Source organism: Streptomyces cupreus, assembly GCF_014257025.1.
GTDB lineage: Bacteria > Actinomycetota > Actinomycetes > Streptomycetales > Streptomycetaceae > Streptomyces > Streptomyces cupreus.
This window is the reverse complement of sequence record NZ_JACMSF010000039.1, coordinates 1-56,573: the sequence shown is the minus strand read 5'-3', so window position 1 is coordinate 56,573 and position 56,573 is coordinate 1. Positions and strand designations below refer to the sequence as shown.

Genomic DNA, 56,573 nt, shown 5'->3' with positions numbered 1-56,573 from the left:
GGGGTGTCCTGGCAGGTCATCCCGGACAGCCTCGACGCCATGATGAGCGACCCCGACGCCGAGAAGGCGGCCCGCGCGACCCAGGCCATGCTCGGCATGGGCAAGCTCGACATCGCGGCCCTGGAGAAGGCGTACGCCGGCGCGTGAGCCCCCGCTATCCGCCGAGGTGGTCGCCGATCACCCGGGTGACCTCCTGCGCCATTCGCAGGATGCCGGGCGAGCGGACCGGGCACGGCTTCGGGGTCGAGGTGGTCGGCGCCAGACAGAAGTGCAGATAGTCGTCGTCGCGGTGCAGGGCGGTACGGTCGCGGCCGGGCTCGGTGCAGTAGTCGGGGTGCTCGCGCTCGAACGCCGTGCACGGCAGATCCCGCACTCAGGTGTAACGGGCCCCGTCGGCGCTCACCGTCCGCCCGGCGTCCGCGACGAGGTCGCCCGAGGCGCCGGCCCGCCGCTCGTACAGGTCGTTGACCTGGCGGACCCGGTCGGGGGTGATCGGGTCGGGGCCCTGGAGCACCCACACGATCCGCGGGCGCCGCTCCCCGCCGGCCGCGGCGATCTGGTCGGTGAGCCTCTTCAGGTCCGCCGTGTACCGGTCGAAGTACGTCCGGGGATCGGCGTCGTGCGTGATGCCGTCCATGCACGGCGTGTACCCCCAGGCGTTGCCCCAGAACTGGAGCACCACGAAGTCCGGCCGCCGCGCACGCACCAGCGCGGCGGCCTTGTCCGGGTCCGGGACCAGGGAACGCTTGCGGGTGCCCTCCAGGTAGTCGCAGGGAGTGGTGCCCGAGTAGGGGGCGCTGGTGTAGGTGGCGCGCAACTTCCTGCGGAGCTCGGTGCCGAGTACCTTCTGGGCCTCCATGGCGAGGGAGTCGCCGAGGTACAGCACGGTCGGCGGCTTCACGGCGACGGCGCTCGGAGAGGCGGGTGCCTGCTGCTGGGTCGTCGCCGATGCCCTCGGCACCTCGGGGGGCGGTGCCTGGTCCGGCCCTGCCGTCGGATCCCCGCAGCCGCCGAGCAGCGACACGGTGAGCAGCAACCCCGCCATCCACGCCTTGCGCATGCGGCAACTCCCGCCCCGGACCTCGAAAACGGCTCCCCAGGCAAGCACAGCGGGGCCACAGGGGGAAGACCCGCGTCAACTCAGACCCGGTCGGCCGCGATCAGCAGGTACTGGAAGCTGCCATTGCGGTAGGCGGTCAGGAAGGTGTCCTCGATACCGGTGACCAGGTGCTCGGCCTGGCGGCGCAACTCCCAGTAGGGGATGGTCGCTTCGGTGAGGTCCTGCACATGCACCGGGACCAGCCGGTTGCGGGCCATCGCCCGGAAGTACGCCGAGCGGGGATGGATGTCGCAGATGTAGTGGGCGTTGATGAGGGACACCTCGCGGGAGGCGCGCCCGTAGGTGTCGTTGTAGCAGCCGGTGATCACCACATAGCGTCCGCCGCGGCGCAGCAGCCGGGCGTGCTCGGCGAACAGCAGGTCCAGCTCGACGTACATGGTGGACTCGTTGTTCCACGAGGCCGTGAACGCGCCCGAGGGGAACCCGGTGTCGAGCATGTCGCGGCAGTGGTAGCGCACGCTGCCGTCGATGCCCCGCTTACGGGCCTGCTCGTTCGCGAACTCGGCCTGTTTGGCGGAGATCGTGACCCCGTCGGCGGCGCAGCCGTAGCGCAGATGCGCCACGACGCTGCCGCCGCCGCGTCCGCAGCCGGCGTCGAAGACACGGTCGGCGGGGGACAGCGGCCCGAGCCGGCCGGCGAGCAGCTCGGCCTGGGCGTGTTCGAGGCGGTGCAGTTCGGCGGTGATCCGTTCCTGGCGCGGTTCGGGGTCGGACCCCTCCAGCACCGACCAGTCGACGTCACCGACGCCGTAGTGGTGGTGGTACAGGTCATCGATCTTTCCGAGTTCGAGGTTGACGGGGTTCTCCTCGGCGTTCCAGTAGTCCGCCACACGATTCTGGTACGTGGACTGGGGCGGCACCTGTGGGGTGGTGGTGCCGACGTCGGTGGAGCTCAACGCGGGTTCCTCCTGGTGCTTCTGACATTACGTCAGGTGGGGGGCTACCAGTAGTCGGGCAGGTGGTAGCGGTGGGTGTTGGTGGCGTGCCACTCGTGGTTGCCGGCGACCCATGCGGCGAGGCCTCCGGTGTAGCGCTCGACCACGGGGGAGAGGGCGGAGACGGCGGCGGCCTCCTCCTCGAAGGCCTCCATGATCCGGTTGTGGATCTCGACGGACTCCAGATAGGCGGCCTGCAGTCCGCATCGGTCGTTGGCGGCGACGACGACGGGCAGGTTGAGGTGCGTCGGGTCGCTCGCCAGCTCCTTGGTGAACGAGTACAGGTCGTTGACGATCGTGGTGGCGTTGCAGGCCAGCGCCGTCACCCGCTGGATCTCGGGGCGGGCGTGGACGGCCTCGGGCAGTTCATAGCCGTCGACCGCGTCGACGAGCGAAAGACAGGGCCGGAAGTTGTTGAACTGCCGCATCGTCAGGTACTCCCACACCCGCGGCATGTACTCGGTCTCCGCCCAGGCGGCCTCCCCGAGATAGCCGAGGTGCAGTCGTGCCATGTCGTGCACGAACCGGTCGGTCTGGCTGGGCGTGGCGAAGGCGGCGTAGTCCTTCAGGGCCCAGTGGTACGAGCGCAGCGGGCCGTCCGCCTGGACGCCGAGCCGCCACCGCTCCTCCGTCTCGGGAGTGCCGTGGTACGGATCGAGGGCCGACTGCGCGATGATCAGCCGCCCGCCCAGGCCACGCGCCGAGGCGCCCCGGCCCTCGGAGACCTCGCAGTAGCAGCTGTCGACGACGTTCTCCGCGAGGAGCAGCTTGCCGGCGGCGGTGAGGCGTTCCAGGTCGGCGGCGCCCGGATGCTGAAGCACCACCGCCCGCCCGAACTGGAACCCCGCGAAGTCACCGGACCACGCCTTGGGGAACAGATCCAGACCGCGCGCCCACTCCTCAAGGCGCAGATCGACCTCCTTCACCTTCTCGGGATCGGCCGGGACCGCGGGCCGGTACAGCAGACCGGGCACGGCCCCGCCGCGCCGGGCCCGGACGGTGCGGGCCGGGCTCGGCGGGCCGGGCGGCCGGAACGAGGAAGCGCTCATCGACGTACTCCACCCGTTCAGTCGGCGGTCCGGCCGATCTGGACGTTCTCCAGGATCCCGGCGGCGTCCGGCACGAGGATCGCCAGGGAGTAGTAGGCGGTGACCAGGTAGCGCAGGATCGCGGTGTCGTCGATGCCCATGAACCGCACGTTCAGGCCCGGCTGGTACTCCTCGGGGATGCCGGTCTGGTACAGGCCGACCACACCCTGGTCGGCCTCGCCGGTGCGCAGCGCGATGATGCTGGTGCTGTGCTGCGGACCGATCGGGATCTTGCTGCACGGGAAGAGCGGCACACCCCGCCAGGCGGGCACCTCGTGTCCCTCGACGTTCACCGTGCCCGGCACCAGACCGCGCCGGTTGCACTGCCGGAAGAAGGCGGCGATGGCCTTCGGATGGGCGAGGAAGAGCCGGGTCTTGCGGCGCATGGAGAGCAGCTCGTCGAGGTCGTCCGGGGTCGGCGGTCCGGCGAAGGTGCTGATCCGCTGGTCGTAGGCGGTGCTGTGGAGAAGACCGAACTCGCGGTTGTTGACCAGCTCCCACTCCTGGCGCTCGCGGATCTCCTCGATGGTGAGCCTGAGTTGCTGCTCGGTCTGGTTCATCGGGTCGTTGTAGAGGTCGGCGACCCGGGTGTGCACCCGCAGCACGGTCTGGGTGAGGGACAACTCGTACTCGCGCGGGGCGAGTTCGTAGTCGACGAAGCCGCCGGACAGCATCGGCTCGCCCACATGTCCCGCCTGGACCGGCACATCGGCCTCGCCCTTGCGGTTCACGGGCTTGCTCTGCTGCTCGGCGTAGGCCGCCAGATGGGCGGCGAGGGAGGGGGCGCGGTCGACGTGCTCCCTGAGTGTGTCCCAGGGCAGCGCCAGGACGATGCCCGCCGTCTCCGCCCGCACCGAGGTGAGCCAGAGCGGGTCGGCGCGGCCGACGGCCTCGTCGCCCATGCCCTCGCCGTCGGTGACGACGCCGATGACCTCCTCCTCGCCGTACTTGCCGGCGGTGAAGCGGGTGAAGCGGCCGTGCACGACGAGGTAGGCCTCGGTGACCGGCTGTCCGGCCTCGAACAGCACCTGGCCCGCCCGCACTTCGCGGACCTGGAAGCGGGCGGCGACCTCCTTGAGGACCTCGGTGTCGCGGTAGCCGCGCAGCACCGGCAGTTCGGTGAGCGTCTGGGGGATGACCTTGACGTCGTCGGCGCCGTTCTGCTCGAACTGCACCCGCCCTCGGCCGATCCGCAGCTGGAGCCGCCGGTTGACGCGGTAGGTGCCGCCCCGTACGTCGACCCAGGGCAGCGTCTTGAGCAGCCATCGCGAGGTGATGGCCTGCATCTGGGGTTCGGACTTGGTGGTCGTGGTGAGTTGTCGGGCCGCCTGTGTGCTGAGGCTGGTGAACGGGGGAGCGGTGGTGGCGGGATCGTCGACGGCGGGATTGGCGGCGCTTTCGGGTGCGGACACAGTCCCTCCCTGGGGGGTGGTTCAGGGGTGAGCGGTGTGGTCGGTGAGACGGCAACCTCGTGGCGCGGGTGGACAGCACGCGCTGCCTGTACACAAGGCAAACAGCGGCGGTGAGAGCCGGGAACCGCGTGAAGGGGGCGGTTTCACGCGGCGGATGTGCAAACCGCCCGATCGGGGTGGACTGCGAGAGCGTGTGTGATCCCACGCCGGTCGACATCGCCCGGACGGGCGGCGCAGGCGGAGCACGGGGGCCGTGCGCGCGTACCGCCGTGCGCGGTCAGGTCACGTCGTTCACCAGCACCGCGGCCCCGTCGAACCGGCCGGCCTTCAGATCCCTCAGTGCCTCGTCGGCCCGGGACAGCGGGTAGGTGTGCGTGGTGGCGCGCACGCCGTGCCGGGCGGCGAGGGCGAGGAACTCGCGGGCGTCCGCACGGGTGTTGGAGGTGACGCTGCGCAGTTCCTTCTCGTAGAACAGCTCGCTCTCGTAGTGCAGCGGCGGGGTGTCGCTGAGGTGGATCCCGGCGACCGCGAGGACTCCGCCCCGGTCCAGCGCCCGCAGCGCCACCGGGACCAGGTCGCCGGCCGGCGCGAACAGGATGGCGCTGTCCAGCGGCTCCGGCGGCAGCTCGTACGCCTCGCCTGCCGACGCCGCCCCCAGCTCCAGTGCCAGCCGCCGCGCGGCCGCACCCCGGGTCAGGACGTGCACCCGGGCACCCTCGGCCAGTGCCACCTGGGCACACAGATGGGCGCTGCCGCCGAACCCGTACAGACCGAGCCGCCCGCCGGGTGGGAGCGCGGATCGGCGCAGCGCCCGGTAGCCGATGATCCCGGCGCACAACAGGGGCGCGAGCGCCACGTCGTCCAGGTCGCCGGGCAGCGGATGCGCGAAGGCGGCCGGTACGGTCGTGTACTCGGCGTAGCCGCCGTCCGCGTCCCAGCCCGTGTACCGCGAGCCGGGGCAGAGGTTCTCCGCGCCACGCAGGCAGTAGGCGCAGGTGCCGTCCGTGTGCCGCAGCCAGGCCACGCCCACCCGGTCGCCGACCGTGAAGCCGCCGGCCTCTGTGCCGAGCCCGGCGACCTCGCCGACGACCTCGTGCCCGGGCGTCACGTCCGGCCGGCGCACCGGCAGGTCACCCTCCGTGACATGCAGATCGGTCCGGCACACCCCGCACGCCCGCACCCGCACCAGTAGCTCATCGGCGGCAGGCACCGGCACCGGCTTCTCGACGAACCGCAGCGGCCCCTCCTCGACCGGCCCCGGTGTGCTCACCGACCACGCGCGCATCGTCCTGTCCGTCATCGCGCTCCCCGTCCCGCCGACACCGTTTTCCCCCAGTCTGGAACGGACCGCGTCGTTCGGCGCGCGGTTCGCGCGGGGGATGGCTAGCGTGTGGAAGCGGACCCACCACCGATTCGGAGAGGCCGCAGTCATGGCGGTACAGCCAGAGGGAACCCCCTGTTGGGCCGATGCGATGTTCAGTGACGTCGAGGGAGCCAAGAGCTTCTACGGCGACGTCCTCGGCTGGACCTTCGGCGAGGCGTCGTCGGAGTACGGCAACTACACCCAGGCCTACGCGGACGGCAAGGCGGTCGCCGCCGTCGTCCCGCCCATGCCCGGGCAGGAGGGCCAGTCCCAGTGGTGCCTCTACTTCGCGTCCCCGGACGTCGCCACCACCGCGAGGCGGATCCGGGAGAGCGGCGGCGAGGTGCTGATGGAGCCGATGGAGGTGGGCGACTTCGGCTCCATGTGTCTGGCCCGCGACCCGAGCGGCGTCGTCTTCGGCGTCTGGCAGGCGGGCAGCCACGAGGGCTTCGAGGCGCCGCCCGAGCAGCCCGGCGCGTTCTGCTGGGCCGAGGTCTTCACCCGTGAGCCGGAGAAGTCCGACGCCTTCTTCCCCGCCGTCTTCCCGCGGTACACCGCGCAGCAGATGGAGCACGACGGGGTCGACTTCCGGATCTTCAACGTCTCCGAGGCTCCCGTCCTCGGCCGGATGAGGATGACCGAGGAGTTCCCGCCCGAGGTACCGCCGTACATCAACGTCTACTTCTCCGTCGCCGACTGCGACGAGGCCGTGTCGAAGGCCACCAAGCTCGGCGGGGTGCTGCGGTTCGGGCCGATGGACAGCCCGTTCGGCCGGTTCGCGGCCCTCAGCGACCCGCAGGGCGCGAACTTCTCGGTGATCGACGTCACCTCCACCCAGGGCGAGATGCCCAAGCTGACCGACGTCTGAGCGGGCACCCCTTCGGCCCATGGCATGATCGGAACATGCGTGAACGAGTAGTGGCCGCGTGCGACGGGGCTTCGAAGGGAAACCCCGGACCCGCGGGCTGGGCCTGGGTCGTCGCCGACGAGACGGAGAGCCCGGCCCGCTGGGAAGCCGGACCGCTCGGCAAGGCCACCAACAATGTCGCCGAACTCACCGCGCTGGAGCGTCTGTTGGCGGCGACCGACCCCGGCGTACCGCTGGAGGTCCGGATGGACTCCCAGTACGCCATGAAGGCCGTCACCACCTGGCTTCCCGGTTGGAAGCGCAACGGCTGGAAGACCTCGGCCGGCAAGCCGGTCGCCAACCAGGAGCTCGTCGTACGCATCGACGAGCTCCTGGCAGGGCGCACCGTCGAGTTCCGCTATGTGCCGGCCCACCAGGTCGACGGCGACAAGCTCAACGACTTCGCCGACCGCGCCGCGAGCCAGGCGGCCACCGTCCAGGAGGCGGCGGGCAGCGACCTCGGCTCGCCCGAGCCGCCGTCCGCCCCGGACACCCCCGCCAAGGCGCCGCGCCGCCGCCCCACGGCTGCCAAGAAGAGCGGCGGCGGTTCCTCCTCGCGCACCATCAAGGCGAAGTTCCCGGGCCGCTGCCTGTGCGGCCGCTCCTACGCGGCGGGCGAGCCCATCGCCAAGAACGCGCAGGGCTGGGGCCACCCCGAGTGCAGGGATCAGGCCGCGTCGAACGTGTAGTGCGGGGTGTGGTCCAGCAGGTCCGCGGGCCGCACATCGTTCCACGGCTTCATCGTGTCGTTGAGGTCGACCACGTCCGCCGTCCCGGCGGCGGGCAGATAGCGGGAGGCGGGATGCCGGCGCTGCCAGTGCGCCCACAGCTTGTCCACGTAGGCGTGGTGCAGCCAGAACACCGGGTCGTTGGGCGAGACCCCGGTCGCCATCTGGCCGCCGACCCATACATGCACCCGGTTGTGCAGATTGACCCCGCGCCACCCCTCCAGGTGGTTGCGGAAGCCGTCCGAGCCGCTGTTCCAGGGCGCCATGTCGTACGTCTCCATCGCCAGCACCGAGTCCACCTCGGCCCGGGTCGGCAGCTGACGACCGCCGCCGCCGAGCGCCCGGCGCAGATAAGTACGGCCGTCTATGCGGACGTTGATCGGCCAGTTGCCGGTCGAGGCGGCGAACGGACCGTCCATCACCCGCCCGTCCAGGCTCCGCCCGGTGCCGCCGAGGAAGTCCGGCGCCCACAGTGAGGCACGCGCCGTGCGGTCGGCGCTCCAGTCCCAGTAGGGCAGCGCGACCGAGGCGTCCACCTGCTGAAGGGCGCGCTCGAAGTCGAGCAGGAATCTGCGGTGCCAGGGCAGGAAGGACGGCGAACGGTGGCCCGTGCGCTCGCCGTTGTCGGTGTCGGACACGATGAAGGCGTTGTGCGTGGTGACGAACTCGTCGTAGCGGCCGGTGCGCTTGAGCTCCAGGACGGCGGCGACGAAACGGCGCTTCTCGTCGGCGGTCAGGGCCGCCTGGTTCTTGCGGACGGTCATGTGCGAAGGCTCCCGAAAGTGCTTGAGGGGCGGGTCAGTTGGCGGGGAACGGCAGGAGGGCGGCACCCTGGAGCTCGTCGACCGCGGCCCGTGCGGCGGCGCGCGGGGTGGGCACCGGGTCGTAGTGGCTGACGACGCTGATCCAACTGCCGTCGGCGTTGCGCATCACATGCAGCTCCACCCCGTCGACGAACACGGCGTAACCCGCGCCGTGGTGGTCGTGGTGCCCGCCGCCCGAGCGGGCCCGGCCCTGTATCCGGCGGCCCTGGTAGACCTCGTCGAAGGGCGCGGGGGAGGAGCCGGGGTGGTGACCGGCTTCGGCGGCCCGGGCGGCGGGGGCGGCGAGCGTGGCGGCGCCGGAGGCGGTGGCGAGGGCGGCTGCGGCGGTGAGCGCGCGGCGACGGCTGAGTTCCGGCATACGGATCTCCCGGTTCGGTTCGGCTGTTGACTCCGCATGCCTATCGGGAGGGGTGAGACCGGGAGAAATCCCTCAGGGGTGGTTGGCTACGATCCGGACAATTACCCACATGTCATGCAAGATTGAACCAAGATGATCTTGCCGTGTCGATGGCGGAGCGTCCACCGGAATGGGCAATTCCTTCTCCCGGGAGTCCTGATTCGAGTGGTCTTTCGCGGACGGGTGCGTCACCGGTGGCCTGGGTCACGCCCGGAAAGTGACGCGATCCGGAAGCCGGGCCGCGAGCACCCGCACTGCCGCTCTCCGTCCGTGTCGGGGGAGGGTGGCAGACTGACGCCATGGACGAGCGCACATTCGGCAGGTCTCAGCAGCACGCATCCGTGGTCGGTCTCGGCACCTGGCAACTGGGGGCCGACTGGGGCGACGTGGACGACAAGGAAGCCCTCGCGGTGCTGGAGGCGGCGGCCGAGACAGGGGTGACCTTCTTCGACACCGCCGACGTCTACGGCGACGGCCGCAGCGAGGAGACCATCGCCCGCTTCCTGCGCGGCCGGCCGGATCTGCACGTCATGGTCGCCACCAAGATGGGCCGTCGGGTCGACCAGATCCCGGAGAACTACGTCCTGGACAACTTCCGCGCCTGGAACGACCGTTCCCGCCGCAACCTCGGCGTCGACCGGATCGACCTGGTGCAGCTGCACTGCCCGCCGACCCCCGTCTACTCGTCGGACGAGGTGTTCGACGCCCTGGACACCCTCGTCGCCGAGGAGCGCATCGCCGCCTACGGCGTGAGCGTGGAGACCTGCGAGGAGGCGCTCACCGCGATCGCCCGCCCCGGCGTGGCGAGCGTGCAGATCATCCTCAACGCCTTCCGTATGAAGCCCCTGCGCGAGGTGCTCCCGGCCGCCCAGGAGGCGGGCGTCGGCATCATCGCCCGGGTCCCGCTCGCCTCCGGCCTGCTGTCCGGCAAGTACACGAAGGACACCGTCTTCCCGGAGAACGACCACCGCACCTACAACCGGCACGGCGAGTCCTTCGACGTCGGCGAGACCTTCTCCGGCGTGGACTACACGACCGGCGTGGAGACCGCCGCCGAGTTCTCCGCCCTCGCCCCGGAGGGGTACACCCCCGCCCAGCTCGCCCTGCGCTGGATCATCCAGCAGCCCGGCGTCACCACGGTGATCCCCGGCGCCCGCTCGCCCGAGCAGGCCCGAGCCAACGCCGCCGCGGCCGAGCTCCCCGAGCTTTCGGAGCCAACGCTCGCCGCGATCCGTGACCTCTACGACCGCCGGATCAAGGACCGGGTCGAGAACCGCTGGTAGCGGTTTGAACGATCAATGCCGGGTCACCCGGATGCCATGGCGCAAGCGACACAGAGACGCTCCGGCCGTGATGAGACCGAGGACGAGCGTGCCGACCGGATGTGGTCCGAGCTCATCCAGGAGGTCCGGGTGGCCCAGATGGGCGTGCAGATCCTGTTCGGCTTCCTGCTCACCGTCGTGTTCACCCCGACCTACGCCGACCTGGGCGACACCGAGCAGGCCATCTACATCGTGACCGTGGTGGTCGGTGCCACCTCCACCGGCGCCCTGATCGGACCCGTGTCCCTGCACCGGCTGGTGTCCGGTCGGCGCATCAAACCCCGGGCGGTGGAGTGGGCGTCCCGGCTGACCTTCGTCGGCCTGGTGCTGCTGCTGATCACCATGACGGCGTCACTGCTGCTGATTCTGCGGGTCGCCACCCACAACGCGTTCGTACCGTGGCTGGTCGCGGGCGTTGTGCTGTGGTATCTGCTGTGCTGGTTCGTCCTGCCGTGGTGGGTGCGGCACCGCTACACGTCGAACGAGTGACTGAGTACGGCTACTCGGCCGCGCCGGTGCCCTTGGCGCCGCGCAGCGCGGCGATGCACGAGGCGATGGCCTGCTGGAGATCCTCCAACTGCTGCACCATGTCGTCCTCGACGAACTCCTGCACGTCGTCGAAGGTGAGCTCCTCGAAGACCTTCGTCGCCTTCTGGAGGCTGCTGTAGAACTTCGTCCGGCGTTCCTGGACGCGGAGTTCGGGGTCGGCCTCCACCGTCTCGGCGACCAGGGTCTTCATGGTGTCGTAGGCCTCGCCGGCCCACTCGCCGGTGTCCTCGTCCTCGTCCAGTTCGTCGAGCAGCGACAGATGCCGCTCCGCCTCCTGGCGCAGGTCGGCGGGCGCGTCGATGGTCTGCCCGGCGGGGGTCTTGACCTGTCCGGACTCCGCGATCTGGCGGACGTAGCCGATGCGGTCGGCGGCCCGGCTCTCGCTGGCGACGGCCTTCTTCAGGTCGTCGGTGCGCACGACGTCCCGGGCCAACTCGGCCTGGAGCTCCGGGTCTTCCTTGATCCGGTCGAGCAGCGCGCTGCGGGCGGCGCGGGCGGTGGAGGGGTCGGCGAGGATCGCGGCACGCAGCGCGGTGGGGTTCTCCGCGACCTCCAGCGCCTTCGTCGGCCGGATGCCCTCCGCCTCGGCGGCCTCGGCGATGGCGGTGCCGCGCTCGGAGGTGGCGCTGTTGCGGGAGACGTAGTAGCTCAGCCACACATCGGAGTCCGGCAGCTCCACCTCCGCGCCCGGCCGGAGCGCCTCGAAGTGCGGGACGAGACCGTCGTCGGCGGCCCGGTCCCAGGCCTTGTAGTAGCGCATGACACGCTCGGGCGAGCAGCCGGCCAGCTCGGCGAACACCTTCGCCGACACCTTCGGCGTCTCGTCGGCGCTCTGGCCGCCGGGGCGCACGCTGCGTGCCACCATCAGGCCGAAGGCCCATCCGCCGGTGCGCGCGTACGCCCCGAACTCACGCGCGTCCCGCGCGACGAGGTCGGACAGCGGCGCGGGGGACGTCTCGGACGGGGCGAACGCTAGGGTCACGGAGGCTCTCCTGGGTCTTGGCCGGATCACGGAAGCGCACTGGCGCAGACCGGAGCCTATATGCGCCCGGGCACGGGAAACGGCCTGGTGGGTAGGGATGCCGTCATGACGACTCGCGTACTGCCCTCCAGCACGCCCGCCTCCCAGGGCGTCGACGCCTGCGGTGTGCAGGCCTTCCTCGACGCCCTCGAAGACGACCCCGAGACAGAACCGCACAGCCTCATGATCATGCGGCACGGCAAGCTCGTGGCCTCCGGCTGGTGGGCGCCGTACTCCGCCGCACGTCCGCACCTGCTGTACTCGCTCAGCAAGAGCTTCACCTCCACCGCAGCCGGATTCGCCGTCGCCGAGGGGCTGCTGCGGCTGGACGACCCGGTGATCTCGTACTTCCCCGAGTTCGACGCCGAGGTCACCGACCCGCGCAGCCGCGCGATGCTCGTGCGGCATGTGGCGTCGATGGCCAGTGGCCACGAGGCCGAGACCCTGGACCGGGCCCGCGCGCTGGACCCCGACGACCTGGTGCGGGGGTTCCTGCGGCTGCCGCCCGACCGGGATCCGGGGACCGTCTTCGCGTACAACCAGCCCACCACCTACACCCTCGCCGCGATCGTCCAGCGCCTGACCGGCCAGTCGCTCACCGACTATCTGCGTCCCCGGCTCTTCGACCCGATCGGCATCGGCGAGGTGGCGTGGGTGCGGGACCGGACGGGCCGGGAGATCGGCTTCAGCGGGCTGCACGCCACCACCGACGCGGTGCTCCGGCTGGGGCAGCTCTATCTGGGCGGCGGGATGTGGGAGGGGCGGCGGGTGCTGCCCGAGTCCTGGGTCGCCGAGGCCACCCGTACGCACACGGCGAACGATGACGGCCCCATGGGCGGGAAGGACTGGCGGCAGGGCTACGGTCTGCAGTTCTGGATGTCGCGGCACGGCTACCGCGGTGACGGCGCGTACGGCCAGTTCTGTCTGGTGCTGCCCGAGCAGGACGCCGTGATCGCGACGACCGCGGCGACCGAAGACATGCAGAAGATGCTGGAGATGGTCTGGACGCATCTGCTGCCCGCGTGCGGACCGGAGCCGCTGTCCGGCCGTGAGGCCGCGGACGCGGCCCTGGCCGAGCGGCTGGCGGGGCTCGCGCTGCCGCCGGCCGTGGGCAAGCCCGCGCCGCAGGAGTGGTCCGCCGTCGCCTTCGGCTCGGACTGGATCTCCGCGGAGGTCACCGCTACCCCGGACGGCCACCGGCTGACGCTGATCGAGGACGGCCACCGGCTGGAACTGCGGCTCGCGGAGAGCGGCTGGAGCGTCGCCGAGGAGCCGGTTCCCACCGCCGTGAGCGGCGGCTGGACCGACCCCGACACCCTGGAGGCGGAGGTGGTCTTCCTGGAGACGCCCCACCGCCTCGCCGTGACCTGCTCGCTGCCGGACCGCACCTGCACGGCCCGCTGGCGCACCCAGCCCCTGCACCCCCGGCCGCTCAGCGCGATGGGCGTGCCCGGCCGTTCAGCGTGACGGCTCCTTGAAGGTGCGCAGGGCGGCGGCCAGGGCCTCGCGGTTGTCGGCGTCGTCCCAGTCGGCCGCGGGCGCCGTCCAGCGCAGCGAGTAGCCGCGGCCGCCGCCGAGGAGGTAGCCCCGGCCGAAGGTACGCACCCGGGTGCCGTCGGCGTCGGCGAGCCACTCCATCTCGGCGGCATTCCGGCCCCGGTACGTCGTCGCCCGGATCTCGCCGATCCTCCGGTAGTCGCCGCCCTGCTTCAGGCCGGGCTCCACATCGCGCCAGACGGCGACGGGATCGGGGCCCACCCGCTCGCTGTAGGTGACGGTGAGCGTGCGCGCGTCGCCCTCCGCGCCGAGCACCACGCGGTACGCCAGATCCGAGACCCGGTCGGTGCTCAGCGGCCGCCAGCCCGCCGGGAGCGTGACGGAGAAACCCTCGGGGGAGTCGTAGCGGCGGAAGGGGGATTCCGAGGGGGTGGGGGTCGGCGTGGGGGAGGGGCTGGGGGAGGCGGGCGCGGTGGCGGACGGGGTCGGGCTCGGCTTCGGCCCGGCGGCGGGGGAGTCGGAGCCGCCGGGCAGCCGGTCGGTCACCGCGAGGACGGCGACCACGACGGTGACGACGGCCAGGGCGGTCCCCGCGATCATGGCCCGGTTGCCCAAGCCCGGGCAGTGTGTGTACCGGCCGCGCAGCCGCGGGCTCGGCACGGTCGCCGCGGTCTCCTCGTCGAGGACGCGGACGAAGGCCTCACGGACCACCGGGCGGGGCAGCCGTTCCAGGGCGTCCTTGCGCAACAGCCCCTGTACGGCCTGGGTGAGCGGCCCGGCCCGCACCGGGGTGCGCAGCGGCAGCCGGTCCACGCCCTTCAGCGTGGCCTCCGGCCGCCCCCGGTCCCGGAACGGCGGGCGCCCCTCCACCATCGTGTAGAGCAGCGCGCCCAGCGCCCACAGATCGCCGGCCGGCCCGATCGGCTCGTCCCGTGCCTGCTCGGGGGAGGCGTAGGCGGGCGCCGCCAGCCGGGGCGCGAGGGTGGCGCCCGCCAGCCCGAAGCCGGTGAGCACGACGGACCCCTCGTCGCGCACGAACACCTGGGCGGGGCTGAGTTCGCCGTGTGCGATGCCCTGGCCGTGCGCCGTCTCCAGCACATCGAGCAGCTGCAGACCGATGCGCGCGGCCCGGACGTAGTTCAACGTGCCTTGCTGGGAGAGGAGTTCGCTCAGCGGCACCCCGTCGATCCACCTGGTGACCACCCACAGTGTCCCCGACTCCTCGACGGCGTCGATGACTTCGCCGACCCGGTGGGGCAGCATCAGCGCCATCCGCTCGGAGGTGCGGATGACCCGCGCGATGATCCGGCGCGCCTCCTCCCCGTCCGGAACCTCCGGCAGCCCAATCTGGGTGACCAGGACGGGCCGCACCACCCCGATGTCCTCCCCGTACCAGCAGACGCGGTTGGTCTCCCGGCTGACGACCTCGACGAGCCGGAATCTCCCGGCGACCAACACGGGTGTGGAGACGTGCGCCTTGACCATGGTCATCCCTCGCTGAACCCCTGGCTCTCACCTTTCCCAGAGGTACGGCGGGTGTGACGGGGTGTGTTCAAGGATCCGCCGAGCGAGATGCGCCGATTCCCGTTTGTTCATCGGTGTCGAACACGCGTGTCACAGGTCGCGACGCACCAGGAAGGCCAGCAGCGACCGCAACTCCCCGGCCGCGCCCGCCTCCAGGGGTACGGCGTCCAGGGCGGCCTCGGCGACGGCGATCCGGCGCCGGGCCTCGCGCAGCGCTGCCGACCGGCCGCCCGCCTCCTCGATCAGCGCGGCCGCGGCGCCGAAATCCTCGCCGGAATCCAGGAGTTCGGCCAGGCGCCGGGCCACAGGCGTGTCGAGCGCGACGAGCACCGGGAACGTCTTCTTGCGTTCCCGCAGATCACCATGGACGGGCTTGCCGGTGACCGCGGGATCGCCCCAGATGCCGAGGACGTCGTCGACGATCTGGAAGGCGACGCCGAGGTCGCGCCCGGCCCGGTCCAGCGCGGCGACCGTCGCGGGCGGCGCCCCGCCGAGCGCGGCACCCAGCGCGGCGGCACAGCCCAGCAGAGCGCCCGTCTTGTGCCCGGCCATCGCCCGGTACTCCTTCGGCCGCACCCGCTCGGGCCCCGTCCAGGGGCGGGTCGCGAACAGCAGGTCGTCGGCCTGCCCGCGCACCAGGTCGCCGAGCGCCACCGACAGCAGTCGTACGGCGCCGCCGCTCCCGGGTGCCGCGGCGAGGGTCTCGACGGCCAGCGCGAACAGGGCGTCGCCCGCGAGGACGGCCGGACCGGTGCCGTACGCCTTCCACACCGTGGGGCGTCGGCGGCGGGCCGTGTCGCCGTCCATGATGTCGTCGTGCAGCAGGGAGAAGGCGTGCACCAGTTCCACCGCCACCGCGGCGGTCGTCCCGGCCTCGATGGGGCCGCCCACCGCCTCGGCGCCGAGCACGGCCAGCGCCTGCCGCACGCCCTTGCCTTCGGAGGCGGCGACGGGTGTGCCGCCCACCTCGCACCAGCCGAAGGAGTACGCGGCCATCTCGCCGACCCAGGGATGCAGCCGCCCCACGGCCTCGGCGAGCGCCGGACGGACCGACTCCCGGCAGCGGTCCAGTACGTGGACGCCCGCCAGGGGCGCCGTCGAGGGGAGGACCGTCACCGTACGACCTCCGCGCCGAGCTCCAGCTCCTCCTGTGCCCGGGCCACCATCTCCCGGGCGTGCTTCAGGCCGATCCGGTCCAACGTCCGTGCCAGTTCCGTCAGTTCGGCCTCCGTCTCGGCGCGGTCCCGGCCCAGCCGGGCCCTGGACTTGGCCAGGCCCAGGCGGGCCAGGGCCTGGCCGCGTGGTTCGCTCATGGCGCGGAACTCGTCGAGCGCCCGCTCGTACAGGTCCCGGGCCTCGGTGTAACGACCGGCGCGGTACAGGACGTTGCCGCGCATCTTGTGGTTGTAGGCGAGCGCGCTGGACAGGCTCATCGCCCGGCAGGTCGTCTCCGCCTCGGACAGCAGGGCGAGGGCCCGCTCGGTGTCCCCGTCCCGGACCGAGACGATGTCGGCGAGGCCGCGCAGCGCCCAGGCGTGTCCGCGCCGGTCGTCGGCGCGGGCGGCGATCTCGGCCGCCTCCTCGAACAGGGCGTACGCGGTGTCGTAGGAGCCGGTGTTGCGGTGGATCTGAGCGATGCCCTCCAGCGCCCACACCGTGTGCCGGGCCTCGCCGCGCCGTCGGGCCTCGGCCAGCAGTTGCTCGTGCAGCCGGGCCACGGCCTCGTAGTCGCCCTGGATCCGGCCGGTCTCGGCGAGGCCGGCCAGTGAGTACCCGCGGACCACGACGTCCCCGCCGCGCTCGCCGAGCTCCGCGGCGAGCTGGAGCAGCCGCCGGGCCAGCGCGAACTCGCCGCGCTGCCGGGCCAGGGTGCCGCCGCTCCACAGTGCCCAGGCCATCGCCGCCGTGTCCCCGGCGCGGCGGGCGGCGCGGTAGCTCGCCTTCCACGCCCGGTCCGCCTCTCCGATCTGACCGAGGCGCCGGTGCGCCTCGGCGACTGCGAGCCCGGAGCGCGCCGCCTCGCCGTGCCGCCCGGTCCGCTCGGCGGCCCGCAACTCCTCGGTACCGGCCGTCAGGACATCGGTGAGCGAGGAGTTCACGGACAGGGTGGTCAGGGCGCCCTGGTACTCCGGGGCGAATGCCTTGCCGTACATGGATCCCTTTCGGTCCGTATACACCACATCTATACATCGAGCGTATACATGATGTGTATAGGGCGTCGGAAACCAGCCCTGGCCCCCGAGGGACCAGGGCGGTGTCATCTGTTGCCGATCAAGACGTGGACGGAGCCGACAGGGTTGCCCGTGAGGCGCAGATCACCTCACGGACCGTCAGTGCTGCTGGGCCTTCTGCGGCGTCGCCTCACTCGGGCGTACGACGACGTAGCCCTCACCGCTCAGCATCAGCTGTACGGCCTCCCCGGAGCCGCCGCGCAGCATCGAGCCGATGGACTGGGACCGGTGCAGCGAGGTCCCGAGGCCCGCGCTCCAGCCGACGACCGCATCGGTGTCGACGTAGACCGGATACTGCCCCGATACCGGGATCACCAGCGGATTGCCCTCGCAGACCAGCCCCAGCCGGCCCTGTCCGGTGAACACACTGTTGAACAGGCCGCCGCCGGTGATGCCGGCCCCCTTCACGGTCGCGATCCGGTACGACAGCGAGGCGTCGAAGCACAGGACGTTACGGCCGTTGACGGTGAACTCGTCGCCGGGGTCGAGCTCGACGACGAAGCAGTTCTGCGCCTCGTGCGCGAACCAGGCCTCGCCCTGCCCGCGCACCGCCATCAGCGGCAGTCCCTCCCCGGTGACCGCGCGCTTGAGCATGCCGCCCACGCCCTGGCCCTTGCGCTCGAACTGGAGACTGCCGCGATAGGCGATCATCGCGCCCTGGCGGGCCAGCATCTCGCCGCTCACCGCGTATCTGATGCACTTGGCGTTCTCTACCGTCATGCCCGGCGCCGTGGCGGGCTGGACCATGTGCTCGCTGGAAAACAGGTCACCCTTCATGAGGGCATCGTGTCGCGGACGATGTCCTTCCGCCCAGACCGCGCGGCACCGTGCCTCAGGCGCCGAAGAGTTGGGTCCAGTACGTGCCCGCCTGGCCGCCGCCCGCGAAGCCGACGCCGATGTGCGTGAAGTCGCGTTTGAGGATGTTGGCGCGATGGCCGGGGCTGTCCATCCAGCCCTGTACGACCTCGGCGGGGGAGCGCTGACCGCAGGCTATGTTCTCGCCGATCGAGCGCCGCCGGGAGCCCGCCGCGGCCGCCCGGTCCCAGGGCTGACTGCCCTCGGGCGAGATGTGGGAGTAGAAGGCCCGCGCGACCATGTCCGCGCTGTGCGCCTGCGCGGCGGTGGTGAGGATCGGGTCGAGGGCGAGCGGGGGCAGACCGGCCCTCGCCCGCTCCCGGTTGGTGAGATCCACCACCTCCGTGGCGGTTCCGGCCAGATCGGCGGGGGTGAAAGGGCGGGCCCACAGCGCCGTCCAGTAGACGTCCCCGGAGCGGGCCGGGGCGTAGGCCAGTCCCGCGTGCGTGAAGGCCGGGTCGAGCAGGGTGCGCCTGGCCCGGTCGGAGCCCAGACAGTACTCGACGAACTCGGCGGGCGAGCGCGGGCCGGACACCAGATGCTCCCCGACGGTCAGATACGTGTATCCGGTGGCGGTGACGCGCGGGTAGAGGCCCTCCGCCTCCAGGCGGCCCCGCGCCGCCATGGCGACGGCATGGTCCCGCGCGGCGGAGGCCAGTCGGGCGTCCAGGGCGATGGATGGTGAACCGGCCGAGGCGCGGGCGGAGTTGACGAGGCCGACGAAACCGTCCGGGTCGGCGGGCGCGTCCTCGGTGACCTCCACCCCGAAGTCACGGGCGAGGCCCGCCAGTCCGTCGGCGTACCCCTGGCCCACAGCCCGCAGCTTCCAGCCGCCGCCACGCCGGTACAGCTCCGCGAGCAGCAGCACCGTCTCCTGCCGGGGCCGCGGCGGGGCGAACCGGGCAAGGGTACGGCCGCCCGCGCCGGTGACATGGAGCGTGGGGGCGGGCAGGCCTCCGAGGGCGGTGCCGGGGTCGGCGGGGCTGATCACGACCGTCACCCGGGTGGCGCCCGCGCGCAGCCGCGCCGGGTCGACGGTGAGCGTGTCGCCGTGCAGGCGCGCGCCCGGGGCCGTCGGCTGGTTGTAGAACACGAAGTCGCCGTCGCCGCGGACCTTGCCGCCGTCGTCCGTGATCAGCGCGGACACATCGAAGGGGCCGGGCACCCGGACGGCCACGGCGCCGCCCGGGAGGGGCACATTGCCCCCGGGGACCAACTCGCTCATCGGGCCGTCCTGGTGTCGTCGTACGCGTTCCGGTGGGAGGTGTCCGGAAAACGCGCGCCGCACCGCGAGGGTTCCCGCCCGTGCACTCAGTGCGCGGCGGCGCCCGGATCGATCCGCTCGCCGACCGAGGAACCGCGCGGCGCCTTCGGTGTCTTGCCGCAGAACGCCGACTCCAGCGTGCCCAGCATGGTGGTGTGCACCTTGCCGTTGTTGGAGGTGTTGGCGAGCGCCGCCAGGCTGCGCCGGCCGTCCTTGGAGGCGAACGCGTAGGTGTAGAAGCCCTGGACGGCACCCGTGTGCCCGTACACCGACACCCCGCACGACAGATCCCGGCGCCGCAGCCCGAGCCCGTACGCCTGACCCGAGCCCGCGGGCACCCACCGCTGCATCTGGGCGAGTTGCGCCGCCGAGGTCAGCCTGCCGCCGAGCAGCGCCGACAGGAAGGTGTTCAGGTCCCGTGCGCTGGAGACGACGGCGCCCGCGCTCTGCGCCCAGGAGACCGTCTGTTCGGTGGCGTCGACCAGCGCGGCGCCGGGCGTGTCCGGGGTGAGATAGCCGCGGGTGTGCCGGCCCGGGATCTTCGTGCCGGGATGGACGTAGAAGGTGTCGCCGAGCCGCAGCGGCTCGATGATCCGGTTCTGGTACTCGGTGTGCAGGGAGTTCCCGGTCAGCTTCTTGATGAGCATCCCGGCGACGACGAAGTTGGTGTTGGAGTACGCGTACGCGCCGCCCGGCGCTGTGGTGCGCGGTCTGGCCAGGGAGCGGGCCATCAGCTGCCGCAAGGTGAAGACCTTGGTGCGGACCGCCTCGAAGCCGGGAACCGTCTGGGCGAACATGTCGTTGGTGTAGTCGTACAGGCCGCTGCGGTGGCTCAGGACGTGGCGCACGGTGATCCGGTCGTCGGGCAGCAGCCCGGGCAGATAGCGGTTGACCGGGGCGTCGAGCTTCAGCTTCTTCTCGTCGACCAGTTGCAGCAGGACGACGGCGGAGAAGGTCTTGGTGACGCTGCCGATGCGGAAGCGGTCGCTGGTGTCGAGGGCGCGCCGGGTCTTCCGGTCGGCGATGCCCGCGGCCGTCGTGGAGACGATGCCGTGGTCGTCGATGCGTGCCAGCGCGCCCGGCGCGCCCTGCTGCATCGCGGTGCGCAGGACGCCGGGCAGGGCCGCGAGGTCGGGCTGGGGCTCCTGGGGTGCCGCGTGCGCCGGGGCCGCCAGGAGGGAGAGGAGGACCGCCGCCCCCAAAGCCGTGGCCCTGCCCACCGTTGCCGAATCCATCCGTGTCCTCTCTCCCTGCTGACACTCCGTCACGGCGACGCACAGTAGTGCCAGGGGGAGAAAGAAAGATGGTCATTCAGGGCATACACGGCCCTGGGTCGCCCGCACGGGCGACCCGGACGGCGTGGACGCTCAGCCGGACGCCGTCGGCTCCGGCGCGATCAGGCCCTCGCGGTAGGCGATGGCCACCGCCTCACCACGGCTCGCCGCGCCCAGCTTGGCGAGGATGTTGGAGACATGGACGCTGGCCGTCTTGCCGCTGATGAACAGCTCCTCGCCGATCTGCCGGTTGCTGCGGCCACGGGCCAGCAGCCGCAGCACGTCCTGCTCCCGGGCGGTCAGCGGCGAGGCGGTGTCGCCGCGCGCGTCCGACAGACGGCCCCGGCGGATCAGCGCATCCGCCCGTTCCAGCAGCGGCAGTGCGCCGAGCCGCGCGGCCGTCTCCCGTACCGCCGCCGCCTCGACGGCCGCCTCCTCGCGCCGCTCGGCCGTCAACAGGGCCTCGGCATGGCGGAGTCGGCAGCGCGCCAGCTCATAGGCGTCGCCGTAGTCGAACGCGGCCACCGCCTTGCCCCAGGCCTCCACGTCGGGCCCCGAACCCGCCCGCAGCCACTCGGCCTCGGCGCGGGCCAGCCACGCCATGCCCTCCGGCCCCTGGGGCGCGTGGTCCGTGCCGCGCACGGCGGAGGCGCGCGCCAGCTCCACCAGTTCCGTCGCGGTGTCCGCCCAGCGCCGGGCCCCGGCCTCGTCGCCCTTCAGCCGCAGTTCGACGGCCCGGTCGGAGACGGCGGACAGGGCGAGCGCGGCGAGCCGTACCGTCACATCGGGGCGGACGCCCGCGTCGTCGGTGAGCGCCTCGACGGTGAACCGCATCCGCTCGACCGCCGCCTCCGGGTCGCCCGCCAGCGCGGCGGCGTCGGTCCGCACGATGCCCGCGACCAGTGTGCCCATCCAGTCGAACGGCCCCTCCTGGAGCGCCTTGGCCCGGTCGGCGACCGTGAGGTCACCGCGGGCCAGCGACACGTACCAGGCGGGCGCGGTCGCGTACCCGCCCGCCGTCGGCAGCGCCTCGGTGTCGGTCGCCGCGTCCCGGACGCACTCGTCCCAGCGGCCCAGCGTGTACAGCACCACCAGCCGCAGGTAGCGCATCTCCAGCGGATACGCGGAGGACAGCAGCCCGGAGCGGCGGGCGCGGTCCAGGCCCTCGGTCAGCCACGGCAGGCACTCCTCCAGCTCGCCCGCCTCGAAACTGCCCACGGCGAGGTTGAACAGGGCACGCAGCTCCACCGGCGCGTTGCCCGAACCGCGCGCCAGGTCCCGGGCCTCACGCAGCCGCGCCCTGCCCTGCGGACTCCGTCGCCCGCCGCCTTCCAGGGCCGCCAGGGAGACCAGCAAATCGGCCCGGGCGTCCGTGACGCCCAGCCGCTCGGCGACGGCGAGCGCCTCGTGGGCCACCCGCAACGCCGTGTCGGTCGCCCCTACATGACGCGCCGCCAGGACATGGGTGGCGGCCGCCCACACCCAGGTGGGCGACGGGGGCTCGGCGGGGATCAGGGCGAGCGCCTCGCTGCTGTGGGCGTAGGCCGCGCTCAGGTTGTCGACGGTCATCAGATTGCCCGCGAGGGTGTAGCGGACCCGGGCGGCAAGCTCCGAGTCCTCCTCCTGGTCGACCCCTGCCAGTGCGGACCGGGTCAGCGCGACCGCGCGGTGCGCCGCACCGGCGTGCGCGGCCGCCGAGGAGGCGCGCAGGGTGAGTGTCACCCGGTTGTGGCCCTCGCCCGAGGGCCGCGCGGACGGGTCCACCGCCGACCACAGATCGAGCGCCGCCTCCAGATGCCGCAGCTCCTCGGCGGGCGCGCCGACCCGGCGGGCGTGGTCGGCGGCCTCCAGCGAGGCGGTGAGCGCCTCGGCCAGGTCATGGCTCTCGCGGTAGTGGTGGGCGCGCTCGGCGGCGGTCTCGGCCCGCCGCGGCCGCTCGGTGAGCAGCCGGGCGAACGCGCCGTGCAGCCGGGCCCGTTCGCCGGGCAGCAGATCGGCGTAGACCGCCTCGCGCGCGAGGGCGTGGCGGAAGGAGTACGTGTCACCGTCCCCGGGGACCAGCAGCTGCCGCCCGAGGGCCTCGCGCAGCGCCGACTCCAGCTCGGCCTCGGGCAGGCCCGCGGCCTCCCGCAGCAGATCGTGCTCGACGCGCCGCCCGGCGACCGCGGCGGTGCGCAGCACCTGCTGGGCGGTGTCGGAGAGCTGCTCGAAGCGGATCAGCAGGACGTCGGCGAGTCCGCTGGGCACACCGCCGGCCTCGGTGTCCGTGGCCGCGAGGAGCTCTTCGGCGTAGAAGGCGTTGCCCTCGGCCCGCTCGACGATCCGGCGGACCGTGGTCTCCGGCAGCGGACGCTCCTCCAGAGCCCGCACCAGCCGGGCCACCTCGGCGTCGGCGAGCGGCCGCAGCTCAAGACGCTCCACCGCGGGCAGCCGTACGAGCTCCGCCAGCAGCGGGCGCAAGGGGTGCCGTCGGTGCAGATCGTCCGAGCGGTAGGAGGCGAGGACCGCGACTCCGCCTGTCGGCCGCTGGAACACACCCCGGCTGAGCAGGAACCGCAGCAGGTCCCGGGAGGACTGGTCGGCCCAGTGCAGGTCTTCCAGGACGAGCAGCAGAGGGGCTGTGTCCGCCAGGTCGGCCAGCAACCCGGCCATGCCCTCGAACAGTTGCAGCCGGGAGTCCCGCGCGGCGTCCGTACCGCCGCCCAGCATCCGGTCGACCACGGGATGAGCAGCCAGCACCTCGGCCAACCGCGCATCCCCGGCGATCACGCCGAGCACCTCGGTGAACGGCAGATACGGCAGCCCGACGTCGCCCAGATCGACGCAGTGCCCCGACAGAACGGTCATCCCGTCCCGGGCGGCCCGAGCGACGACTTCGTCCAGCACCCGCGTCTTGCCGACCCCGGCATCCCCGGCCACGAGCACGGCCCGAGCCTCACCGCCACGGGCCCGCTCAAGCACACCGAGGAGCCGGGCGAGTTCCTGGTCGCGGCCGACGAGAGGGGTGGCGGGAGACAAGTTCTGCGTCACTTGCTCATCCTGGCATGCGTGTTCGGAAAGCTCCCACGCCTCTCAGGCGCCCCGCAGCACCTGAGCCCAGTCCGCAGGCACCCGTCCCGCGGGCCCCGGCGAAGGCTGGTCCGCCGGATGACTGACCGGCGGCGCCAACTCGGGCCCCGACTCGTACAGGTCGGACGAGCTGTAGTCCCAGAACCACCCCTCGCCCGGCTCGTAACTCTGCACCACAGGATGCCCCGTGGCCTTGAAGTGCGCGGTGGCGTGCTTCGCGGGAGAGGAGTCGCAGCACCCGATGTGTCCGCACTGGGCGCAGCGCCGCAGATGGAACCACCACCCCCCGTCCTGGTCGCACTCGACGCAGCCCGCGCCGCTCGGCGGGACGCTGGGGTCGATGCCGTCGTGGCCGGTCATGCGGGCTCCTCGGGTGTGTCGTCGTCCGTGGCGGTGAGGGGAAGCAGTACCTGGAAGCGTGTGTCGCCCGGTGCGGACTCGACCTGGAGCGTGCCGTGGTGCTTGTTGACCACGATCCGCCAGGAGATGTCCAGACCGAGCCCGGTGCCCTCGCCCACGGGCTTGGTGGTGAAGAAGGGGTCGAAGATCCGGCCGCGGTTCTCCGGCGGGATCCCGACGCCGGTGTCGCGGAACTCCACCAGCAGCCGGTCGTGGTCCCGTGCCGTCCGCACGGTCAACGCCCCTTCCCCGCCAGCGCTGTTGATCGCGGAGACCGCGTTGTCGATGAGGTTCGTCCACACCTGGTTGAGTTCCGCCGGGTAGGCGGGGATCTCCGGGAGGGTGTGGTCGTACTCCTTGACGACCTTGATCTGCGGGCCGATCTTCCCGGAGAGCATCAGCAGGGTGCTGTCGAGGAGTTCGTGCACGTCGACGTTGCGGAAGGGCGCGCGGTCGAGCTGGGAGTACTGCTTGGCGGCGTCGACCAGATGCGAGATCCGGGTGGTGGAGTCCTCGATCTCGCTCATCAACAGCTCGGTCTCGACCGTGTAGTTGAGCCAGCCGATGGCCCCGGGCAGGATGTCCTCGTCCACGGCCGCGGCGACCTGCTCCAGCCAGTCGACGTCAAGTCCGGCCTGTACGAAGGTCGGTGCGAGCCGCCAGCCCTCCGGAATGTCGTGGTCGTCGAGCCAGTCGCTGAGCGCGTCCTCGCGGTCGGCCGCCTCCAGCGGGCTCAAGGTGGGCGCCTTGCCGACGCGTTCGGCGGTGCGGTCCTGGATCTCGATGAGGCTCGCCAGGCTCTCGCGCGGATAGGGGCCCGAGGAGATCACCGCCAGCTTGTGCCGCATCTTCGCCACCCGCTCGCGCAGCGTGGCCGTGGCCCGTACGGCCGCCGCCGCGGGGTTGTTGAGCTCGTGGGTGAGCCCGGCCGACAACGAGCCGAGCGCCAGCAGCCGTTCACGCTGTCCGATGACCCGCTGGCTGTTCTTCGAACCGAAGAACAGTCCCTCCAGCAGATGCACCGCCATCGGGAACCACTCCTGCATGATGGCCGCGAACGTGTCCGCGGGGAGCACGAAGAAGCGCGTCGGCTCCGTGACCCGCATGGAGCTGTTGTAGACCTGCCGCGCCCGGTCCCCGAGGTAGGCCTGCATGGCCCCCGAGTACACCCCTGGCTGCGAGGACCGGGCCACCTCGACGTCGTCCCCGCCGACCCGGCGCGACAGCACCACCGTGCCCTCGATCATGACGTAGAAGCAGGTGGCCGGATCGCCCTCGGCGTACACCGGTCCGGCCTCGAACTTCTCCACCCGCCCCTCGGCGCACAGTCTGCCGAGCTGTTCGGGGGAGAGCTTCTCGAACAGGAACAGCGAGCCGATCTCCGCGGGGCTGCACGGCATGGGCTGTCCGCTCACGACTGCTCCAGGTAACGGTGGACGAGCATCACGGCCATGGCTCCCTCTCCTACGGCGGAGGCGACGCGCTTCGCGGACTCGGCGCGCGCGTCGCCGGCCACGAACACCCCGGGCACATTGGTCTCCAGGTGGTACGGCGGCCGGTCCAGCTCCCAGTCCGCCGGCGGCCGTCCGTCGGGGGTGAGGTCGGGCCCGGCGAGGATGAAGCCGTTGCTGTCGCGCAGCACGGTGCCGTCGAGCCAGTCGGTCAGCGGGGCGGCGCCGATGAACACGAACAGCCACTGGGCGTCGATGAGTTCGGTGTCCCCGGTCTCCGTGTCGCGCAGCGTGAGCTGCTCCAGGTGACCGTCGCCGTGGGCGGCCTCGACGACCGTCCTCGGGCGGACGGAGATGTTGGGTGCCTCGTTGATCTGCTGGATCAGATAGTGCGACATCGACGCCGACAGATCCGCCCCGCGCACCAGCAGCGTCACCGACTTGGCGCCCTTGGACAGGTACATCGCCGCCTGCCCGGCGGAGTTGGCGCCGCCGACGATGTACACGTCCTGGCCCTGGCAGGAGGGCGCCTCGGTCAGCGCGGAGCCGTAGAACACTCCGCAGCTGGTCAGTTCGGCGCAGCCGGGCGCCCTCAGCTGCCGGTACGACACTCCGGTCGCCAGGATCACGCTGTGCGCGGCGATGGCCGAGCCGTCGGAGAACCGTACGATGCGGGCGGCGCCGCTGGCCTCCAGGGCCGTGACCTCGCGCGCGGTGAGGACCTCGGCGCCGAACTTGGCGGCCTGCCGGCGGGCGCGGTCGGTGAGCTGGGCGCCGGAGACGCCGTCCGGGAAACCGAGGTAGTTCTCGATCCGCGAGCTCTGCCCGGCCTGTCCACCGGTCGCCGACCGCTCCACGAGCACGGTCCGCAGCCCCTCGGACGCACCGTACACGGCGGCTCCGAGCCCGGCCGGACCGCCGCCGATGACGACGAGGTCGTAGAAGTCGGCGGTGGGCGTGGTTGCAAGACCGACATGCGAGGCGAGCTCCGGCACGTCCGGCTCGACCAGCGGGATCCCCTCCGGGGTGATCACCAGCGGCAGCCGCTGCCCGTCCTGCCCGGCGGCGGCGAGCAGCCGCTGCCCCTCGGGCTCGTCGGACGAGTACCAGCGGTAGGGCACCTGGTTGCGGGCGAGGAACTCCCGTACGTCGGAGGACCGAGCCGACCACCGATGCCCGACGACCTTGGTCGCGGGAACGGGCCGGAAGTCACTGCACCGCCAGGCCTCCAGCAGATCGTCCAGGACGGGGTAGAGCTTCTCCTCGGGCGGATCCCAGGGCTTGAGCAGGTAATGATCGAGATCTACGACATTGATGGCGTCGATGGCCGCGCTGGTGTCGGCGTAGGCGGTGAGCAGGATCCGCCGCGCGCCGGGATGGATGTCCATGGCCCGTTCGAGGAACTCGATGCCGTTCATCTGCGGCATCCGGTAGTCGGCCAGGATCACGGCCACGAGATCGCCGCGCAGCTTCAGCTCCCGCAGCGCCTCCAGCGCGGACTCCCCGGACTCCGCGCGCACGATCCGGTACGACTCGCCGTAGCGCCGCCGCAGATCCCGGGCGACGGCGCGGGAGACCCCCGGGTCGTCGTCCACGGTAAGGATGACGGTCCGCGCGGATTCGGCGGCCTGTGCCATACGTCTCCCACCCCAGTGGTTCCGTTGCCCCGACCCGGCGAGGACAGCCACCGGGCCGACTGTGGCCATCGTATGTTCGATCGTGCCGCTTCGCTCAGGTATGTCGTCAGCGGCGGCGCGGGGCCAGGACGCAGAACTCGTTGCCCTCCGGGTCCGCGAGCACCACCCACGGCTGCCGGCCCTGGCCGACGTCCGCGTGGCGGGCGCCCAGGGCGAGGAGGCGGGCGACCTCGGCCTCCTGGTCGTCCGGGCGGAAGTCGAGGTGCAGCCGGTTCTTGATCGTCTTCCCCTCCGGGACCGGGACGAAGACGAGGCCCGGGAGGCGGTCCGGATCCGGGCGGATCTCGTACTCGTCGGGGGCGTCGTTCAGGACCGTCCAGCCCAGGGCCTGCGCCCACCAGGTGCCCAGGGCCAGCGGGTTCGCCGCGTCCACGACCACTTGTTCCCACTGCAACGTCATGCGCGCAGGGTAGTGAAGACTGGGGGCACGGACGTGACCGCGACACAAGGAGGCAGCCGCAATGACGCGCCCGATCACGGCAGGATTCGACGGAACCGAGGAGAGCCTCGCCGCGCTGGGGTGGGCGGCGCGGGAGGCGGTTCGGCGGGGGCTCGCGCTGCGGGTGGTGCATGCCTGGCGGTTCCAGCCGTTGGAGGCGCTCGAAGAGGCCGATCCGGACGCGCAGGCCCAGTGGGCGCGGGAGGCGGTGGCGCAGGCCGCCCAGGACATCGGTGAGCGGCATCCGGGCCTGGACGTGTCGACCGACGTGCTCGAAGGCGGGCCCGTCGACGCACTCGTCGCCGCCGCCGTGGACGCCGAGATGCTGGTGCTCGGGTCGCGCGGGCATGGCGCCGTCGTCGGGTTCCTGCTGGGCTCCGTCGGACAGCAGGTGATCGTCGAGGCCGAGCGGCCCGTCGTGCTGGTGCGCGCCGGGGACAAGCCCTCCGCCGAGGTTGCCGGGCACGAGATCGTCGTCGGTCAGCACGGTGAGCCGGAGGACAGCGCGGCGGCGCTGCGGTTCGCGTTCGAGACGGCCGCCGCGCGCGGTGCCACCGTGCGGGCCGTCCGGGCCTGGACGCTGCCGCCGCTGTTCGCGTACAGCCCGGCCTCGCTGAAGCTGCTCGACGACGCCGGCGGCCTGGAGCCGTACGAGAAGAAGGCACTGGCCGCGGCGGTGCAGCCGTGGCGGGAGCGGTTCCCGGACGTCCATGTCGTGGAGCACGTGGAGATGGGCAGCGCGGGGCAGGTGCTGCTGTCGGTGGCCGGGCGGGCCCAGCTGATGGTCGTCGGGCGCCGGGCCCACCGTACGGCCGTGGGCGCGCGGATCGGCTCGGTCGCGCACGGCGTGCTGCACCACGCGGACTGCCCCGTGGCCGTGGTGCCGCCCGCGTCCTGAGTCAGCCCGTCTCCTCCGAGGTGGGCTGGAGCGTCTCCCGGGCCTTGGGGAGGATGTTCTCGATGTAGTCCTCAACGGCCGTGTCCAGACCGATGTCGTGCTGCGCCCGCTCCGACAGGTACCAGCGGTGTTCGAGGAGTTCGTGGTAGATCTCCGCCGGGTCCATCGAGCCGCGCAGTTCGAGCGGGACCGCCCGCACGGTGGGGCGGAACACGTCCCGTACCCAGCGGTGGGCGAGGACCTCGGGGCGGGCGGCGAGGGGGTCGCCCGGGGCGTAGTCGTCCTGGGTGGCCATCCAGCTCTCCAGGTCGTTCAGCAGCCGTCGGGCCTGGTTCTCCTCGGCGTCCAGGCCCGTCAGGCGCAGCAGTTGGCGCTGGTGGTGGCCGGCGTCGACGACCTTGGGGACGAAGGTGACGGTGTCGCCGTTGGAGGAGTGCTCGATCTGCATCTCGGCGACGTCGAAGCCGAGTTCGTTGAGGCGTCGTATGCGGCGCTCTATGTAGTGGTACTTGCCCGCCGGGTAGACCGAGGTGCGGGTCAGCTCCTGCCACAGGCCCTGGTAGCGGGCGCAGATCTCGGTGCCGAACTCGATCGGGTCCACCGAGGGATGCAGTGCCCCGGACGCCTCCAGGTCCAGCAGCTCGCCGCTGATGTTGACCCGGGCCAGGTCGAGGTCGTAGTCGCGCTGGCCGGTGCTGAGCTGAGGGTGCAGGTCGCCGGTCTCGGCGTCGACCAGATAGGCGGCGTAGGCGCCCGCGTCGCGCCGGAAGAGGGTGTTGGACAGCGAGCAGTCGCCCCAGGCGAACCCGGCCAGATGCAGCCGCACCAGCAGCACCGCCAGCGCGTCCATCAGCCGGTGCATGGTCGCCGGGCGCATCGTCGTCTCGAACATCGAGCGGTACGGCATGGAGCCGCCGAGGTGCCGGGTGACCAGCACCGACTCCAGGTGCCCGCCGTCGGCGTCGACGCGTCCGGTGACGACGGCGAGCGGATCCACCGCCGGGATGCCGATCCGGTCCAGGTCGCGCAGCAGCTCGTACTCGCGCAGGGCGGGCCGTTCGGCGAGCTCCTTGACCGCGATGACCTCGGTGCCGGCGCGGGCGTAGCGCACGACGTGCCGGGAGATGCCGCGCGGCAGCGGCACGAGGTATTCCTCCGGCCACTCCTCCAGCGGCAGGTGCCAGGGCAGCTCCAACAGGAGCGCGGGGTGCTCCGGGTTGGTCGCGCTGATCTGCAGAGCCATGGGCGGGGTGTCCTCGTCTCGCCGGGGTGATCGTCACCTCACCCTAGACGGCCCGCTCCCTGGCCTGAAGTGCCGCTTCACGGACCGGACCGCGGTGGACGGGACCGTGGCCGGGCAGGAGGAGGTCGGCTTCCATGGCGGCGAGTATGTCCAGCGAGGCGACGGCACGGGTGCGCTCGTGGTGGAACATGTCCAGCAGCAGTTGCGGGCCCTTGATCCGGGACGTCGGGTGGCCGCTCGCCAGCGCGTCGCCCGCGATCAGTACGCCGGTGTCCGGCAGATGGAAGGCGCAGTGTCCGTTCGTGTGGCCGGGCGTGTGCACGGGCACCGGTCGCCCCGGCAGGTCCAGCGCGGCATCCGTGGCGAACGCCTCCGGCGCGGTCACCGGGACACGCGCCGTGCCGCCGGAGCGGAGCGCGTGCAGCGCCCACGGGACGACGCCCGGTCGCCAGCCGTTCCTCAGTACCGTGCCCACGGACACCTGGTGCAGGAACTCCCGCCGTGCGTGCGGCACTTCGGCCTCGTGGAGCAGGACCGGCGTGCCGTAGGTGGCGCGCAGGAACTCGGCCGAGCCCACGTGGTCGTTGTGGGCGTGCGTGATCAGTACGGCTGTTACGGCCTCCGGTGAACTCCCCACCTGCGCAAGGGAGGCGAGCAGCCGCTCCCGGTCGCCGGGATACCCGGTGTCGATCAGCGTGACCGCGTCCCCTTCGGTCAGGATCACCCAGTTGGTGTCGCTGCCGTGCACCAGATAGGTGCCGTCCGCGACTTGCCGCACATCTGCCCGCATGACCGTCCCTCGTCCCGAGGTTCCTGCCCGACGGGAACAGCAAAGCAGATCGGGAAGTGGGTGTGGGCCACCTGCTGCTGACGCCGATCGTCCTGCTGCTGCTCTTCGTCTACCTTTGATCTTGGCTGGTCACTGCACGCCGTGCGGCCGGAACTGGACGCTGATGCGCGGCCCCGTGGCCCGCGAGGTCTTCGGGACCGCGTGTTCCCACGTCCGCTGGCAGGAGCCGCCCATCACGATCAGGTCGCCGTGCCCCAGAGGGCGGCGCACCGTCTCGCCGCCGCCCATCGGGCGCAGCAGCAGGTCCCGGGGTGCGCCCACCGAGACGATCGCGACCATTGTGTCCTCGCGTGCGCCCCGCCCGATCCGGTCGCCGTGCCAGGCGACGCTGTCCCGGCCGTCGCGGTAGTAGCACAGGCCCGCCGTGGTGAACGGCTCGCCCAGCTCCCCGGCGTAGTGCGCGGTGAGCGCGGCCCGCGCCTCGTCCAGGACGGGATGCGGCAGCGGATCGTCGGCGCCGTAGAACGCGAGCAGTCGAGGTACGTCGACGACCTGGTCGTACATCTTCCGGCGCTCGGCCCGCCAGGGCACCTGCGCGACCAGCTGTTCGAACAGGGTGTCCGAGCCGCTGAGCCAGCCGGGTAGCACGTCGATCCAGGCGCCCCGGCCGAGGACGGTCCGGCGGATCCCGTCGAGGGAGCCGAGCCCCAGCTGGTCCGTCTGGTCGAAGAGGGAGCCCTGGAGGTGCGTGGTCATGGATCCAGCGTACCCCCTATTCGAAAATGTGTTCCCATCTTGCAATCCCCTGTGCCCGAGCCTTTCGATGCACTGATGTATCGGATACATTCCCGTATCGAACGAAGGGACGGCCATGGTGGCGGAGCAGACGGCACGGCGCGTGACCAGGCGTCGTGTGCGGACGCGGGCCAATCTGCTCGACGCCGCGTTCGAGGTGTTCGCCGCCAAGGGATTCGGGCGGGTGTCGATCGAGGAGGTCTGCGAGGCCGCCGGCTACAGCCGGGGCGCCTTCTACTCGAACTTCGCCAGCCTCGACGAGCTGTTCTTCGCCCTCTACCGGCAGCGCGCCGACCTGATCGCCGAACAGGTCTCGGGCGCGCTGGCGCAGGACGGCCCCGATCTCGACGTACCGACCTCCGTGGACCGGGTCACCGAGGTGCTGCTGCTCGACGTGGACTGGCTGCTGGTGAAGACCGACTTCCTGGTGCACGCCGCCCGGGACCCGGCCGTCGCGCAGAGCCTGCTCGAACACCGCGAGCGGCTGCGCACGGCCATCGCCGACCGGCTCGCCCGCGCCACCGGGCACACCGCACTGCCCGCCGTGTTCGACGGCATCGACGGCGCCGCCCGCGCGGTCGTCGCCGCCTACGACGGGGTCACCACCCAACTGCTGCTGGACAAGGACGTCGACAGCGCCCGCGCCTGGCTCAAGCAACTGCTCACCGCCCTGCTGACCGACGGCAGCGGCACCCCCGAATGAGGAAGGGAACGGTCGCATGGATGCCGACGTCATCGTCGTCGGAGCGGGCCTCGCGGGCCTGGTCGCCGCACATGAACTCACCAGCCGGGGCCGCCGGGTAGCCCTGGTGGACCAGGAGAACGCGAACAACCTGGGCGGACAGGCCTTCTGGTCGTTCGGCGGGCTGTTCCTCGTCGACTCGCCGGAGCAGCGGCGCCTGGGCATCAAGGACTCCTTCGACCTGGCCTGGAGCGACTGGCAGGGCAGCGCCGGGTTCGACCGTGTGGACGACGAGGACTCCTGGGCGGTGCGCTGGGCGCGGGCGTACGTCGAGTTCGCGGCAGGGGAGAAGCGGTCCTGGCTGGAGGGGCACGGCATCAAGTTCCTGCCCACCGTCGGCTGGGCCGAGCGCGGCGACCTCAGGGCCCACGGCCACGGCAACTCCGTGCCCCGCTTCCACATCGCCTGGGGCACCGGCACCGGTGTGGTCGAGCCGTTCGTGGGCTACGCCGAGCAGGCCGCGCGCGACGGGCTGCTGACCTTCCACCACCGCCACCGGGTCGACGAACTCGCCATCGAGGACGGCCGGGCGCGCGGGGTGCGCGGCACCGTCCTCGCCGAGGACACCTCGGCCCGGGGCGTGAAGTCCAACCGCGACCGCGTCGGCGACTTCGAACTCACCGCCCAGGCCGTCGTCGTGACCACCGGTGGCATCGGCGCCGATCACGACATCGTCCGCCGCTACTGGCCCGAGCGCCTCGGCACCCCGCCCGCCGAGATGGTCACCGGCGTCCCCGCCTACGTCGACGGCCGGATGCTCGACATCAGCGCGGCGGCGGGCGTACGCCTCGTCAACCGCGACCGCATGTGGCACTACACCGAGGGCCTTCAGAACTGGGACCCGATCTGGCCCGGACACGGCATCCGCATCCTGCCCGGACCGTCCTCGATGTGGTTCGACGCCCTCGGCCGCCGCCTGCCCGACCCCTGTCTGCCCGGCTACGACACCCTCGGCACCCTCAAGTACCTGCGCACCACCGAGGACATCGCCGGGTACGACCACTCCTGGTTCATCCTCACCCAGAAGATCATCGAGAAGGAGTTCGCGCTCTCCGGCTCCGAGCAGAACCCCGACATCACCGCCAAGGACCGGGCGGGCTTCCTCAAGGAACGCGTGCTCGGCAAGGGCGCGCCGGGACCGGTCGACGCGTTCCTGCGCAAGGGCGTGGACTTCGTGACCGCCCCGAACCTGGAGCAGCTCGTCGAGAAGATGAACGGCCTGACGGGCAAGGCGCTCCTCGACGCTGCCGTGATCCGGCGTCAGATCGAGGCCCGGGACCTCCAGCTGGCCAACTCCTACAGCAAGGACGCCCAGGTGCAGGGCATCCGCAACGCCCGCCGCTACATCGGCGACCGGCTCGGCCGGGTCGCCACCCCGCACCGCATCCTCGACCCCGCGGCCGGTCCGCTGATCGGCGTCAAGCTGCACATCCTCACCCGCAAGACCCTCGGCGGCATCCAGACCGACCTCGACTCCCGCGCGCTGGGCGCCGACGGGCAGCCGGTGGAGGGCCTGTACGCGGCGGGCGAGGTGGCCGGCTTCGGCGGTGGCGGCGTGCACGGCTACAACGCGCTGGAGGGCACCTTCCTCGGCGGCTGCCTGTTCTCCGGGCGGGCGGCGGGACGGGCCGCCGCCCAGCAGACCCGCTGAGCGTCAGCCCAGCAGACGCGCCAGGACGGCCGCGTGACTCTCGTCGGGGGTCTTCGCGGCCGTCACCAGCGTCACGGGTCCCTTGCCCGCCAACTCCCTGACATGTTCGAGGAGTTCGGCGGCCTCGGGGACGGCCAGCTCCGCCTCGTAGCGGCGCGCGAACTCCTCGTACGACCCCTCGCCCGCGTGGTACCAGCGGCGCAGCTCGGTCGACGGGGTGAGCGCCTTGGGCCACTCGTCCACGCGGGCCGCGTCCTTCGACACCCCGCGCGGCCACAGCCGGTCGACCAGGAGGCGTACGCCGTCCTGCGGCTCGGGCGGTTCGTAGACGCGGCGGATGCGGATGCTCACGGTCGGGCCTCTCCACGCGGGGCTGACGGGTTCCTCACAAGTGTCCGTCAAGGTCGACGCATGATCACGCCGAACCCTCGGGCCACCCTGCTGGCCGCCTCCCTGCTGCTCACCGGATGCGGCAGCGAAGCGGCGCAGCCGCCGGTCCACGCCCCCATGCGGCAGGCGCCCGCACCCGAGATCACCCTCGACCCGGCCCCGCAGCAACTGCCCGGACTGGGGCCCAAGACCTGGGCCGAGGTGCCCACCGACGCCCGCCAGGCCGTCGTGGTGACCGGAAGCGGCAAGGACTCCTCGCGATCCACCGTCGTCCTGTACGAGCGCACCGACGCCGGCTGGGAGCCCGGCGAGGAGTGGCCCGCGCACAACGCGCTGCGCGGCTGGACCGGCCATCACCGCTCCGGTGATCTGCGCTCGCCCATCGGCGTCTTCGGCCTCACCGACGCCGGCGGACGGCTCCGCGACCCGGGGACCCGGCTGCCGTACGACCACGGCGTCGGCTTCACCGCGACCGGCACCGGCTTCGAGGGCGAACCCCTGGCGGGCTCCTTCGACTACGTCATCGCCGTCAACTACAACCGCAAGCCGGGGACCACACCGCTCGACTGGACCCGGCCGCTGGGCGCCGGCCGCGGTGGCGGCATATGGCTCCACGTAGACCACGACGGACCCACCCAGGGCTGTGTGAGCATCGCGAAACAGCACATGAAGGCACTGCTCCTGGCCCTGGACCCCGACAAGAAGCCCGTCGTCGTCATGGGCGACGCCAAGTCCCTGGCCCGCTGACCGCTTAGGATCCGCCGCGTGTGCGCACATGTGCTGGTCGCCGAGGACGACGAGATGCAGGCCGAACTGATACGGCGCTCCCTGCTGGCGGAGGGTCACACCGCCACCGTGGTCCACGACGGCCCGGCCGCCCTGGACGCGGCCCGGCGGCTGCGTCCCGATCTCGTCGTGCTGGACCTGATGCTCCCGGTGATCGACGGCTTCGGGGTGTGCCGGGTGCTGCGCCGCGACGACGACATCCCGGTGCTGATGCTCACCGCCCGTTCCGCCGAGGACGACGTCCTGCTCGGTCTTGAGCTGGGCGCCGACGACTACATGACCAAGCCGTACAGCCCCCGCGAGCTGATGGCCCGCATCCGTACCGTGCTGCGGCGCAGCGGACGGGCCGCGGACCGGCGGGAGGACCCCGTCGTACGGGCCGCGGGCCTCGCCGTCGATCCGGTTCGGCACGAGGTGCGCTGCGACGGGGAGCCGGTGGAGTGCACGCCGGCCGAGTTCCAGATCCTGCTCGCCATGACCGCCGAGCCCGAGCGGGTGTTCTCCCGGCGGCAGTTGCTGGAGTGCACCCGAGGCACCGACCGGGCCTCGACCGAACGGGCCGTGGACGTCCACATCATGAACCTGCGCCGCAAGATCGAGGCCGACCCGCGGCGGCCGGTCCGGCTGCTGACGGTGTTCGGCGTGGGCTACAAGCTGAGCGGCGGCCGCGGGTGAGGTCCGGCATACCGCTGCGCAAGCGGCTCCTGGTCCGGCTGCTGATCACCTCGGTGCTGATCGCCGTCTGCTCGGTCGCGGCGACGGCGTGGCTCGCGGTGGAGACCACCACCCGCGCCCTGCGTGAGGAGCAGGGCCAGGTGCTCGCCGACGACATGGACGTCCTGAACCGGCTCAGCGGATACGCGGCGACCCACCCCGACTGGCAGGGCATCGAGGGCACCCTGCGCGAGCTGTCCGACCGGATCGGCCGGCGCATCGCCCTGATCGCCACCGACCGCACAGTGATCGCCGACTCCGCGGTGCCCGGCACCCCACTGCCGCCGCGCGCCGCCGCCACCGTCGATCCGTTGACCATCGACACCCACACCGATCGCGGCGCCCAGCGCGGCGGCATCGACCCCCGGGTGGTCGGCCCCTACCGGCTGCCCGCCGCCGAACGCACCCGGCTGGACCGACTCGCCGAGCAGCGGCGCGAGTGCTTCGCCCGCAACGGGGTCGACGCGACCGTGGAGCGCACTCGGAGCGGCCGTCCGGTCCTCACCGACGACGACGGCAGCGCCCTCGACTACGTGCCCCTGGAGTGCGCCGACGGACGGCTCAACACCCCCACCGCCACCGAGGAGAAGGCGCTCGGCGAGCTGACCGAGCGCGCCCGCACCTGTCTGGACGAGCACGGCGTGGACTTTCACGAGCCGCTGTTCCCCATCGTCGACGACAGGGACCGGAACATGGACACCCGGTACCTGATGGGCAAGCTCAAGGCGCAGCCGCAACAGCGCGCGCAGCGGCAGGCGCGGGCCTGCGTCGACCGGGCCCGCCGCGCCCAGCTCGACCCCTATGTCGCCCCGGCCGCCGACCTGTTCCTCGGCGTCGGGGACCGGCCCGCCGTGCGCTTCGACCTGTCGCCGGCCAACTGGACCAAGGTGCTCGGGGCCGCGGGGCTCGTGCTCGCCGTGACCGTGGCCGTGACCGCCGTCGTCGCGACCCGGCTGGTCAGGCCGCTGCGGGCGCTGACCGCTGCTGCCCAGCAGCCGCCGGAGCGGCATGTGCGGGTGCCCGTCACCACTCGGGACGAGACCGGCATCCTGGCGACGGCGTTCAACGAACTCACCGAGCGCCGCGCCCGGTTGGAGGCCCAGCGCAAGGCGATGGTCAGCGACATCGCCCACGAACTGCGCAGCCCGCTCACCAACATCCGCGGCTGGCTTGAGGTCACCCGGGACGGCGTCGTCGACCCCGACCCCGCCCTGCTCGCCTCCCTGCACGAGGAGGCCCTCGTCCTCCAGCGCGTGATCGACGACCTCCAGGACCTCGCGGACGCCGACGCAGGCACCCTGCGTCTGCACCGCGAACCCGTGCGCGCCGACGAACTCCTCGACCAGGTCGCCGCAGCCCACCGCGTCGCCGCCGACGCGGCGGGCGTCACCCTGCGCACCACGGCCCGGGGCACCCCCTGGCTGGACGCCGACCCGGTCCGGATGCGGCAGGCGCTCGGCAATCTCGTCTCCAACGCGCTGCGGTACACCCCGTCCGGCGGCACCGTGACCCTGGCCGCGCGCCGCGACGGCGACGACGTGGTCCTGGAGGTCACCGACACCGGCACCGGGATCGCGCCCGAGGACCTGCCGCATGTCTTCGACCGGTTCTGGCGGGCGGAGAAGTCCCGCAGCCGCCGCACCGGCGGCAGCGGACTCGGCCTGCCCATCGTGCGCCACCTGCTGGCCGCACACGGCGGTACGGCCGAGGCGACGAGCGAGCCCGGCACCGGCTCGGTGTTCACGCTCCGGCTGCCGGGAGGTGAGCCCCCGAAGGACACCTGAGGGGTGCTATCCGCTGCCGCGGCGCACAGGGGTCGTCCGCCGCAGCAGCGCGAGGCGCTCCCACTCGCTCGTTCCGCCCCACACACCGACCGCCTGCCCGGTGTCCAACGCCCAGCGCAGACACCGCTCCCGCACCGGACAGCGCCGGCAGACCGCCTTCGCCTGCTTCGTCTGCATGAGGGCCGGGCCCGAGGTGCCGATCGGGAAGAAGAGGTCGGGGTCCTCGTGGCGGCATGCGGCGCGGCCACGCCAGTCATCCATCGAAAGTCACCTGCGCTCGAAGTCGTACATGCCCTTTCGGATGCTTTTAGTCGCTTTCGGGTCACCTGTCGATACGGGAGTGAAACCACGGAGTCCTGAGCCGGAACGCGGTCACTGCTCGCGCAGGCCCCACGGAGAGCCGTACTCGGTCAGCAGATCCAGGAAGGGGCGGGCCGGGAAGGCCTCCGGGCCGAGCACGCCCGCGCCCGACCAGGCGCCGCCGGCGAGGAGTTCGAGCGCGACGACCGGGTTGACGGCCGTCTGCCACACCACGGCCTGGCTGCCGTACTCGGCCATCGACCACTCGTTGTCGACGACGTGGTACAGGTACACCTCGCGCGGTGCCCCGTCCTTCACGCCCCGCACCCAGGTGCCCGCGCAGGTCTTGCCGCGCATCCGCTCGCCCAGGGTCGCCGGGTCGGGCAGACAGGCGGCGACCACGTCCCGGGGCGAGACCTGGACCGGCCCGTCGGGGCCCTTCACGGTCACCGGCTCGGTGCGGTCCAGGCCCAGCAGGTGCAGCGTCCTGAGCGTGCTGATGAACTCCTCGCCCAGGCCGTACTTGAAGGTGACGCGGCGGGCGTCGACCCAGCGCGGGACCAGGAGCACCTCCTCGTGCTCCACGTTCACGCACTCCACCGGTCCGATGCCCTCCGGGAAGTCGAACACCTCGGGCTCGCTGAAGGGTTCGGTGGTGAACCAGCCCCGGCCGGCCTCGTAGACGACCGGTGGGTTGAGGCACTCCTCGATCGTGGTCCAGATGCTGAAGGAGGGGGCGAAGTCGTAGCCGTCGACGGTGAGGTTCGCGCCGTCACGGACGCCGATCTCCTCGATCTCGTCGAAGAGTTCATCGGCCGCGTACCGGGCGAACACGTCCGACAGGCCCGGCTCCACGCCCATGCCGACCAGGGCCAGCGCGCCCTCCTTCGCCCACTCGTCGGCCTCGGCGAACTGCTCGTCGCCGAGCTTGACCCCGCACTCCTGGTACGGGCGCTCGGGGTGCGGACGCGACAGGGACATCGCCATGTCGACATAGTCGGCACCGGCCGCCCGCGCCGCCCGGAACAGGGGCATCACGAAGCGCGGGTCGGTGGCGTTGAGCAGGATGTCGCAGGAGTGGCGCCGCAGCAGCGCGGTCACCGCGGCCTCGTCGCCGGCGTCGACACGCTCGGCAGACAAGCGGGGGTCGCCGAGGTGTGCGACGGCCGCCTCGGCGCGCGTCGGGTCGAAGTCGGCGACCACCATCGCCTCGAAGAACGGACGCCGGGCGGCGATCCGGGTGACGGCGGTGCCCACACCACCGGCGCCCACGAGCAGTACACGCATGACGAGAACTCCTAGTCGGAGGAGGTGAAAGAACGCGGGGCCCGGCGGAGATACAACGCCCCCGGCTCCCGTAAGGTCAATGGCGTTGGCATAAGACGGGAGCGAGGAAACGTGCCCAAACCAGTGGTCCCCGAGGAGAAGCGGCGCCGGCGCCGTCCGACCAAGAGCGGCACCGTGCTGTCCGAGGCGCTGATCGTCCGGACCGCGCTGCGGCTGCTGCGCGAACACGGCAGCGCCGGGCTCACTGCCCGCCGCCTGGGGATCGCCTTGGACGCCGACCCGAGCACGCTCTACCGCTACTTCCGCGGCATGGACGATCTGACCCTCGCCATCGGCGACGCGCTCATCGGGCAGGCCCTGCGCGGCTGGCGGCCGACGGGGGAGTGGCGGGCGGACCTCAGGACGGTCGGGCTCAGGATCCACGCGGCCTACGTCGCCCATCCGCAGGCGGCGCTGCTGACGACGAACCGGGTCACCGGCCGGGCGAACGAACTCGCCGCCGACGAGGCCGTGCTGGACATCCTGCGCACCGCGGGCTTCCCGCTGCCCGAGACCGTGCGGATCTACCACGCCTTCATCGACCAGACCCTGGCCTTCGCCGCCCTGGACGCCGCCTCCCTGGCCCTGCCGAGCGCCTCACTGCGCGCCGACGAGGCGATGTGGGCCTCGACCTACGCCCGCCTGCCCCGCGAAACCCACCCCCGCATCGCCGAGGCGGCCCCCCTCCTCGCGACCCGCATGGTGACCAGCGCCTATCCGACGGCTCTGGAGATGCTCCTGGACAGCGCGGAGGCCCGGCTGGGCGTGGAGCGCTAGGCGTCCAGTACGTCCGCCGCCGTCCTCGCCACCACCTCCGCCACCGTCGCCAGCGCGGGGGAGTCCAGCTTCCACTGCTGCCAGTACAGCGGGATGTCCACCGGGCGCTCCGGGGCGAGGGAGATCAGGCGTCCCTCGCGCAACTGGGTGCCGGCCTGGATCTCGGGGACCATGCCCCAGCCCAGTCCGGCTTCGATGGCCGCCACGAACCCCTCGGAGGTGGGGATCTGGTGCCGGATCGCACCCGTGCCGCTTCGGCGCAGGCGTCTGAGGAAGGCGTCCTGGAGTGTGTCGCTGCGGTCGAAGGTCACCACCGGGGCCTGGGGGAGCGCCTCACGCAGGGGTCCGGCGAGATACCGCTCGGCGAAACCGGGGCTCGCCGCGGCGACGTACCGCATCCTGCCGAGCAGCCGGACGGAACACCCCGCCACGGGCTCGGACGCGGAGGTCACCGCCGCCATCACCAGGCCCTCCCTGAGCAGGGCCGCCGTATGGGCCTCGTCCTCGCGGCGCAGTTCGAAGCAGAGCCGCGGCTCGGACGGTACGCGGGTGAGCGCATCGAGGAACCAGGTCGCCAGGGAGTCGGCGTTCACCGCGATCGACACCCGGGTCGGCTCCTCCTCGGCGCCGCCCATGCCGAGCTCGGCGCGCGCGTCGCGCTCCAGCCGGGCGAGCTGGCGAGCGAACCGCACGACGACCGCGCCGGACTCGGTGGGGCGCACCGGTTTCGTCCGCACCAACAGCACGCGCCCGGTGCGCTGTTCGAGCGCCTTCACGCGCTGGCTGACCGCCGACGGCGTCACATGCAGCTCGGCCGCCGCGGCGTCGAAGGTCCCCTCGTCCACCACCGCGAGCAGCGTACGTACTTGGTCCAGCGGCAGCTCCGTCACCATCACGAGAGCTAATGGTACGTAAGAATCTTTAGCTGTACACATGATGGTCGCGTCCCTAGCGTCGAAGGCATGCCCACCGCTCTTGCCACCGCCGCCGCCGGTTTCGGTACCGGTCTCTCGCTCATCGTCGCCATCGGCGCCCAGAACGCCTTCGTGCTGCGCCAGGGGATCCGCCGTGACGCGGTCCTCGCCGTCGTCGGGATCTGCGCCCTGTCCGACGCCGCCCTCATCGCCCTCGGCGTCGGCGGCGTCGGCGCGGTGGTGGTGGCCTGGCCCGGCGCGCTGACCGCGGTCGGCTGGATCGGCGGAGCGTTCCTCATCGGCTACGGCGTCCTCGCCGCCCGGCGCGTGCTCCGTCCGGCCGGTGCGCTGCGGGCGGACGGGGAGGCCACGGGGTCACGCCGGCGCGCGGTGCTGACCTGTCTGGCGATGACCTGGCTCAACCCCCACGTCTACCTCGACACCGTGTTCCTGCTCGGCTCCGTCGCCGCCGACCGCGGTGACCTGCGCTGGACGTTCGGGCTCGGTGCGGTCCTCGCCAGCCTGTGCTGGTTCACCGCGCTCGGCTTCGGCGCCCGGCTGCTCAGCCCGCTCCTCGCCCGCCCCACGGCCTGGCGGATCGTCGACGGCCTGGTCGCCGCCATGATGCTCGCCCTCGGTGTGTCGCTGATCCTCGGAAACTGAGATCACGCGCCGCGAACTCCCGCCGGGCACTGCCATGCTCGGCGGGCTGTTCTCCGGCACCTGCTCCCGGGCCCACCGGCACGGCCTGACGGTGATCGGCGCCGCGGACATGGTGTCGATGGTCTTCCGCGGGGCGATCCCGCTGTCCGCCGCCACCGATGAGATGCGCGGCCGGACGCAGGGCGTCTTCACCGTCGTCGTCGCGGGCGGACCGCGCCTGGCCGACGTCCTGCACGGCACCGCGGGCTCCGGCTTCGGCGCGCGCCAGGCGGTCGCGGGCGGCGGCCTGCTGGTCGTCGTGATGCCGGGCCTCGCCCTCGCCGCCCCGGCGCTGCGCCGCTACCGCGTCTGAGGCCGCCTACAGGGCGCTGCGTCGGCGCATTCCGTACTGCTCCATGAGCTTGCCCCGGGTCATCTCCAGCCGGTGCGCGAGGATCTCCGCGACCGTGCGCACCAGGATCAGCCCGAGCTGCTGGTCCTCCTCGCACAGCTTGAGCACGGCGGCGGCGTCGAACTCGTAGGCGCGCACCGGACTGAACGCCTCCGCGCCGAAGTCCCACTGGTACGGCGGGAACAGCCAGGACCAGCCCAGCAGATCCCCGGCGCCGAGACTGGCGACGGTGACGCGCTGTACCGAGGTCACCTGCTGGTCGAGCGAGACGGAGCCGGAGCGGATCACCCAGAAGCGGTCGGCCGTGCCGCCGGCCTCGAAGATCCGGGCGTCCTCCGGGAAGGAGACCTCCCGGGCCGCCGTCATCAGAAGCTGCCGCTGCGGCGGGGGAAGGGCGGGCAGCAGTTTGGTCGCTTTGGTCATGACACGGGGCTCCTCGCCGGCGTCGGGGTTCCGGGGCTTTCCCTACGCCCATTTCAGCCGGTGCCGACGCGTAGAGCACCTCGACGGACTACAGAACCGGTGGAGATTTTCGCGGGCATGAAAAAGCCCTGGCTGGACGGGGGAGGCCAGCCAGGGCCGTATGCGGGGTCCGGGGGACGGCTCTCATCGACCCCGCGACCACGTATGAATGAACCGTAAACCATTTGGGTCGAGCGTGCGAAACCGGTAGCGGGTCACGTGACTCGTTTCACTCCGTGCCGGCCGCCACCCGGATCGTCTCCAGATGCGGATCGCTCGGATCCGGGAGGTTCATGCCCGCGTCCCGCCCGGTGAGCAGATACCGCAGCACCGGCTCGGTCAGCCGCTCGCCGGGGAGCACCACCGGGATGCCCGGCGGATACGGCGTGATCATCTCGGCCGCGATCCGGCCGGCCGCCTCCTCCGCCGCAACGTCCTCGGTAGGACCGAAGAACGCGTCCCGTGGCATCAGGACCTGCTCCAGCCGGAGTTCGGCAGGCGGCGGCACCTCCACCCCGGGGACCGGACGCAGCCCGGACGCGGCCCCCGCGAGATCCTCCAGCGCGGAGACCAGCTCGCCCACCGTCTCCTCGTCGTCCCCGTGCGTGATCTGCGCGCCGATCCGCCGGTGGTCGCACAGATGCACGTCGATGGTCCGGTACTGGCGCAGCCAGTCCGCCGCCCGGTACCCCGTCATCCCGAGACCGTCGACCTCGATGGTGACGATCAGCGGATCGAGATCGTGCGCGAGCCCGGCACCACAGAAGTCGTCCCGGTCGTTGACATGCATCCCGTCCAGCCGTTCCACGGCTTCCCGCACCCGGGCCGCGAGAACCAGCGCCCCGCCCAGCAGCTCCTTGCCGTGCAACACCATCTGCCGGCGCCATCCGTCCAGCCCGGCGTAGATCAGCACCGACGGGCTGGTGCTGCCCAGGAGGTCCGCGCGGATCTTCAGCAGCTGGGGCGGCACCAGGTCGCCCTGGAGATGGAAGACGGAACCCTGCTCCAGACCGCTGCCCATCTTGTGGACGCTCGTCACACAGACGTCGGCGCCCGCGTCCATCGCCCACGACGGCAGATCGGGATGGAAGGGCAGATGCGCGCCCCAGGCCTCGTCCACGACCAGCGGCAGCGACCGCCCGTGACAGACGTCGGCGAGCGCCCGCAGATCGGCGCAGGTGCCGTACGGCGTGGGACTGGTGACCAGGGCGCCCTTGACCCCGGGATGCTCGGCGAAGGCCCGGTCGAAGTCCGCCGGGGAGGGGGGATGCGCGAGATGCCGCTCGGTGTCCCACCGCGGCTCCACCCACACCGGCTCGATCCCGGCGAGGATCAGCCCCGACACGACGGACTTGTGGGCGTCCCGTCCGATCAGCAGCCGCTCCTGCGGGCCCGCGACGGCCAGCATCGCCGCCTTGACGGACAGTGAGCTGCCGCACGTGGTGAAGAACGTGTGGTCGGCGTGGACCACGTCGGCCATCAGCTCCTCAGCACGCTGGAGCACCCGGCCCCGGGTGAGCCGGTCGTCGAGCCCGCCGGACGCCAGCACATCGCCGAGGAAGACCGCGTCACCGAGGATCTCGCGCACCACGGGATCCGCGCCGCGGGCCTGCTTGTGCCCGGGCGGAGAGAACGAGGTCCGCCCTTGACGGTGGTATTCGGCCAGGGCCTCCAGTACCGGCGCTCGGTCGTGATCGGCTTTCATGCGTGCCGGGTTCCCGGCCGGGCCGGGTCGAATCCGCCCCGCTCAGAGCTCGTCCGGATGCGTGCCCGGCGTCAGGATCTCGTCCAGCACCCGCAGCACGGCCCCATAGGCGAGCATCCGTACGCGGGCGTCCCGTGCCCCCTCCGGGTCGCTCGACCGCAGCCCGAAACTGCGCGTCCGCCAGGCCTGCTCCTCCTGCCGTGCACAGGTCCGGGCCCGTTGCATGCGCCGTAGCAGTTCGTCAGAGTCCACGACATCGGTCATGGCCTCCGCGTACCCCGATGCCGGGAGGTTTGACGGGCCCGGCAGGGGCGACCAGACAGAGTGGGGAACTCAAGGCGCCGGGGGGAGCGCGCCCTCGATCCACCGATCACGGAGTCAGACCATGCGCGGGGAGCACACCGTCCAGCCCGTGACTGAACCCGCCCAGGCGCGCAGAGCAGTGGAACGCGCGGTCGCCGACCACTGCCGCGCCACCGGGGAGGCGTGCGACCCCGGCGCCGTCCAGGACGCCCTGCTGGTCGCCTCCGAGCTCACCACCAACGCCATCCTGCACGGCGGCGGGGTCACGGACTTCCGCGTCGACCTCGTCCGACCCGGCGTCCGGGTCTCGGTGAGCGACCGCAGCGAACGGTTCCCGGTGGCCACCGACCCCGGCGACCGCCGCGCGCACCACCGCTTCGGCGGCCACGGCTGGCCGATCGTGTGCCGTCTGGCCCACGAGGTGCGGGTGTCGGTCCTGCCCGCGGGCGGCAAGCGCATCAGCGCCCTGGTGCCGCTCGTCTGAAGCTTTTCCACGACGCGTCTGAGACCGCGCAGAAGGGGAACGCGGGCCGGATGAACGACTACGAGCTTCCGCCCGACGGCCGGCCCGTGGACATCTACCTCGGCCTGCTGCGTGCGCGGATGGACACCGAGGACTACCTACGCCTGCTCGACGTCGTCGAACCCGTGCTGCGGGCCATCGACGAACGCCGACTTCCCCCCGCCGAGTTCGCGCTGGACGACGACGGTGCCGACCAGCTGCCCCAGGAGATCCGCGACCAGGCCGCGCTGGTCATCGCCACCGCTGTCACAGGCCGCCTGGACAACGAGGTCGTCGAGATCGACCTCGGCGACAACGGCTCGGTCCGCGTGGTTACCGACTCGACCACCGCCTCCGACCCCGCACGCCTCAACGAGATCGCCGTCTACATCCGGGGCCGCCGCCACGACGACGAGGAACTGCGCGGCATCGCCGAGGCGAGCGGTCTGCCCACCGACTTCTGACCGGCTGGAGGGCTACGTCCCGCCGGGCGCGCCGACCGGTACGCCCAGCGGCCGCGCCAGCCCCACCACGGACTCGTCGAGCCGCTGAAGGTGCCGCAGCACCCGGTCGGTGACCCGGCCGTACCGGGCGGTGCCGGGGACCTGGGGTTCCAGCAGCGAGGCGATGCTCGGTCCCCTCTCCACCCGGTCCGTGGCCCGCTCGTCGGTGACATGCGCGGTGATGGCCTCGATGTTGTGCGCGATGCGCCGCCCGGCCCGGCGCAGCCGGGGGTCCGCCGCGATCGAGGGATGCGTGGGCAGCAGCTCGGCGGTCGCCGCCAGCGAGCGCGCGTGATAGGCCGCCGTCTCCAGCAGCGCCACCACATAGCGGGCGGTGTCGCGCCGCGCCCTGAGCGGGGTCACCGGGTGCGTCAGCGGCTGGGTCGCGGCCCGCAGATCGGCCAGCGCCTGGTCCAGATCCCGCGCCTGATCGAGCAGCTCCACCGGAGGCCCACCGCTGAGCTGCTCCACGGCAGTCCGGGTGACCTCGCCGAGCCGCTCCAGCACGGTGCCGAGCAGCTCGTTCGTCCGCCGGTCGGTGGCGACCGGCAGCACCAGCGCCGCCGCGAACACCCCGCAGGCCGCCCCCAGCGCCGTCTCCGCGATCCGCAGCACCAGCACCGAGAGGCTGTAGGTGTGCAGCAGGGTGTAGAGCAGCCCCAGCGCGGCCGTGACGAAGAACGACATCAGCGTGTACGACAGGGGAGCGGTGTAGAACATCGCGAACACGAACAGCAGCACCAGCGCGAACGCCGTCCCGGTGTGCTGCCCGACCAGCCCCGCCAGCACGATGCCGGCCACCACCCCGAACACGGTGCCCAGCAGCCTGCGGTAGCCCTTCACCAGGATCTCCCCCGTGGAGGAGGTGTTGAGGAAGACGATCCAGCAGGTCAGCACCGCCCAGTACCAGCGGTCGCTGGAGAGCAGCTCCCCGCCGACGATGGCCAGCGACGAGCCCACGGCGACCTGCACGGCGGCCCGGGTGGTCGGCCGCCGCAGCCCCGTCGGCTCCTCCCGCTCGGTGTCCTCCTCCACGGCGTCGATGGCGGCGTCCTCGGCGTCCAGCTCCTCGCGGGAGCGGGCCGTGGACGGTGTGTCGTCCGACTCGTCCTGCGGCCCGTCCAGTGCGATCCGCAGCCCCAGGACCGCCCGGGCGGCCTCGCCGATCCCGCGGAAGACGTCCTGCACGGCCGGGGAGGCGCCGGGCAGGCTCTCCTCGTCGCGGTAGGACAGCAGCCGGTTGCGGACATGGGACAGCGCGGTGCCGCCCGGGTGCTGGACGAGCAGCCGCAGGGCCCCAAGGTCCCGCCGCAGTGTCTCGACCGCCTCGTCCCGCACGGGCAGCCGGCCGGCCGTCGGGACCGGCGCGCCGGGCAGATGCAGGGTGAGGGTGTCCGTACGTTCCGCGCTGCGGGCGGTGAGCAGCAGCAGGGCGAGCCGCTCGGCGGCGATCTCGGCGTCCGCCACCCGCCGCTGCACCAGCCGCGCCGTGCCCTCGTCCGCCGTACCCTCCTCAAGCCGCCCCTGGATCATCAGCGCCGTCTCGTGCAGCCGCGCGGTGCGCTCCCGCACGTTCTCCAGAGACCGGTCCGCCTCCTGAGGGCCCGCGTCCAGCAGGTCGAGCTGGGCCGACACCAGCTGGGCGAACCGGGCCCGGAAGGCATCGCGCAGCCGTTGAAGCGTCCCGGCCGGAGTCTCCGGCAGCAGCGCGAACCGCACCACGGCACTGCACACCACGGCCGTCACGACGGAGACACACAGCTCGGGCAGGTCCGAGACGGTGGCGCCGACGAACAGGGACACGAAGTACAGCTGGAAGCCGATCAGCCCGAGCGCGGTCCCCCGGTCGCCGAACCGGCGGCCGTAGACGGCACTGAAGATCAGCGCGATGAAGAACAGATCACCGGCGACGACATGGGAGTGCAGCAGCGCGGCCAGCGTGACGGAGGCGATCGCGACCGGCAGACCGAGGGCGAGCGTGACCGCCTGCGGTCCGCGCTGCTTCTCCCGTACGGCGAAGGTGGATACCATCGCCGCCATCGCGCCCGCGACCAGATGCGGCACATCGGCCCCGAGCAGGGCGAGCACGACCAGTGTGAGCGCGATCGAGCCCACCGTCCGCAGCCCCGCGGCCAGCCGCAGCAGCCCCGGATCAAAGGCCGCGACCCGGTCGCGCAGCCGCCCCCACCCCTGACCGGTGCCTATCCCTGTCCCTCCGCCCCCGTCACATGCGCCCGCAGCTGCTCCGGCGTCAGATACGCGTCGGAGTACTCGAAGTCCTTCAGCTTGGCGGGCTTGCGGGCCTGGAAGCCGGTGCGCACGAAATCGTCGCCGGCCACGGCGTTGAGCAGCCAGTTCGTCATCACCCGGGTCTTGGCCACGTTGGTGCGCAGCGCCGACCAGTGGTAGCCGCGGGCGACCACCAGCGCGGGCAGCCCGCGCAGTTCGACGCCGAGCGGCTTGGAGACCGCGTCCCGGCCCCCGAGGTCGACGACCAGGCCGAGGTCCTTGTGCCCATAGGGCCGCAGCGGCCGGTTGCGCAGCGTGGCGATGACGTTGTCGGCGACCACCTTGCCCTGCCGCATGGCGTGCTGGGCGGTGGGCGGGCAGACCGCGCCCTCCTCCTTCTTGGCCAGGTCCGGCACGGCCGCCGCGTCGCCGAGCGCGAACACACCGTCGTGCCCCGGCAGGCTCATCTCCGGCGTGACCTCCAGCCGTCCGCGCACCGTCTTCTCGCCGAGCGTCCCGATGAGCGGGCTGGCGACGACACCGGCGGTCCAGATCAGGGTGCGCGTGGGAACCACCCGGCCGTCGGTGAAGGTGACCTCCTCCGGGCCGGCCTTGGCGATGGAGACACCGAGGGAGATCTCGATGCCCCGACGGCGCAGGATCTCCTGGGCGTCCCTGCCCAGCTTGTCGCCCAGCTCGGGCATCAGCTTCGGCGCGATGTCGATCAGATGCCACCTGATCAGCGCCGGGTCGAGCCGCGGGTAGCGCTTGACCGCGTTGTGCGTCAGCTGCTGGAGGCAGGCGGCGGTCTCGGTGCCCGCGTAACCGCCGCCGACCACCACGAACTGGAGCCGGGCGGCCCGCTCCTGCGGATCCTGGCTGGCGTCGGCGAGATCGAGCTGTGAGATGACGTGGTCGCGGATGTAGGCGGCCTCGGCGAGCGTCTTCATCCCGTACGCGTTGTCCGTCAGACCGGGGATGTCGAAGGTGCGGGTGATGCTCCCCGGAGCCAGCACTATGTAGTCGTACGGCTCGTTGACGATCTCGTCGGTGATCGTGCGGATGACGCAGACCTTGGACGCCAGGTCCACGCCGATGGCGCCGCCCGGGATGATCCGGGTGCGGTACTTGCGGCTGCGGCGCAGGGAGAGGGCGATCGACTGGGGCGTCAGCACGCCGGAGGCGACCTGGGGCAGCAGGGGGAGATAGAGCTGGTAGGAGGACGGCGTCACCAAGGTGAGGTCGGCCTCGTCGGCGGCGAGCCTGCGCTCCAGACGGCGAACGCACCCCACTCCGGCGAAGCCTGCGCCAACCACCAGGATCCTGGGTCGTGTCACGGTGTTCATCCCTTCTGCGGCTCCAGGCGGCCCGATACGACATCGTTCGTCTGCCTCTGGATCGCTGCCTCGCACCTCATCGATCCCACCGCGCTCACGGCCGCTGCGCCAGTCGGGTGCGGCAGGCAGATGAACGACGTGTTCGAGCCACACTGCCCCACGGAGCCCCTGGGCACACCGGGTTCCCCGAGATCGGCCGCGCGGTCACCAGGGCAGGAAGACATGGACGTCCTTGCCGCGCTCATGAGTGATGACGCCGACCTGGCGGCTCAGGCTCTGCACCAGATACCAGCCGACTCCGCGGCCGCCGCGGCTCGGATCGAAGGCACGCGGCGCCGGCGGCTCGGGACTGGTGTCGCGCAGAACCACGTGCACACCGTCGAAGGCCCGGCTCAATCGCAGCTCGAACGGGCCCGGGGCGTACTCCACCGTGTTCGCCGCCAGCTCCGTGACCACCAGCAGGATGTCGTCGCCGTGGTCGGGCGCGGCGGGCGGGAAGACCCGCGCGAGGTCGTGGAGATAAGCCTCCGCGGCCAAGCGCGCCTCGGTCACGTCCGCGGGCGCACCCGCGAAGCGCACAAGACGGTGCGCAATGTCCTGTCCGGCCAAGGTGTCATCGTCCGTCTCTCCCCCCATGCACCTGCGCTGTCCGGCTTCCCCGCCCGCCCGGACCTACGCACGATCACCGGAAGACGTTGTCCGAGTCCTCCCACACCGCGGACTCGTCCGGCACAGGCTGGCGCCGGGTCTCGGCGCGGGCCTGGTACATCGCGTCGATCTCCAGAGCGTAATGCCGCACGATGGCGTCCCTGCGCAGCTTCATCGACGGTGTCAGCAGGCCGTTGCTGAGGGCGAACGGCTCCGGCAGCACCCGGAACACCCGGATCGACTCCGACCGCGACACCGCGCTGTTGGCGGCCGCCACCGCCCGCGCGATCTCCTCGCGCAGCGCGTTCTCCTCCCGGGCGTCCCGGCTGCGCGGGTCCGGGCGCGGCTCCAGCGTGCCGCGCCAGTACGCCAGGAAGTCCGGATCCAGCGTGAGCAGCGCCCCCACACAGGGCCGGTTGTCGCCGACCACCACCGCCTGGTGGATCAGCGGATGCATCCTCAGCCGCTGCTCCAGGGTGGCCGGCGCGACGCTCTTGCCGTTGCTGGTGATGATGACGTCCTTCTTCCGGCCGGTGATCGTCAGATACCCGTCGGAGTCGAGGATCCCGAGGTCACCGGTGGCCAGCCAGCCACCGCGCAGCGCGGCCCGGGTCGCCGCCTCGTCGTTGACATAGCCCTGGAACACCGAAGGACCGCGCACCAGGATCTCCCCGTCGTCGGCCACCCGGACGTCCATGCCGGGCAGCACCTTGCCGACCGTCCCCGAGCGCTCCCGGCCCGGCGGCTGCGCGGTGACTCCGCCGGCGGTCTCGGTGAGCCCGTACCCGTCGTTGAGGTAGATGCCGATGCCCTCGTAGAAGAGGGAGATCTCCCGGCTCAGCGGCGAGCCGCCGGACGTCGCCCGGCGGATCCGGCCGCCCAGCGCGCCGCGCAGCCCCCGGTACACCGTCCGCTCGTACAGCGCGTGCTGGAGCCGCAGATCGAGGCCGGGCCCCGGCCCCTCGCCGAGCCGGTGCCGTTGCACGGCCGCGGCGAAGTCCCGTGCCGTGTCGGCGGCCCGCTCGAACAGCGCGCCACGGCCCGCTTCACGGGCGGAGCGCAGGTAGTTCTTGTAGATCTTCTCGAAGACCGACGGGACGGCGCAGAAGTACGTCGGCCGAAACGAGCGCAGCGCCGCCGCGAGGGAGTCCCCGCTCGGCTCCGACTCGTGGCCCATCAGCATCCCGCCGCGCATGCACAGCCCCTGCACCATGAGCCCGTACACATGAGAGAACGGCAGGAAGGCCAGCACCGACGCCTGTCCGCCCGGCGGCACCACCAGATGCCCCCAGCCCTCCAGCAGCGTGTCGCAGCCGCTCGCCAGGCTGCGATGGCTCAGCGCGCACCCCAGCGGACGACCCGTGGAGCCGGAGGTGTAGGCGATGACGGCGGTGGAGTCCGGCAGCACGATCCGGCGCAGCGAGTCGACCGCGGCGAACGGCACGAGCGAGCCCCGCTCGACCAGCTTGTCCAGCGCCCCCGCGTCCAACTGCCACACATGCCGCAGCATCGGCAGCGAGGCGCACACCGAGCCGACCGTCATGACCGACTGCTCGTCCTCGACCACCACACCCACACACGCGGCGTCCCGCAGGATCCACTCCACCTGCTCGCGCGAGGACGTCGGATACACGGGCACGACCTCGGCGCCCACCGCCCACAGGGCGTAGCTGAGCACCGTCCACTCGTACCGGGTGCGCGCCATGATCGCCACGCGATGGCCCGGCGAGATCCCGGAGGCGACCAGACCCTTGGCCAGATCCACCACGGTGTCCCGCACTTCCACCGCGGTGATGTCCGTCCACTCCGAGGAGCCCCCGAGGCGGCGCGCGAGCACCGGCAGGGTGGGTTCGAGGAGGGCCCGTTCGAAGATGCTGTCGGCGAGGCCGCCCGTCGGCGGCGCGGAGACGGGCGGAGCCAGGGCGAAGTCGCGCATGCGCAGCTCCTGTGGTGTACGCGGTGTGACGTCACCGACGAGCAGGGTTATCGGCGGTGCCCGAATCTAGCCGAGGTGGGAGCGAACCGTGCCGGAATCCGACAAGTCGACGCCGCGCCTTGGCGTCTCATTCCTGGGTACGCCGTACGCACTCGGTGACCACGTCCCGCAGACTGCCGGTGCGCCGCATCAGCTCGCGCTGCACCTGGGCGCCGTTGCCGCGTCCCAGCAGCTCGGCGACGCCGACGCGGGCAGAGTCGAGGTCGCCGCTGTCCTCCAGCGCCTCGCCGACATGGTCCAGCAGGGCCCGCACCACGGCCCGCGCCGGCATGGGCCGCCTGGTCACGGGGTGCAGCAGTTCGTCCGTGAGGCCCGCCCGGGCGGCCTGCCAGGCCGCCAGCCGCAGCACGCTCACACTGTGCGTCGCGGGCTCCAGTCCCGCCCGCCACTCCCGCGCGGAGGTCTCCACCAGGCCACGGGCCAGGGTGGCGAGCAGCATGGGCGTGTCCGCGTGCAGACACACGTCCGCCACCCGGATCTCCACCGTCGGATAGTTCCGGGCCAGCCGGGCGTCGAAGTAGACCATCGCCTTGTCGAGGATCACCCCGGTGTCGAGCATCTCCGCGACCACTTCGTGGTAGCGCTCGGCGGACCCGAAGACCTCGGTCGGACCCGCCGACGGCCAGCGCTGCCACACCCGGCTGCGGTAGCTGTTGTACCCGGTGTCCTTGCCCTGCCAGAAAGGCGAGTTGGCGCTGAGTGCGCCGAGCACCGACAGCCAGGGCCGCATCCGGTCGATGACGGCGACGCCCTCCTCGTCGGAGTCCACGCTCACATGGACATGGCAGCCGAGGACGAGCTGCTCCCGGGTGGCGATGCCGTAATGCTCCGCCATCCACTGGTAGCGCCGGTTCGCCCCGACGCACGGGCTGACCGGGAGCGGGGACGTGGCCAGCGCCGCCACGGCGCAGCCCAGCTCCCCGGCGTGCCGCGCCGCCTCCTTGCGGCATCGCACGATCTCCCGGCCCAGGACGTCCATGCCGGACTGCGGCTGGGTGGCGTACTCCAGCATCTGGTCGTGTAGTTCCTTTTCGAACACGTCCTTCCCGTCCGCGCTGTCCAGCGCGGCGCGGGCGACGATCGCGCCCGACAGGGCCCGCGGTTCACCCGTCTCCGGGTCGACCAGGAGGAGCTCCTCCTCCACTCCGACGGTGCGCACCTGAGGCACCCTTTCTGTGGCCCGATGCGAGGACGACGAGTATTTCGCCGTACGCCCCGACTGCCCGTTTCGGGGCATTAGGACACCTCGCACCGCCTTGCGGACTTCAGGAGGGGTACGGCGTCAGCCATACCGTCGCCAGGGGCGGCAGGGTGATCCGGATCCCGTCCTCCTCCGGCTTGATCGGCCCGGGGTTCGTGACGTCGCCGCCCCCGTATTTCGCCGCGTCCGTGTTCAGGGTCTCCTCCCAGACCGGGCCGTCCTCGGGGACCCAGATCCGGTAGTCCTCCCGCACGACCGGGGAGAAGTTCGAGACCGCGAGCAGGGGAGTGCCGTCGGCGGCGTACCGCAGGAAGGCGAAGACGTTGTCGTCGGCCGCGTTCCCGAGGGCCCACTGGAAGCCGCCCGGGTCGGTGTCCCGCTGCCACAGCGCCGGGGTGGCGAGGTAGGCGGTGTTGAGATCACGGACGAGATCACGCACGCCCCGGTGGTCGGGCTCGGCGCTGTAGCCGGGGTCCAGCAGCCACCAGTCCGGCCCGTGGGGTTCGGACCACTCGGCTCCCTGGGCGAACTCCTGCCCCATGAACAGGAGCTGTTTGCCCGGGTGGGCCCACATGAAGCCCAGGTAGGCGCGGTGGTTGGCGCGCTGCTGCCACCAGTCGCCGGGCATCTTCGACACCAGCGCCTGCTTGCCGTGGACGACCTCGTCGTGGGAGATCGGCAGGACGTAGTTCTCGCTGTAGGCGTACATCATCGAGAAGGTCATCTCGTTGTGGTGGTACTTGCGGTGGACGGGCTCATGGCTGATGTAGCCGAGCGAGTCGTGCATCCAGCCCATGTTCCACTTCAGCCCGAAACCGAGCCCGCCGCTGTCGGTGGGCCGGGTCACCCCGTCCCAGGCGGTGGACTCCTCCGCGATCGTCACCACGCCGGGCGCCCGCCGGTACACCGTGGCGTTCATCTCGCGCAGGAAGGCCACCGCGTCCAGGTCCTCCCGGCCGCCGAACACATTGGGCGTCCACTGGCCGGAGTCACGCGAGTAGTCGAGGTAGAGCATCGAGGCGACCGCGTCCACCCGCAGCCCGTCGATATGGAACTCCTCGCACCAGTACACGGCGTTGGCGACGAGGAAGTTGCGCACCTCGACCCGCCCGAAGTCGAACTCGTAGGTCCCCCAGTCCGGATGCTCGGCCCGCCGGTCGTCCCCGGGTTCGTACAGCGGCTCCCCGTCGAAGCGGGCCAGCGCCCAGTCGTCCTTCGGGAAATGCGCGGGCACCCAGTCCATGATCACGCCGATGCCCGCCCGGTGCAGCGCGTCGATCAGGAACCTGAAGTCGTCGGGCGTGCCCAGCCGGCCCATGGTCGCGTAGAAGCCGGTGACCTGGTACCCCCACGAGCCCGAGAACGGGTGGTGGGCGACCGGCATGAACTCCACATGCGTGAAGCCGAGGTCGTTCACATACGCCGGGAGCACCTCGGCCAGCTCGCGGTAGGTCAGCCCCGGCCGCCAGGACGGAAGGTGCACCTCGTACACCGAGAACGGCGCGACATGCACCGGGAGGTCCCCGCGGTGCGCCATCCACTCCGCGTCGCCCCACTCGTGGCGAGAGGAGTGCACGATGGACGCCGTGTCCGGCGGGTTCTCCGCGTACCGCGCCATCGGGTCGGCCTTGAGGAAGCGGTGGCCGTGCCGGGAGTGGATCTCGAACTTGTACCGGGTGCCCTCGCCGACCCCGGGCAGGAACAGCTCCCACACCCCGGACGCGCCGAGGGAGCGCATCGGGAACGCGGTGCCGTCCCAGTAGGTGAAGTCCGCGGCGACCCGCACCCCCTGGGCGTTCGGCGCCCACACGGTGAACCGGGTGCCGGTCACGCCCTGGTGGGTCATCGGCTCGGCGCCGAGCGCCTTCCACAACTGCTCGTGCCGCCCCTCCCGGATCAGATGGAGGTCCAGCTCCCCGAGGGCGGGCAGAAAGCGGTAGGGGTCCTCGACCTCGTGCTCCCCGTCCCCGTACGACACCGACAGCGTGTACGCCGGGATCTCCTTCAGCGGCAGTACGCCGGAGAAGAGCCCCTCGCCCTCGGAGACGAGCCCTCTGCGCTCGCCGTCGATTACCACGCTCACCGAGCGGGCGAACGGGCGCAGCGCCCGGAACACCACCCCGCCCCGGACCGCATGGGCGCCGAGCAGGGCATGCGGGTCGTGGTGGGCGCCGGCCAGCAGGCGGCCGCGGTCGGTGGGGTCCAGGGGCGGAGCCGTCCGGCACCGGGCGGGTCCTGACGGGTCGGGCAGCGAGGTGTCACGCAGCGCCATGGGGTCAGCCTCCTCGTACGGCGAGACGTTCGATCGCCGCCATCGGTACGGGAAGCCAGTCCGGGCGGTGTCTGGCTTCGTAGAGCACTTCGTACACGGCCCGGTCGGTCTCGTAGGCGCGCAACAGGCCGTGTTTCTTGCGCGGGTCCCATCCGGCGGTGGCCGCGTAGCCCGCGCAGAAGGCCTCCCGGCAGCGGCGGGCCCACTCAGGACGCCAGGGCTGGCGCTGGCGTGCCGCGTAGTCGAAGGAGCGCAGCATCCCGGCGATGTCCCGCACGGGGGAGTGGAGGCTGCGCCGCTCGGCGAGCGGGCGGGACGGTTCGCCCTCGAAGTCGATCACGAACCACTCGCGTCCGGCCCGCAGCACCTGGCCCAGGTGCAGATCGCCGTGGATGCGCTGGGCCGGCGGGCCGGGGTCGCAGGTCGTGAGCGCCCCGAAGGCGGTCCGCAGACCCGGCACGAACGCCTGGAGGGCCGGGACGCAGTGCGCCGCGGAGTCCAGCCGCTCGGTCATCGCCGCGGCCGTACCGGCGTTCTCGCGGCGGGTCTCGCACGGGAACGCCGAGGCGAGCGCGAGGTGGACCTCGGCGGTGGCCCGGCCCAACTGGCGGGCCTCCGCCGTGAAGTCGTCACCGGAGGCGAGCGCCTGGAGCGCCAGCGTCCAGCCGTCGGTCGCGTCCCGCAGGAACGGCTGGAGCACGCCCAGGGTCGCGTCCCATGGACGGGTGGTCCGGAACCAGGCGACCGGTGCGGGGACGCGCCGGCAGCCCTGCCGGGCAAGAGCGCCGGGTACCTCCAGGTCCGGGTTGACGCCCGGCTGGATGCGCCGGAACACCTTCAGCACGTAGGCATCGCCGTACACCAGCGAGGAGTTGGACTGCTCCGCGTCCATCAGACGCGGCGCCAGACCGGAGGGGACCGGCACCGACGAGCAGGACTCGAAGCGCAGCGGTCCTGCCGTGCCGGGGTGCCGCAAGCGGTCCAGGAGCATCTGCGCCGACCGCAGGTCCTGCAAGGCGTCGTACACCGTGAGACCCGTGAGCGGGCCCTCGTCCGCCCGCCCGATGAGGCTGCGGCCCAGGCGCGGGGAGGGGTGCTCGCGCACCCCGAGCAGCAGCTGGTAGCAGTCGCCGGCCGGGGGCGCGGTGGTGCCGCCGGGGGCGGGCACCGGGACATGGCCGGCGTGGACCAGCAGGTGCAGACAGCCCGGGAACAGCTCGGTCATGGACAACAGGGTCAGGTCGGTGACCGGCCGGTCCTTGCCCGCGAACCACCGCTGCCGCGGCAGCCACTGACGCAGCAGACCGCCGAGCGAGACCATGATGTCGGCGACGGCCGGAGGGCTCGGTCTGAGGGATGCGGTCTTCGGCATGGTGACGCGTCCTTTCGTCGGCACACGCTCAAGGGCACACGCTCAAGGGGCGAACGCTCGGTGTCGGCGGCCGATGCGGGAGGCGACTCTGGAGAGCCGGAACCAGTAGAAGCCGTGACCGCCCAGAGTGAGCAGGTACGGCAGTTCGCCGATGGCCGGGAAGCGGACCCCGCCGAACAGCTCGACCGGGTGCCGCCCGTCGAACTCGCGCAGATCGAGCTCGGTCGGCTGGGCAAACCGGGAGAAATTGTTCACGCACAGGACGAGATCGTCCTCGTACTCCCGCAGAAACGCCAGCACCGCCGGGTTGGACGACTGGAGTTCGGTGAAGGAACCGAGTCCGAAGGCGGGGTTCTGCTTACGGATCTCGATCATGCGCCGGGTCCAGTGCAGCAGCGAGGAGGGCGACGCCATGGCCGCCTCGACGTTGATGACCTGGTGACCGTAGACCGGGTCCATGATCGTGGGCAGGTAGAGGCGGCCGGGGTCGGCGTTCGAGAAGCCGGCGTTGCG

The 56,573-nt window shown here is 71.9% G+C and carries 52 protein-coding genes and 2 pseudogenes (1 of these 54 running past the window's edge); 17 read left to right on the top strand and 37 right to left on the bottom strand.

From position 1 onward, the window contains the following. On the top strand, positions 1–147 hold the 3' portion of the coding sequence (locus tag H4N64_RS29800; protein ID WP_186285537.1) for a VOC family protein. 336 nt of this gene lie to the left of the window's left edge; only the last 147 of its 483 coding nucleotides appear in the window; the start codon falls outside the window, past its left edge; the stop codon is at positions 145–147. A 7-nt stretch (positions 148–154) separates the two neighbouring features. On the opposite strand, the pseudogene H4N64_RS29795 reads toward H4N64_RS29800, so the two are convergent. The 5 genes and pseudogenes from H4N64_RS29795 to H4N64_RS29775 all read right to left on the bottom strand — a co-directional run bounded on the left by H4N64_RS29795 (position 155) and on the right by H4N64_RS29775 (position 5,840). Continuing rightward, positions 155–1,060 (bottom strand): annotated as a pseudogene (locus H4N64_RS29795) (SGNH/GDSL hydrolase family protein). A gap of 80 nt (positions 1,061–1,140) precedes the next feature. Beyond that, positions 1,141–2,016 carry a geranyl diphosphate 2-C-methyltransferase gene (locus H4N64_RS29790; RefSeq protein WP_186285536.1) on the bottom strand — a complete coding sequence of 292 codons (876 nt, stop codon included), beginning with the start codon at positions 2,014–2,016 and terminating at the stop codon, positions 1,141–1,143. Positions 2,017–2,060: 44 nt separating this feature from the next. Then, on the bottom strand, positions 2,061–3,125 hold the full coding sequence (locus tag H4N64_RS29785; RefSeq protein WP_272491827.1) for a family 2 encapsulin nanocompartment cargo protein terpene cyclase: 1,065 nt from the start codon (positions 3,123–3,125) through the stop codon (positions 2,061–2,063). Further along, positions 3,122–4,555 (bottom strand): family 2B encapsulin nanocompartment shell protein, encoded by a 1,434-nt coding sequence (locus tag H4N64_RS29780; RefSeq protein ID WP_186285534.1) that lies wholly within the window; start codon positions 4,553–4,555, stop codon positions 3,122–3,124. Before H4N64_RS29780 ends, H4N64_RS29785 begins: the two co-directional genes overlap by 4 nt. Positions 4,556–4,832: 277 nt before the next feature. Continuing rightward, positions 4,833–5,840: a zinc-binding alcohol dehydrogenase family protein gene (locus H4N64_RS29775; RefSeq protein WP_186285572.1), complete on the bottom strand. Its 1,008-nt coding sequence runs from the start codon at positions 5,838–5,840 to the stop codon at positions 4,833–4,835. A gap of 145 nt (positions 5,841–5,985) precedes the next feature. On the opposite strand from H4N64_RS29775, the gene H4N64_RS29770 reads away from it, so the two are divergent. Both H4N64_RS29770 and H4N64_RS29765 read left to right on the top strand, forming a co-directional pair. After that, entirely contained in the window at positions 5,986–6,786 is an 801-nt protein-coding gene (locus H4N64_RS29770) for a VOC family protein (protein WP_186285533.1), read from the top strand. A gap of 35 nt (positions 6,787–6,821) precedes the next feature. After that, positions 6,822–7,514, top strand: a complete 693-nt coding sequence (locus H4N64_RS29765; protein ID WP_186285532.1) for a ribonuclease H family protein — start codon at positions 6,822–6,824, stop codon at positions 7,512–7,514. Here H4N64_RS29765 and melC2 read toward each other — a convergent pair. Next, a complete protein-coding gene (melC2, locus tag H4N64_RS29760; RefSeq protein WP_186285531.1) occupies positions 7,493–8,317 on the bottom strand; it encodes a tyrosinase MelC2 in 825 nt (274 codons plus the stop codon). The genes H4N64_RS29765 and melC2 overlap by 22 nt on opposite strands. A 34-nt stretch (positions 8,318–8,351) precedes the next feature. After that, positions 8,352–8,735 carry an apotyrosinase chaperone MelC1 gene (gene melC1, locus H4N64_RS29755; protein WP_186285530.1) on the bottom strand — a complete coding sequence of 128 codons (384 nt, stop codon included), beginning with the start codon at positions 8,733–8,735 and terminating at the stop codon, positions 8,352–8,354. A gap of 338 nt (positions 8,736–9,073) precedes the next feature. Between melC1 and H4N64_RS29750 the strand changes: the two genes are divergently transcribed. Both H4N64_RS29750 and H4N64_RS29745 read left to right on the top strand, forming a co-directional pair. After that, on the top strand, positions 9,074–10,057 hold the full coding sequence (locus H4N64_RS29750; protein ID WP_186285529.1) for an aldo/keto reductase: 984 nt from the start codon (positions 9,074–9,076) through the stop codon (positions 10,055–10,057). Between the two features lie 36 nt (positions 10,058–10,093). Then, entirely contained in the window at positions 10,094–10,585 is a 492-nt protein-coding gene (locus H4N64_RS29745; RefSeq protein WP_186285528.1) for a DUF6328 family protein, read from the top strand. A gap of 10 nt (positions 10,586–10,595) precedes the next feature. On the opposite strand, the gene H4N64_RS29740 is transcribed toward H4N64_RS29745, so the two are convergent. After that, entirely contained in the window at positions 10,596–11,627 is a 1,032-nt protein-coding gene (locus H4N64_RS29740) for a hypothetical protein (protein ID WP_186285527.1), read from the bottom strand. A gap of 105 nt (positions 11,628–11,732) precedes the next feature. Between H4N64_RS29740 and H4N64_RS29735 the strand changes: the two genes are divergently transcribed. Further along, positions 11,733–13,133 (top strand): serine hydrolase domain-containing protein, encoded by a 1,401-nt coding sequence (locus tag H4N64_RS29735; RefSeq protein WP_186285526.1) that lies wholly within the window; start codon positions 11,733–11,735, stop codon positions 13,131–13,133. Here the strand turns inward: H4N64_RS29735 and H4N64_RS29730 are convergent. From H4N64_RS29730 to H4N64_RS29680, 11 genes are all read right to left on the bottom strand, one after another. Further along, complete coding sequence (locus tag H4N64_RS29730) at positions 13,125–14,648, bottom strand: protein kinase domain-containing protein (protein ID WP_186285571.1); 1,524 nt, start codon at positions 14,646–14,648, stop codon at positions 13,125–13,127. The genes H4N64_RS29735 and H4N64_RS29730 overlap by 9 nt on opposite strands. 129 nt (positions 14,649–14,777) lie before the next feature. Then, entirely contained in the window at positions 14,778–15,803 is a 1,026-nt protein-coding gene (locus tag H4N64_RS29725) for a polyprenyl synthetase family protein (protein ID WP_186285525.1), read from the bottom strand. Beyond that, positions 15,800–16,840 carry a tetratricopeptide repeat protein gene (locus tag H4N64_RS29720; RefSeq protein WP_186285524.1) on the bottom strand — a complete coding sequence of 347 codons (1,041 nt, stop codon included), beginning with the start codon at positions 16,838–16,840 and terminating at the stop codon, positions 15,800–15,802. The genes H4N64_RS29725 and H4N64_RS29720 overlap by 4 nt, the downstream gene beginning before the upstream one ends. Before the next feature lie 177 nt (positions 16,841–17,017). Next, positions 17,018–17,695, bottom strand: coding sequence for an AIM24 family protein (locus tag H4N64_RS29715; protein ID WP_186285523.1), 678 nt, complete (start codon positions 17,693–17,695; stop codon positions 17,018–17,020). A 55-nt stretch (positions 17,696–17,750) separates the two neighbouring features. Next, positions 17,751–18,998 (bottom strand): CAP domain-containing protein, encoded by a 1,248-nt coding sequence (locus H4N64_RS29710; RefSeq protein WP_186285522.1) that lies wholly within the window; start codon positions 18,996–18,998, stop codon positions 17,751–17,753. Between the two features lie 86 nt (positions 18,999–19,084). After that, the gene (locus tag H4N64_RS29705; RefSeq protein WP_186285521.1) at positions 19,085–20,272 is read right to left on the bottom strand and encodes a serine hydrolase domain-containing protein; all 1,188 of its coding nucleotides are present in this window, start codon (positions 20,270–20,272) and stop codon (positions 19,085–19,087) included. Between the two features lie 132 nt (positions 20,273–20,404). After that, positions 20,405–23,341, bottom strand: coding sequence for an AAA family ATPase (locus H4N64_RS29700; RefSeq protein ID WP_186285520.1), 2,937 nt, complete (start codon positions 23,339–23,341; stop codon positions 20,405–20,407). A gap of 42 nt (positions 23,342–23,383) precedes the next feature. After that, positions 23,384–23,740, bottom strand: coding sequence for a UBP-type zinc finger domain-containing protein (locus H4N64_RS29695; RefSeq protein ID WP_186285519.1), 357 nt, complete (start codon positions 23,738–23,740; stop codon positions 23,384–23,386). Further along, positions 23,737–25,194 (bottom strand): ATP-binding protein, encoded by a 1,458-nt coding sequence (locus H4N64_RS29690; protein ID WP_186285518.1) that lies wholly within the window; start codon positions 25,192–25,194, stop codon positions 23,737–23,739. Before H4N64_RS29690 ends, H4N64_RS29695 begins: the two co-directional genes overlap by 4 nt. After that, positions 25,191–26,867 (bottom strand): NAD(P)/FAD-dependent oxidoreductase, encoded by a 1,677-nt coding sequence (locus H4N64_RS29685; protein WP_186285517.1) that lies wholly within the window; start codon positions 26,865–26,867, stop codon positions 25,191–25,193. Before H4N64_RS29685 ends, H4N64_RS29690 begins: the two co-directional genes overlap by 4 nt. A 106-nt stretch (positions 26,868–26,973) precedes the next feature. Further along, entirely contained in the window at positions 26,974–27,327 is a 354-nt protein-coding gene (locus tag H4N64_RS29680) for a VOC family protein (protein ID WP_186285516.1), read from the bottom strand. A gap of 61 nt (positions 27,328–27,388) precedes the next feature. Here H4N64_RS29680 and H4N64_RS29675 point away from each other — a divergent pair, with 61 nt between their 5' ends. Continuing rightward, positions 27,389–28,264, top strand: coding sequence for a universal stress protein (locus tag H4N64_RS29675; protein ID WP_186285515.1), 876 nt, complete (start codon positions 27,389–27,391; stop codon positions 28,262–28,264). Between the two features lies 1 nt (position 28,265). Here the strand turns inward: H4N64_RS29675 and H4N64_RS29670 are convergent, their stop codons facing one another. The 3 genes from H4N64_RS29670 to H4N64_RS29660 form a co-directional block, all read right to left on the bottom strand. Beyond that, entirely contained in the window at positions 28,266–29,507 is a 1,242-nt protein-coding gene (locus H4N64_RS29670) for a DUF4032 domain-containing protein (protein ID WP_186285514.1), read from the bottom strand. A gap of 43 nt (positions 29,508–29,550) precedes the next feature. After that, a complete protein-coding gene (locus H4N64_RS29665) occupies positions 29,551–30,297 on the bottom strand; it encodes an MBL fold metallo-hydrolase (RefSeq protein ID WP_186285513.1) in 747 nt (248 codons plus the stop codon). Positions 30,298–30,426: 129 nt separating this feature from the next. Continuing rightward, positions 30,427–31,053 carry an alpha-ketoglutarate-dependent dioxygenase AlkB gene (locus tag H4N64_RS29660; RefSeq protein ID WP_186285512.1) on the bottom strand — a complete coding sequence of 209 codons (627 nt, stop codon included), beginning with the start codon at positions 31,051–31,053 and terminating at the stop codon, positions 30,427–30,429. A gap of 115 nt (positions 31,054–31,168) precedes the next feature. Here H4N64_RS29660 and H4N64_RS29655 point away from each other — a divergent pair, with 115 nt between their 5' ends. After that, positions 31,169–31,795 carry a TetR/AcrR family transcriptional regulator gene (locus tag H4N64_RS29655; protein ID WP_186285511.1) on the top strand — a complete coding sequence of 209 codons (627 nt, stop codon included), beginning with the start codon at positions 31,169–31,171 and terminating at the stop codon, positions 31,793–31,795. 16 nt (positions 31,796–31,811) lie between these two features. After that, entirely contained in the window at positions 31,812–33,485 is a 1,674-nt protein-coding gene (locus tag H4N64_RS29650; protein ID WP_186285510.1) for an FAD-binding dehydrogenase, read from the top strand. Between the two features lie 3 nt (positions 33,486–33,488). On the opposite strand, the gene H4N64_RS29645 is transcribed toward H4N64_RS29650, so the two are convergent. Continuing rightward, positions 33,489–33,836, bottom strand: a complete 348-nt coding sequence (locus tag H4N64_RS29645; protein WP_186285509.1) for a DUF488 family protein, N3 subclade — start codon at positions 33,834–33,836, stop codon at positions 33,489–33,491. 60 nt (positions 33,837–33,896) lie between these two features. Here H4N64_RS29645 and H4N64_RS29640 point away from each other — a divergent pair, with 60 nt between their 5' ends. Genes H4N64_RS29640 through H4N64_RS29630 form a run of 3 tightly spaced genes read left to right on the top strand, consistent with a single transcriptional unit; the run spans position 33,897 to position 37,159 of the window. Then, a complete protein-coding gene (locus H4N64_RS29640) occupies positions 33,897–34,622 on the top strand; it encodes a hypothetical protein (RefSeq protein ID WP_186285508.1) in 726 nt (241 codons plus the stop codon). 18 nt (positions 34,623–34,640) lie between these two features. Further along, a complete protein-coding gene (locus H4N64_RS29635; protein WP_186285507.1) occupies positions 34,641–35,336 on the top strand; it encodes a response regulator in 696 nt (231 codons plus the stop codon). Continuing rightward, positions 35,333–37,159 carry an ATP-binding protein gene (locus tag H4N64_RS29630; protein ID WP_186285506.1) on the top strand — a complete coding sequence of 609 codons (1,827 nt, stop codon included), beginning with the start codon at positions 35,333–35,335 and terminating at the stop codon, positions 37,157–37,159. The genes H4N64_RS29635 and H4N64_RS29630 overlap by 4 nt, the downstream gene beginning before the upstream one ends. Before the next feature lie 6 nt (positions 37,160–37,165). Here the strand turns inward: H4N64_RS29630 and H4N64_RS29625 are convergent, their stop codons facing one another. Continuing rightward, positions 37,166–37,420, bottom strand: coding sequence for a WhiB family transcriptional regulator (locus H4N64_RS29625; RefSeq protein ID WP_186285505.1), 255 nt, complete (start codon positions 37,418–37,420; stop codon positions 37,166–37,168). Positions 37,421–37,531: 111 nt separating this feature from the next. Further along, complete coding sequence (locus H4N64_RS29620; protein WP_186285504.1) at positions 37,532–38,746, bottom strand: saccharopine dehydrogenase family protein; 1,215 nt, start codon at positions 38,744–38,746, stop codon at positions 37,532–37,534. Positions 38,747–38,857: 111 nt separating this feature from the next. On the opposite strand from H4N64_RS29620, the gene H4N64_RS29615 reads away from it, so the two are divergent. Continuing rightward, on the top strand, positions 38,858–39,562 hold the full coding sequence (locus H4N64_RS29615; protein ID WP_186285503.1) for a TetR/AcrR family transcriptional regulator C-terminal domain-containing protein: 705 nt from the start codon (positions 38,858–38,860) through the stop codon (positions 39,560–39,562). On the opposite strand, the gene H4N64_RS29610 is transcribed toward H4N64_RS29615, so the two are convergent. Further along, entirely contained in the window at positions 39,559–40,455 is an 897-nt protein-coding gene (locus tag H4N64_RS29610; RefSeq protein WP_186285570.1) for a LysR family transcriptional regulator ArgP, read from the bottom strand. The genes H4N64_RS29615 and H4N64_RS29610 overlap by 4 nt on opposite strands. 69 nt (positions 40,456–40,524) lie before the next feature. Between H4N64_RS29610 and H4N64_RS29605 the strand changes: the two genes are divergently transcribed. Continuing rightward, a complete protein-coding gene (locus H4N64_RS29605; RefSeq protein ID WP_186285502.1) occupies positions 40,525–41,139 on the top strand; it encodes a LysE/ArgO family amino acid transporter in 615 nt (204 codons plus the stop codon). A gap of 22 nt (positions 41,140–41,161) precedes the next feature. Next, positions 41,162–41,491 (top strand): annotated as a pseudogene (locus H4N64_RS29600) (MFS transporter); the annotation flags it as partial. 6 nt (positions 41,492–41,497) lie between these two features. Here the strand turns inward: H4N64_RS29600 and H4N64_RS29595 are convergent. From H4N64_RS29595 to H4N64_RS29585, 3 genes are all read right to left on the bottom strand, one after another. Further along, positions 41,498–41,953: a cyclic nucleotide-binding domain-containing protein gene (locus tag H4N64_RS29595; protein WP_186285501.1), complete on the bottom strand. Its 456-nt coding sequence runs from the start codon at positions 41,951–41,953 to the stop codon at positions 41,498–41,500. Positions 41,954–42,221: 268 nt separating this feature from the next. Then, on the bottom strand, positions 42,222–43,697 hold the full coding sequence (locus tag H4N64_RS29590) for an aminotransferase class I/II-fold pyridoxal phosphate-dependent enzyme (RefSeq protein ID WP_186285500.1): 1,476 nt from the start codon (positions 43,695–43,697) through the stop codon (positions 42,222–42,224). A 42-nt stretch (positions 43,698–43,739) separates the two neighbouring features. Continuing rightward, entirely contained in the window at positions 43,740–43,961 is a 222-nt protein-coding gene (locus H4N64_RS29585; protein ID WP_186285499.1) for a hypothetical protein, read from the bottom strand. Between the two features lie 121 nt (positions 43,962–44,082). On the opposite strand from H4N64_RS29585, the gene H4N64_RS29580 reads away from it, so the two are divergent. Together H4N64_RS29580 and H4N64_RS29575 are read left to right on the top strand one after the other, a co-directional pair. Beyond that, complete coding sequence (locus H4N64_RS29580; RefSeq protein ID WP_186285498.1) at positions 44,083–44,484, top strand: ATP-binding protein; 402 nt, start codon at positions 44,083–44,085, stop codon at positions 44,482–44,484. 50 nt (positions 44,485–44,534) lie between these two features. Beyond that, positions 44,535–44,966 (top strand): hypothetical protein, encoded by a 432-nt coding sequence (locus H4N64_RS29575; protein ID WP_186285497.1) that lies wholly within the window; start codon positions 44,535–44,537, stop codon positions 44,964–44,966. Between the two features lie 12 nt (positions 44,967–44,978). On the opposite strand, the gene H4N64_RS29570 is transcribed toward H4N64_RS29575, so the two are convergent. The 8 genes from H4N64_RS29570 to H4N64_RS29535 all read right to left on the bottom strand — a co-directional run. Beyond that, a complete protein-coding gene (locus tag H4N64_RS29570; protein ID WP_418896302.1) occupies positions 44,979–47,129 on the bottom strand; it encodes an FUSC family protein in 2,151 nt (716 codons plus the stop codon). Between the two features lie 77 nt (positions 47,130–47,206). Then, positions 47,207–48,580, bottom strand: coding sequence for an NAD(P)/FAD-dependent oxidoreductase (locus tag H4N64_RS29565; protein ID WP_186285496.1), 1,374 nt, complete (start codon positions 48,578–48,580; stop codon positions 47,207–47,209). Positions 48,581–48,775: 195 nt separating this feature from the next. After that, complete coding sequence (locus tag H4N64_RS29560; RefSeq protein WP_186285495.1) at positions 48,776–49,207, bottom strand: ATP-binding protein; 432 nt, start codon at positions 49,205–49,207, stop codon at positions 48,776–48,778. A 46-nt stretch (positions 49,208–49,253) separates the two neighbouring features. Beyond that, positions 49,254–51,155, bottom strand: coding sequence for an AMP-dependent synthetase/ligase (locus H4N64_RS29555; RefSeq protein WP_186285494.1), 1,902 nt, complete (start codon positions 51,153–51,155; stop codon positions 49,254–49,256). A gap of 127 nt (positions 51,156–51,282) precedes the next feature. After that, positions 51,283–52,374, bottom strand: coding sequence for a glutamate--cysteine ligase (locus H4N64_RS29550; protein ID WP_186285493.1), 1,092 nt, complete (start codon positions 52,372–52,374; stop codon positions 51,283–51,285). A gap of 106 nt (positions 52,375–52,480) precedes the next feature. After that, a complete protein-coding gene (glgB, locus tag H4N64_RS29545; protein WP_186285492.1) occupies positions 52,481–54,688 on the bottom strand; it encodes a 1,4-alpha-glucan branching enzyme in 2,208 nt (735 codons plus the stop codon). Positions 54,689–54,692: 4 nt separating this feature from the next. Further along, complete coding sequence (locus H4N64_RS29540; protein WP_186285491.1) at positions 54,693–56,060, bottom strand: maltokinase N-terminal cap-like domain-containing protein; 1,368 nt, start codon at positions 56,058–56,060, stop codon at positions 54,693–54,695. A gap of 42 nt (positions 56,061–56,102) precedes the next feature. Next, positions 56,103–56,573: alpha-glucosidase C-terminal domain-containing protein (locus tag H4N64_RS29535; protein WP_186285490.1), on the bottom strand; the 471-nt coding region annotated here is incomplete at its 5' end.

Coding starts and splice junctions, on each gene's coding strand:
- H4N64_RS29770 (WP_186285533.1), top strand. CDS start 5,986: ATGGCGGTACAGCCAGAGGGAACCCCCTGTTGGGCCGATGCGATGTTC.
- H4N64_RS29620 (WP_186285504.1), bottom strand. CDS start 38,746: ATGCGTGTACTGCTCGTGGGCGCCGGTGGTGTGGGCACCGCCGTCACC.
- H4N64_RS29680 (WP_186285516.1), bottom strand. CDS start 27,327: ATGACGTTGCAGTGGGAACAAGTGGTCGTGGACGCGGCGAACCCGCTG.
- H4N64_RS29560 (WP_186285495.1), bottom strand. CDS start 49,207: ATGGGGGGAGAGACGGACGATGACACCTTGGCCGGACAGGACATTGCG.
- H4N64_RS29750 (WP_186285529.1), top strand. CDS start 9,074: ATGGACGAGCGCACATTCGGCAGGTCTCAGCAGCACGCATCCGTGGTC.
- H4N64_RS29590 (WP_186285500.1), bottom strand. CDS start 43,697: ATGAAAGCCGATCACGACCGAGCGCCGGTACTGGAGGCCCTGGCCGAA.
- H4N64_RS29650 (WP_186285510.1), top strand. CDS start 31,812: ATGGATGCCGACGTCATCGTCGTCGGAGCGGGCCTCGCGGGCCTGGTC.
- H4N64_RS29575 (WP_186285497.1), top strand. CDS start 44,535: ATGAACGACTACGAGCTTCCGCCCGACGGCCGGCCCGTGGACATCTAC.
- H4N64_RS29675 (WP_186285515.1), top strand. CDS start 27,389: ATGACGCGCCCGATCACGGCAGGATTCGACGGAACCGAGGAGAGCCTC.
- H4N64_RS29720 (WP_186285524.1), bottom strand. CDS start 16,840: ATGTACGGCAAGGCATTCGCCCCGGAGTACCAGGGCGCCCTGACCACC.
- H4N64_RS29605 (WP_186285502.1), top strand. CDS start 40,525: ATGCCCACCGCTCTTGCCACCGCCGCCGCCGGTTTCGGTACCGGTCTC.
- H4N64_RS29765 (WP_186285532.1), top strand. CDS start 6,822: ATGCGTGAACGAGTAGTGGCCGCGTGCGACGGGGCTTCGAAGGGAAAC.
- H4N64_RS29540 (WP_186285491.1), bottom strand. CDS start 56,060: ATGCCGAAGACCGCATCCCTCAGACCGAGCCCTCCGGCCGTCGCCGAC.
- H4N64_RS29695 (WP_186285519.1), bottom strand. CDS start 23,740: ATGACCGGCCACGACGGCATCGACCCCAGCGTCCCGCCGAGCGGCGCG.
- H4N64_RS29745 (WP_186285528.1), top strand. CDS start 10,094: ATGGCGCAAGCGACACAGAGACGCTCCGGCCGTGATGAGACCGAGGAC.
- H4N64_RS29640 (WP_186285508.1), top strand. CDS start 33,897: ATGATCACGCCGAACCCTCGGGCCACCCTGCTGGCCGCCTCCCTGCTG.
- H4N64_RS29735 (WP_186285526.1), top strand. CDS start 11,733: ATGACGACTCGCGTACTGCCCTCCAGCACGCCCGCCTCCCAGGGCGTC.
- H4N64_RS29730 (WP_186285571.1), bottom strand. CDS start 14,648: ATGGTCAAGGCGCACGTCTCCACACCCGTGTTGGTCGCCGGGAGATTC.
- H4N64_RS29670 (WP_186285514.1), bottom strand. CDS start 29,507: ATGGCTCTGCAGATCAGCGCGACCAACCCGGAGCACCCCGCGCTCCTG.
- H4N64_RS29710 (WP_186285522.1), bottom strand. CDS start 18,998: ATGAGCGAGTTGGTCCCCGGGGGCAATGTGCCCCTCCCGGGCGGCGCC.
- H4N64_RS29705 (WP_186285521.1), bottom strand. CDS start 20,272: ATGGATTCGGCAACGGTGGGCAGGGCCACGGCTTTGGGGGCGGCGGTC.
- H4N64_RS29685 (WP_186285517.1), bottom strand. CDS start 26,867: ATGGCACAGGCCGCCGAATCCGCGCGGACCGTCATCCTTACCGTGGAC.
- H4N64_RS29595 (WP_186285501.1), bottom strand. CDS start 41,953: ATGACCAAAGCGACCAAACTGCTGCCCGCCCTTCCCCCGCCGCAGCGG.
- H4N64_RS29555 (WP_186285494.1), bottom strand. CDS start 51,155: ATGCGCGACTTCGCCCTGGCTCCGCCCGTCTCCGCGCCGCCGACGGGC.
- melC2 (WP_186285531.1), bottom strand. CDS start 8,317: ATGACCGTCCGCAAGAACCAGGCGGCCCTGACCGCCGACGAGAAGCGC.
- H4N64_RS29610 (WP_186285570.1), bottom strand. CDS start 40,455: ATGGTGACGGAGCTGCCGCTGGACCAAGTACGTACGCTGCTCGCGGTG.
- glgB (WP_186285492.1), bottom strand. CDS start 54,688: ATGGCGCTGCGTGACACCTCGCTGCCCGACCCGTCAGGACCCGCCCGG.
- H4N64_RS29625 (WP_186285505.1), bottom strand. CDS start 37,420: ATGGATGACTGGCGTGGCCGCGCCGCATGCCGCCACGAGGACCCCGAC.
- H4N64_RS29715 (WP_186285523.1), bottom strand. CDS start 17,695: ATGAAGGGTGACCTGTTTTCCAGCGAGCACATGGTCCAGCCCGCCACG.
- H4N64_RS29585 (WP_186285499.1), bottom strand. CDS start 43,961: ATGACCGATGTCGTGGACTCTGACGAACTGCTACGGCGCATGCAACGG.
- H4N64_RS29665 (WP_186285513.1), bottom strand. CDS start 30,297: ATGCGGGCAGATGTGCGGCAAGTCGCGGACGGCACCTATCTGGTGCAC.
- melC1 (WP_186285530.1), bottom strand. CDS start 8,735: ATGCCGGAACTCAGCCGTCGCCGCGCGCTCACCGCCGCAGCCGCCCTC.
- H4N64_RS29775 (WP_186285572.1), bottom strand. CDS start 5,840: ATGCGCGCGTGGTCGGTGAGCACACCGGGGCCGGTCGAGGAGGGGCCG.
- H4N64_RS29660 (WP_186285512.1), bottom strand. CDS start 31,053: ATGACCACGCACCTCCAGGGCTCCCTCTTCGACCAGACGGACCAGCTG.
- H4N64_RS29580 (WP_186285498.1), top strand. CDS start 44,083: ATGCGCGGGGAGCACACCGTCCAGCCCGTGACTGAACCCGCCCAGGCG.
- H4N64_RS29565 (WP_186285496.1), bottom strand. CDS start 48,580: ATGAACACCGTGACACGACCCAGGATCCTGGTGGTTGGCGCAGGCTTC.
- H4N64_RS29655 (WP_186285511.1), top strand. CDS start 31,169: ATGGTGGCGGAGCAGACGGCACGGCGCGTGACCAGGCGTCGTGTGCGG.